This is a genomic window from Novosphingobium nitrogenifigens DSM 19370, assembly GCF_000192575.1.
GTDB classification, from domain to species: domain Bacteria; phylum Pseudomonadota; class Alphaproteobacteria; order Sphingomonadales; family Sphingomonadaceae; genus Novosphingobium; species Novosphingobium nitrogenifigens.
In genome coordinates this window covers 199,124-252,138 of record NZ_GL876934.1, presented here as the reverse complement: position 1 = coordinate 252,138, position 53,015 = coordinate 199,124, and the positions used below count along the sequence as shown (strand labels likewise).

Below are 53,015 nucleotides of genomic sequence, written 5' to 3'. Positions count from 1 at the left end.
AGTTGGCATGCGATTCCCCCGAACCCAAAGTTACCCATCAGGTAACTACGTATTTCGCGGGGAAAGGGGGGGCAACGAGACCTCGCTCCATTGTGGCAAGATCGAAAAATCAGCGGTCCGAAGGGGGGCTTGAACGAAATGCGCCGCCCCTTGTGGGGGCGGCGCATGTTTCCGTTCCATCAGGCCCTTGGGCTGGATGGACAGTGCGATCAGGCAGTGACCGGCGCTGCCTGACGGACGCTTTCGTCGACGTGATCGGCAAACTGCTCGAAGTTGTCGATGAACTTGCGCACCAGTTCCTGTGCGGTCTTGTCGTATTCGTCGGCATCGGCCCAGGCGCCGCGCGGATCGAGCAGCTTGGTCTCGACGCCCGCAACCGCGACCGGAACTTCGAAGCCGAAGTACGGGTCTTCACGGAATTCGGCTTCGTTCAGGCTGCCGTCGAGCGCAGCGTTGAGGAGCGCACGCGTCGCCTTGATCGGCATGCGCTTGATGCCTTCCTGCGTGGCCTTGCCGCCCGACCAGCCGGTGTTGACCAGCCAGCACTTCACGCCGCCCTTGTTGATGCGTTCCTTGAGCAGGTTGCCGTAGATCGACGGGTGGCGCGGCATGAACGGTGCGCCAAAGCAGGTCGAGAACGTCGCTTCGGGTTCGGTCACGCCGATTTCGGTGCCCGCAACGCGCGCGGTATAGCCCGACAGGAAGTGATACATCGCCTGTTCCGGCGTCAGGCGTGCGATCGGAGGCAGCACGCCATAAGCGTCGGCAGTCAGGAAAATGATGTTCTGCGGAACCGGGCCGAGGTTGTCCTCGCTCGCGTTCGGAATGAAGTCGATCGGATAGGAACCGCGGCTGTTTTCAGCCAGGCTGTGGTCGTCAAGGTCGATTTCGCGCGTGGCGAGGTCGATCACGACGTTTTCGAGCACGGTGCCGAAACGCTTGGTCGTGGCAAAGATTTCCGGTTCGGCTTCGGCCGAGAGACGGATCATCTTGGCATAGCAACCGCCTTCGAAGTTGAACACGGCGGTGTCCGACCAGCCATGTTCGTCGTCACCGATCAGCGTGCGGCTGGCGTCGGCCGACAGCGTGGTCTTGCCGGTGCCCGACAGGCCGAAGAACACGGCAGTGTCGCCGTCGGGGCCGATGTTGGCCGAGCAGTGCATGGGCATCACGCCCTTGACCGGCAGCAGGTAGTTGAGAATGCCGAAAACCGACTTCTTCATTTCGCCGGCATAGGCGGTGCCGCCGATGAGGATCAGCTTTTCCGACAGGTTGACCGCAACCACGGTTTCGCTGCGGCAGCCGTGGCGTTCCGGATCTGCGCGGAAGCTGGGCAGGTCGATGATCGTGTATTCGGGCACGAAATCGGCGAGTTCTTCGGCGGTCGGACGCACCAGCAGGGTGCGGATGAAGAGGTTGTGCCAGGCCAGTTCGTTGATCACGCGCACCTTGACGCGGTGTTCGGGCTGGCTGCCGCCGAACAGATCGGCGACGTAGAGCTTGTCCTTCTCGCCCAGCGCCTTGATGAAATCGGCCTTGAGAGCGGCGAAATGTTCCGGGGTCATCGGAACGTTGGTCTTGCCCCACCACACGGTGTTTTCGGTTTCGGCATCACGGACGATGAACTTGTCCTTGGCCGAACGACCGGTGTGCTTGCCGGTGGCGACGACGAACGGGCCGTCCTTGGACAACACACCTTCACCGTTGTGGACGGCGTGTTCGACCAGCGGCGCCGTGCCGAGATTGGCAAAGAGGTGTGCCGGCTCAGGGAATCCCTGCTGCGAAAGCGACACGTTCAGGCTGGTTCCGGACACTGCAATCCTCCCACTGGGCGGCTGTTGATCATGCCGCGCAAGTTTGGTTCGACGATTTGACTTCCAAGTTTTGAATACGAATGCACAGACTCGTTGGACTGCGCATAGTGTGCCAAAATTGCTGCGTCAAACCAGAGGTGACAAACAAGATTTTTGCGCGGACGATTGCAAAATGTGCAACTTTGCTGCGCGCACGATGTCGTCGGGCGCCTGGTTGCCACGATCGGCGAGAGCGTCTAGGCGATGAGAGGATACGTGCTCCGAGCCCGGTTTGGAACCGGACCGCGCGGTGCCGAGAGGGAGGGCAGGGGAATATGCCGATATTTCCGACCCTTTGGGATTTTGCAACCGGCCGTGCGGCGCTTGCAGTCGTCGGGCGGCATGATGGCCGATCAGTGACGCGAGCATGACGACGAAGTCCGAGGGGGGCGATCCCGACCACAACGCAGACCGCAGCACACAGGCATCGCCATCGCTGCCCGAAGTGCCGCGTGCGACCAAAGTCATTGCACTGGTCGATGACGACCGTAACATCCTGACGACGGTTTCCATCGCGCTGCAGGCCGAGGGCTTTGCCACGCGGGTCTATTACGACGGCGCCGCCGCGCTCAAGGCGATCGGGGAAAATCCGCCCGATCTTGCCGTCTTCGACATCAAGATGCCGCGCATGGACGGCCTCGAATTGCTGGGCAAACTGCGCGAGAAAAGCGACCTTCCGGTCATTTTCCTGACCAGCAAGGCGGACGAGGCGGATGAGGCGCTCGGGTTGTCGCTGGGGGCGGACGACTACATCACCAAGCCGTTCAGCCAGCGTTTGCTGATCGCGCGGATCCGCGCGATCCTGCGGCGGAGCGAAGTGGCCCTGCGCGGCGCGTCCGAACCCGAAGGCGAACCGGTCGAAGCCTTGCCCGAACCGATCCGCCGCGGACGCCTGAGCATGGACCCGGCCCGGCATCAGGTCGAATGGTCGGGCCAGCCGGTCTCGCTGACCGTCACGGAATTCCTGATCCTCGAAGCTCTTGCGATGCGTCCGGGCGTCGTGCGCACGCGCGGGCAACTGATGGATGCGGCCTATCAGGACGATGTTTTCGTCGATGACCGCACCATCGACAGTCATATCAAGCGTTTGCGGCGCAAGTTCCGCGTGGTCGACCCGCAGTTCGGCGCGATCGAGACGCTTTATGGTGCCGGGTACAGCTTTGGCGATCCCTGAGAGCGAACCCGTGTCGGGAAACGGGCCGATGTCCTCAGGGCGCAGGCGGCCGACGCGCCGTTTGTGGCGCACGCGCGGGGTGTCGCTGACCACGCGCATTCTGGTCGTCAACGTGATCGCGCTTGCCCTTCTCGCAGGCGGCTTTTTTTACCTCGACTCCTACCGGACCCAGTTGATCAACGAACGCTTTCGCCTGGCGCGGGCAGAGGCGGAAATCGCGGCTGCCGCTCTGTCCCATGCGCGGGGCGACGAGCGGCGGCAACTGATGGCCGAAATCGGCACCACGCAAGTCCTGCGCCTGACGCTCTATGATCCCCACGGTGGGCTGATCGAGGACAGCTTTCGCCTTGCTCCGCCTTCGTTTGCTTTTGTCGATCCGGCAACCGAACCCTGGTATCAGAAAGTGGCGCGCGAGCTTGATCGCGGGGTCGATTTCATCGTCGGGGCACCTGCTGTCGAACGGTATCGCGAACCGCCGCTGACCGGCGCGGGTAATTGGCCCGAAATCGCCCGGGCGCGTCAGTCGGGGCGGACCGAAGTCTTTCTGCGCTATGCGCCCGATCGCACGCCGGTCATCACCGCCGCGACGCCGGTCGGGACGCGGGGCGACATGCTGCTCTCGATGCGCAACGCACTCGATGTGACACAGGCCGTGCGCGACGCCCGCCAGACGCTGGTCATCATCATCGGTCTGGCGATGCTGTTGTCGGTGCAATTGTCGCTGTTCCTTGCCCGCACGATCGTGCAGCCCTTGCGCGCGCTGGTCCGGGCGGCGGTGCGCGTCCGGCTCGGGCGCGAGCGGGCGGTAGTGGTGCCGCGCCTGCCCGATCGCGGTGACGAGATCGGCCTGCTTGCCCGCGCGTTTTCCGACATGACCGAAGCTTTGCGGCAGCAGATCGACGCGGTCGAAAGCTTTGCCGCAGACGTGTCGCACGAGTTGAAGAACCCGCTGGCTTCGCTCGCCAGTGCCGTGGAAGCGATGGACAAGGTCGAAGACCCGGCCTTGCGTCGTCAGCTGTCGGCCATCGCAACCCACGACGTGCAGCGGCTCGATCGCCTGATCACCGAAATTGCCGAAGCGAGCCGGATTGATGCCGCGCTCAGCCGGGCGACGTTTGCCCTGCTGGACCTGGCCCTGTTGGCGGCGCAGGTCGTGGGCGCGCGCGGGGTCCGGCCGGGGCAGACCGACTGCCCGATCCGTTTCCGCCGGGGTGAGGGCGATACCCATGTCGCCGGGGACGCCCTGCAACTCGAACGCGTGCTCGACAACCTGCTCGACAATGCGGTCTCGTTTTCCCCGTCGGGCGGGGAAGTGGAAGTGCGCGTCTGGGCCGAACATGGTCGGGTGCTGCTTTCGGTCAGCGACGAGGGCCCCGGAATTGCTCCGGACGAGCGGGAAAAGGTGTTCGAGCGGTTCCATTCGGTGCGCCCGGATGAGGAAGCCTTCGGTGCCCATAGCGGCCTTGGCCTTGCCATCGCGCGCAGCATTGCCGAGGCGCACGACGGGACTTTGGTGATCGTCGACAAGGCCGATGGCAGCGGGGGGGCTTGTCTTGTGCTGTCCTTGCCCTCGGCCAATGACGAGGACGACGAATGAAGGCCCGCGCCCATCAGGCGACGGCGGTTGCGATCGGCGGGCGGGCGATCCTGATCGAAGGGGCGCCCGGGGTCGGCAAGTCGAGCCTTGCCCTTGCCTTGATCGATCGGGGCGCGCGTCTTGTCGGCGACGATGGCGTGCTGCTTGCGGCAGAGGATGGGCGCTTGCTCGCTCGCCCGCATCCCGCGATCGCGGGGCTGATCGAGGTTCGCAATCTGGGGCTTCTGCCCATGCCGGTGGTCGGCGACGTGCCGGTCGCTCTTGTCGTCCTGCTCGATCACGGGGCGCCGCGCCATGTCGAGGCGGCCGAGAGGGTCGAGCGGGGCGGCGTGCCTCTTCCGGCTTTGCGCCTTTGGCCTGACAGTCCGGTTCTGGCCTTGCGGACCGAGCTTGCCCTTCAGCATTACGGCCTCCCGGTGGCATGATCGGGAAAACGTCTGCGGTCTTCTCTTTCAATCCGGCCTTTCAATCCGTCGCGGTGTGGCGCACAGAGGGGCAATGGGTGACGAATCGTCCACTTTGTCCGAGGCAGGAACCGCCGAATGCGGTTCAGGTAAAGGCTCGGGACCGCAACGTATTCTGCTGGTGACCGGGGTTCTGGGTGCAGGCAAGACCACGGCCATGCGTGCGCTTGAGGATCTGGGCTGGGAAGCCATCGACAACTTCCCGATCCGCCTGCTCGACCGTCTGCTGGAAACCGGTCCGGGCACTGCCCGCCTCGATGATGGCGCGCCTCTGGCAATCGGTTTCGATACCCGCACGCGCGGCTTTGATCCGCAGACGACGATCGCGCGGGTCAAGTCCTTGCTGGAGCGTTCGGACCTGTCGATCACCACGCTCTTCCTCGATTGCAGCGGGGCCGAGCTCGAACGCCGCTATAATGAGACCCGCCGTCGCCATCCGATGAGCGAGGACAAGCCCGCGCTCAACGGCATCGTGGCTGAGCGGGAATTGCTCGAGCCCTTGCGGCGTTGGGCTGATGTGGTGATCTCGACCAGCGACTACACCACCAACGATCTTCAACAGGCGATCCGCGCGCATTTCAGCCAGACGACGCCGCCCCATTCGACGATCACGATCAACAGTTTCGGTTTTTCCCGCGGGACGCCGCCGCTGGCCGATCTCGTTTTCGACATGCGATTTCTTGCCAATCCCTATTGGGTGGAAGAGTTGCGGCCGCAGACCGGACTGGATGCCCCGGTGGGGGACTATATCCGCCGCGATCCGGCCTTTGAGGAAGCATTTGCGCGGATTCGCGACCTGCTCCTGCTGCTGCTTCCCCGCTTTGAAGCGCAAGGCAAGGCCTATGTGAACATAGCTTTCGGGTGTACCGGAGGGAAACACCGTTCGGTATTCATGGCCGAACAGATCGCTTCCGCCTTGCGCGAAGCGGGATTTTCACCCACATTGTTGCATCGCAACCTTGCTTCGCGCGCAGCCGATTTGCTGGAGCGGAGCGGGAAGCGGGGATCGCAGTAAAACCGGTTTTTCCGGTCATTCAGGTTATAAAATAAAATGTTTTCCGGGGTAGGATTGGTCCTGAAGCAAGGGATTAAGCAACAGAGAGGCGTCGTGCGCATCGCCATGCTCAAGCTGCGTCATCCGGAACACCCGGCGCGTCGCCAGGGCAAGCGACTCGACCTTCGGAGCCACGTCATTTCATGATCGGTCTCATCCTGGTTACCCATGGCGCTCTCGCCGACGAATTCATCCATGCGATGGAGCATGTCGTCGGGCGCCAGTCGGACATCATCGGTGTCTGCATCGGCCCCAACGACGATATGGAGAAGCGACGGCGCGAAATCGCCGATGCGATCCGCCGTGTCGACAGCGGGGACGGTGTCATCGTCCTTACCGATCTGTTCGGCGGAACGCCTTCGAATCTTGCCATCTCGCTGATGCAGGCAGGCAAGGTCGAAGTCATTGCAGGTATCAATCTGCCCATGCTGATCCGCCTCGCCAAGGCGCGCGGATGCATGGGGGTTCGCGAAGCGACCGCTGCTGCACGCGATGCGGGGCGTAACTATATTACCATCGCTTCCGAATTTCTGGGACAGGACGCATGATCAATGGGAGAGCAGGTGTACATCGCGCGTGAAACGGTGACCATTGTCAACCAGCGTGGGCTTCATGCCCGGGCCAGTGCCAAGTTTGTCAATGCCGTGGCCAAGCTTCCGGCCGGATTCGACGTGACCGTGACCAAGGACGGAACCGACGCCAATGGCGGTTCGATCCTCGGGCTGATGATGCTTGGTGCGGCCAAGGGCGACAGCGTCGATCTGAGCGTCGCGGGCCCCGATGGCGAAGCCGATGCCGTGCTGATGAAGCTGGCTGGGCTCATCAAGGACGGTTTCGGCGAGGATTGACCTTGCCGCGCAGGCTGCGCATGAGCGGAGCCATGGCGCGCAAGATCATCACCGGCTACTCCAATCCCACGATCAAGTTCGTTCGCAGCCTGCGCGACAAGAAGCACAGGCGGCGCGAGGAGCGTTTTCTGGCCGAAGGTCTGCGGCTGCTGACCGACGCGCGCGAAGGCGGTCGTTTGCCCGAAATTCTGCTGATGGCGTCCGGGCGCGACGAGCATCCCCTGCTGTCCGATCTCGAGCAGGCGGTAGTGGAAAGCGGCGGCGACGTGATCGAGGTGCCGACCGACATTCTCGCCAAAGTCACCGGCAAGGACAATCCGCAGGCCGTCGCGGGCGTCTATGCGGAATGGGACACCGGGCTTTCGACGATTGATCGCAAGGCCGCCCCGATCTGGCTCGTGGTACAGGCCATGCGTGATCCGGGCAATCTGGGCACGATGTTGCGCACGGCCGACGCGGTCGGCGCGGGCGGGCTGATCCTGCTCGACGATTGTGCCGATCCGTTCTCGGTCGAGGCCGTGCGGGCCAGCATGGGCGCGATTTTTACCCAGCGTCTCGCTCAGGCGCGCTGGGCCGAGTTTCAGGAGTGGCTTCGGCAAGGGGAAGGGCAGCTTGTCGCGGCATCCTTGCGCGACGCGCAGCCCTATCGTGGTGCGCCTTATGCAGCGCCCTGCTTTGTCATGGTCGGCAATGAATCGCGCGGCCTTCCCGAAGAATACGAGATGGCTTGCGACTTGCGGGTGACGATGCCGATGAAGGGTCGCGCTGACAGCCTCAATGCGGCGGTCGCCGGGGCAGTCCTGGCTTACGAAGTGCTTGCGACACTCGAAGGCTAGGGCTTTCCGACCCTGCCCAGGATCGCTTTGCGGGTGGCGTCGAGAACAGCATCGCCCAGCGGTTCGCCCGCGAACAGTCGGGACAGCATCAGCGCGCCGACCATCGCGGACCATGTGGCGATGGCTTCTTCCCGCGCGGCTTCGCCTTCGCCGATCGTCGTCGCAAGATCATCGATATAGCGTTCCATGCGACGGCTCATGATCGCTCGCGTTTCCTCGTCCGACCGTCCGGCTTCGGCGGCCAGCGCCGGGACCGCGCAGCCTTTGTGCGGAGCGTCGCGGTGGGCGGGGGAGAGATAAGCCTCGACGAATTGCGCGAGCGTGCGGGTTTCGACCGGGCCGCAAGCCTTGTGCGCGTTGCGCGATCCATCCGCCAGCGCCCGATCGAGCGCCGCCGCGATCAGCGCCGCCCGTGAGGGGAAGTGCGCATAGAATGCGCCATGGGTCAGCCCGGCCGTCTTCATCAGGTCCCCGATCGCGATGCTGTCCAGCCCGCCGCTGCGGATCTGTTGTGCCGCGGCGGCCAGAATGCGCTCGCGGCTCTGTGCCTTGTCGGCCTTGGACGTCCCCATGACAGCTTCTCTCGCTTGACGATCTGTATGATGACCGTCATTTAGATCTACATGATTCCTATCATATAGATTCGCTCGGTAACGAAGGGAAGGGCTCATGGGAGAGCAGGAAGGCAGGTCGGTCTGTCTGGTGATCGGAGCAGGGGCCGGGATCGGCGGTTCGGTGGGCGCGCGGTTTGCGGCCGAGGGTTATCATGCCGTGCTTTGCCGCCGGTCGGACGAGGCCGGGTTGTTGCGGCTGGTCGAGGGTATCCGGCGCAATGGCCATGATGCCACCGGCTATCTGCTCGATGTCGCCCATGACGGCGCGATGGAGGAGCGGATCGAGAGCGTCGAGCGGGACATCGGCCCGATCGAGGTCGTCGTCTACAACATCGGCGCGCAGATCGGGAACCGCTCGCTTGACGAGACGCCGCATCGCACGTTCGAACTGGGGTGGCGGCTGGGGACATTCGGCCTGTTCCGGGTGGCGAAAGCCTTGTTTCCTCGGATGGTGGAGCGCGGCGGCGGCACTGTGCTGGTCACCTCGGCAACGGCAGCCGTGCGCGGGAATGCGGGGCAACACAGCCATGCCGCGGCGATGGGCGGACGACGTCTGCTGTGCCAGACGCTGAATGCCGAATTCGCTGCCCAGGGCATCCACGTGGTTCACGTCCTTGTCGACGGAGCGGTCGATGCGCCCGACACACTCGGGCGGATGCTGGGCAAGGATGCCTTCGAGGCCTTGCGCGCCGAACGGGGGAGCCGCGACGCCCTGCTGCGCCCGGATCGGATGGCCGAGACTTATCTTCATCTCGCCCGCCAGCACCGCTCGGCCTGGACTCACGAGATCGACTTGCGCGCGTGGACCGATGTGCCGTGGTTCAACAGCAACGGCATCGGCCGCTCGGTTGCACTCTAGGAGGACATGACTATGACCCGGACAGTGGAATTCTTCTTCGATTATGTCAGCCCGACGTCCTATATTGCGCATTTTCTCTTGCCCGGACTGGCTGAACGGACCGGAGCCAGAGTTGTCTATCGGCCGATGTTTCTGGGAGGCGTGATGCGGGCGACCGGCAATCAGCCGCCGGTCGCGGTTCCGGCCAAGGGTGCTTACATGGTCCGGGACATGGCGCGTTGTGCGCGGCGTGTCGGCGTGTCGCTCCATCACAATCCCCATTTCCCGATGAACACGCGCTCCCTGACGCGCGCGACGCTCGGGCTGGATAGTGATCCGGCTTTGCAGGCCCGTTTCATCGATGCGGCCTTTCGCCATTGTCAAGGCATCGAGAACGGAATCGATCCCGCTGATGAGCGGGACCTTGCGGCGATGTGCGAGGCCGAGGGGTTCGATTTCGACATGATCCTCGCGCTCGCGAATGCGCCGGAGAACCGCGAGAAATTGCGAGCCAACACCGAGGAAGCGGTGGCGCGAGGGGCGTTCGGCGCGCCGTCGTTCTTTGTCGGTGACGAACTGTTCTTCGGTCACGACCGCCTCGACCATGTCGAGGAGGCCTTGATGGCCTAAGCAGCGTCCGGCCGATCTGCGGTAAGGCAGGCCTGACGCAGGTTGGTATTACTCTTGGGAGGGAAGGGCTGCCGCCGGTTCGATATCGGCGGCGCCATAGCGCGGGCTGCTTTCGATGACGGGCACGTCCTCGATCTCGCGCTTGCCGATCTCGATGTGCTTGTCGCGCAGGCGGCGACCTGCCGACAGCACATTGCGTTCAAAGCTGCCGACGAACTTGTTGTAGTTGCTGACCGCGCTTTCAAGGCCCGAGCCGACGCGCTTGAGGTGGTCGGCGGCAACGGCGAGGCGGTCGTAAAGGTCACCGCCCATCTTGCCGATTTCGCGGGCTTCGCGGGCAAGGCCGTCCTGACGCCACACTTGCGCGATGGTGCGGGCGATCGCGACGAGATTGGTCGGGCTCGCGAGCAGAACGCGCCGTTCGAAAGCAAAATCCCACAGCGTCGGGTCGTGTTCGAGCGCGGCGGCAATGAAATGTTCGCCCGGCACGAACATCAGCACATAGTCGGGCGCGTCCTCGAACTGGCTCTGATAGGCCTTGCTGCCAAGAGTCTGGATGTGATTGCGCATCGATTGGACGTGGAGCTTGAGCGCGGCCGCCCGGGCTTCGTCGTTCTCGGCCTCGAATGCGTCCTGATAGGCGTTGAGCGAGACCTTGGCGTCGATGACCAGCAGCTTGTTGCCCGGAATGCGCACGATGGCATCAGGACGGAGGCGTCCCTCGTCGGTCTCGATCGAATGTTCGGTGATGAAATCGGTATGTTCGGACAAGCCGCACTGTTCGAGCACGTTGCGCAATTGCAGTTCGCCCCAGCGTCCGCGCGTCTTGGGGCCGTTGCGCAGGGAATTGCCGAGCTGAGCCGCAGCGGCCCGCACGGCTTCCTGCCCGTCGCGCATCGACTGGATCAGGCCGGTCAGCGTGCCGAAGGCATCGACGCGGTCCTTTTCCAGCTTTCCGACTTGTTCCTCATAGGACTTGAGCCGCTGATCGACCGGAGCGAGCAGGGTCTTGAGGCGTTCGGCCTGGGCGTTCTGGGTCTGCTCGAAATTCTCGCTCGCACGGCGGAGGAAGACTTCCTGCGCCTGGGCCAGCACTTTGCTGCCCGCGTTCTCGAATTCCTTGCGCAGGGCTTCCTGCGCAGCGAGCAGCAGGCGCTTCTGCTCGTCGAAATTGGCCGCGTCCGCTTTCATCCGCGCCAGTTCCTCGGCAAGGGCGGCGCGGGCGGTGCGGGTTTCGGCCAGTTCGCTCCGCAACTTGTCAGCGTCGGCGGCGCGGGTCTGCGCACTGGCGAGTTCGGGGCGCAGGGCATCGCGTTCGTGCCGGATTTCGGCGAGTTCGACGCGCAGCCGTTCCGCGTCGGCGGCACGCGTCTGGGCGCTGGCAAGTTCGGGGCGCAAAGCGTCGCGCTCGCGGCGGATCTCGACCAGTTCGGCGCCAAGCGCATCTACCTGCCGAACCCGTTCGCTGAGCCCGGCAAGGTCGATCGTCATCTGTTTGATGGTGGTTTCGTTCGCGTCGGCGCGGGAACGCCATTCGGCCACCGGGCGCGAGCCGAGAAACCAGCCCAGCGCGACGCCGACGGCCAGTGCAGCCACGGTCATCACGGCAGCGATCACGAACGAATCCACGTACCAGCCTTTCAATTCACGGAACGAACCGTGAACCTAGGGGCTGGTGCCGTGTCTGGCAAGGGTTCTGCGCGGTCAGGCCGCGCGGCGGAGCTTTTCCAGCTTCTTCAAGGCCATCTGGCGCTTGAGACGCGAGAGGTGGTCGATGAAGAGAATGCCTTCGAGATGGTCCATCTCGTGCTGGAGACAAGTCGCGAGCAGGTCGTCGATTTCCGCCTCGTGGACATTGCCGTCGAGATCCTGCCAACGGGCGTGGATGCGCGAGGGGCGAGTCACTTCGGCATAGATTTCGGGGACCGAAAGACAGCCTTCATTATAGACTGCCAGATCTTCGGACAGCGAGGACAGCACCGGGTTGATGAAGACCAGCGGTTCCTTCTTGGTCGGCTGGTGCGTGTGGTGGTGGCCGCCGTGCGCAGTGCACACTTCCGGTTCGGCATCCGGGTCGTCGGGCTGAAGATCGATCACCAGCACGCGCAGCGGCACGCCGACCTGAATGGCGGCAAGGCCGATGCCGGGGGCATCGTACATGGTCTCGAACATGTCGGCGACGAGCGTTTTCAGTTCGTCGTCGAACACTTCGACGGGCTTCGACACCTGCTTGAGGCGGGGATCGGGGACTTCAAGGATTTCGCGGATAGCCATCGCGGCAAGATAATCGCGCTGTCATCGACTCGCAAGAGGGGCGGGTTCACCCGATCGGGCGTCGTGCGCGCAAGGCTTGCGCCAGCGTGCCTTCGTCGAGGTAATCGAGTTCGCCCCCGACCGGCAGTCCATGGGCAAGCTGGGTGATCCGGACCGGATAGCCTTCCAGTCGTTCGGCAAGGTAATGGGCGGTCGTCTGCCCTTCGAGCGTGGCATTCATGGCAAGGACCACTTCGTCGATCCCGCCGCCCGCCACCCGGTCGATCAGGCGGGCAATGTTGAGATCTTCGGGGCGCACGCCGTCGAGGGCCGACAGGCGACCGCCAAGAACGTGATAGCGCCCGGTGAAGAGGCGCGCGCGGTCGAGAGCCCAGAGATCGGACACGTCCTCCACGACGCAGAGCGAGCGGGCATCGCGGCGCGTGTCGGTACAGATCCCGCATGGGCTGGTCGTGTCGACATTGCCGCACGTGGGGCATTCGACGAGGCGGTCGCGGACCGTCGCCAGAGCATCGACCAGACCCGTGAGCGCCGTTTCGCGCCGTTTGATCAGCCACAGCACCGCCCGCCGCGCCGAACGCGGGCCCAGTCCGGGAAGTCGCGCCAACGCGCTCGCCAATGCCTCGATCTCTTGCGATGCCATGGCCGCACAGATAGGGCCACAGGATCAAAACGGAAGTGGCCATGATGGTCGGCATCCACTCTCGGACAAGGAAATTCACGGGCCAATGCGCGTCGTCTTCATGGGAACCCCCGATTTTGCCGTGCCGACCTTGCGGGCCCTGCTCGCAGCCGGGCACGAAGTCGTGGCTGTCTACAGCCAGCCGCCGCGCCCGGCGGGGCGGGGGAAGAAGCTGCAGGCCTCGCCTGTTCATCGCGCCGCCGAAGAGGCGGGGATCGCGGTCTTTACCCCGCTCAGCCTGAAAGGGGCCGAGGAACAGGCCGCCTTTGCCGCGCATGGGGCCGATGTCGCTGTCGTTGCCGCCTATGGGCTGATCTTGCCGCAGGCAGTGCTCGACGCGCCGCGACTGGGTTGTCTCAACGTCCATGGCTCGATCCTGCCGCGCTGGCGCGGTGCGGCGCCGGTGCAGCGCGCGATTCTCGCCGGGGACGCGGAAACGGGCGTGACGATCATGCAGATGGATCGCGGGCTCGACACCGGGCCGATGCTGGCAAAAGTCGTAACCGGCGTCGATGGCAAGACGGCGGGTGAACTGGCCACCGAACTGGCCGAAGCCGGCGCGGCGCTGATGGTCACGGTTCTGGCCGACTTGTCTGCCTATCCCGCCGTCGTGCAGCCCGAAGAGGGCGTCACGTATGCAGCCAAGATCGACAAGGCGGAAAGCCGTCTCGATTTCGCGTTGTCGGCGCTCGATCTCGAACGTCGGGTGCGTGCTTTCGCGCCCGCGCCGGGGGCTTTCTTCGAATTCGAGGGCGAACGCTATCGCGTGCTGGCCGCGCAAGTGGTCGCAGGGGAAGGAGAGCCGGGCTCCGTGATCGACGACACGCTCGCCATTGCCTGTGGCGAAGGGGCCCTGCGCCCGACTCTGGTGCAGCGAGCCGGACGTCCGGCGATGGATACGGCGGCGCTGTTGCGCGGACGGGCGATTCCCGTCGGCACGCGGATCGGGTGAGCCGGCGATGACGCGCTTTGCCCTTACGCTCGAATGGGACGGCACCCCTTTCATGGGGTTCCAGCGACAGGCCCATGGTCCTTCGGTGCAGCAGGCCGTGGAAGAAGCGACGCAATCGGTGATCGGGGAGGAGATCGTTCTCCATGCCGCCGGACGCACCGATACCGGTGTCCATGCCCGGGGGATGCGCGCCCATCTCGAACTGTCGCGTGATTTCGATCCCTTTCGGCTTGGTGAAGCGATCAATGCCCGGTTGAAACCGCACCCGATCGCGGTGCTCGACTGCGTGCGGGTGGCCGACGACTGGCATGCGCGCTTTTCGTGCATCGGGCGCGCTTATGAATATCGCATCATCAATCGCCGCGCGCCGCTGACGCTGGAAGCCGGGCGGGCGTGGCGCGTGACGCGCCCGCTCGATGCCGAGGCCATGCACGAGGCTGCGCAAGTGCTGGTCGGGCATCACGATTTCACGACGTTCCGGTCGGTGCATTGCCAGGCGGCGAGCCCGCTCAAGACGCTCGATCGCCTCGACGTGCGGCGAGTGGGGGACGAAGTCCTGATCGCGGCAGCGGCGCGCAGCTTCCTCCATCATCAGGTGCGCTCGATGGTGGGCTGTCTGGCGCTCGTCGGACTCGGTCAATGGAACCGCGACGACATGGCCGCCGCGCTCGAAGCGAAGAACCGTTGCAAATTGGGACTTAACGCGCCGCCCGAAGGGCTCTACTTCATCTCGGCACAATATCCGGGAGAGATGAGTGATGGTGAGCGGCAAGCAACTGGTATCGACGCTTGAAGCCGATGGACGGCTGATCGTCGAATTGCGTGAGGAAACCCTGCCCGAGCCGAAGGGGCACGAGGTGCTGATCCGGGTGGAAGCAGCGCCGATCAATCCGTCCGATCTGGCCCTGCTGTTCGGTCCGGCCGATCTCGACAATGCCGACTATGCGCCGGGACGGATCGTCGCGCCGATGCCCGAACGGGCGGTCCGTGCGATGCAGGGGCGGCTGGGGCAGGCGATGCCGGTCGGAAACGAAGGCGCGGGAACCGTGATCGCTGCGGGCGAAGTGGCCCAAGGCCTGATCGGCAAGCGGGTCGCGGCGGTCGCTGGCGGCATGTATGCGCAATACCGGATCGTCGATGCGCGGGCGTGCCTTGTCCTGCCCGAAGGGGCCAGTGCGGAACAGGGCGCGGCTGCGTTCGTCAATCCGCTGACCGCCTTGTCCTTTGTCGAGGCCATGCGTCGCGAAGGGCACAAGGCCTTGGTCCACACCGCAGCGGCCTCGAACCTGGGGCAGATGCTGGCGCGGATCTGCAAGGCCGAGGGTATTCCTCTGGTCAATGTGGTCCGCTCCGAAGCGCAAGTTGCCCTGCTGCGCGGGCAGGGCGCCGAGCATGTCGTCAATTCAAGCGCGCCCGACTTCGAGGTCGATTTGCAGGACGCCATTGCGGCGACCGGGGCGACGCTGGGTTTTGATGCGGTGGGCGGGGGCAAGCTAGCCGGGCAGATCCTGCATGCGATGGAACAGGTGGCGAGCCGGGGTGCGGCCTATAGTCGCTATGGCTCCAACGTTTTCAAGAAAGTCTATATCTACGGTGCGCTCGACATGGGGCCGACGATCGTCAATCGCACCTTCGGATTCGGTTGGGCGATTGCCGGGTTCCTGCTCACCCCGTTCCTGCAGTCGATTGGCGAAGAAGCGGCTGAACGACTGCGTCAGCGAGTGCGCGACGAACTGACCACGACTTTTGCGAGTTCGTACAAGGCGCGGGTCACGCTGGAACAGGCGCTGACGCGCGAAGCGGCGTTGGCGTTCAATGCGCGGGCGACGGGCAGCAAGTACCTGATCGTTCCGCACGGCTGACGGGCGGGCATCCGAAAACACGAAGCCCCGGTTCCGGGCGTTCCGGAACCGGGGCTGATCGGGTTTGGGACTTCAAGCCTGAAAAGTCAGGCCCTGAAAATCAAGCCTTGTGCGCGACGCTTTCGGGCAGATCCTTGCCGAAGACGCGCTGGTAGTATTCCGCCACCAGAACGCGCTCGGTCTCGTCGCACTTGTTCAGGAACGAGAGACGGAAGGCAAAGCCGACGTCGTTGAAGATCGCCGCGTTCTGCGCCCAGCTGATGACCGTGCGCGGGCTCATCACGGTCGAGATGTCGCCGCCGATGAAGCCCTTGCGGGTGAGGTCAGCCACGCGCACCATTTCCGACGCGGTCTTTTCCGAAAGACCCGGAACCTTCTTGGTCACGATGTCGATTTCGGTCGCGGCGGGCAGGTAGTTGAGCGCAACGACGATGTTCCAGCGGTCCATCTGGCCCTGGTTGATCGCCTGCGTGCCGTGATAGAGGCCCGAGGTGTCGCCGAGGCCGACGGTGTTTGCCGTCGCGAACATGCGGAACCACTTGTTCGGGCGGATGACCCGGTTCTGGTCGAGCAGCGTCAGCTTGCCTTCGGTTTCCAGAACACGCTGGATCACGAACATCACGTCCGGACGACCCGCGTCGTATTCGTCGAAAACCAGAGCGGTCGGCGTCTGCAGGGCCCAGGGAAGCAGGCCTTCACGGAATTCGGTGACCTGCAGCCCGTCGCGCAGGACGATCGCGTCGCGACCGATGAGGTCGATACGGCTGATGTGGGCGTCGAGGTTGATGCGCACGCAAGGCCACTTCAGCCGCGCGGCAACCTGTTCGATGTGAGTCGACTTGCCGGTACCGTGATAGCCCTGAACCATCACGCGGCGATTGTGCGAAAAGCCGGCGAGAATGGCGAGGGTGGTGTCCGGATCGAACACGTAATTCGGATCGAGATCGGGAACCCGCTCGTCGGCCGCGCTGAACGCGGGCACCTTCATGTCGATGTCGATCCCGAACGTCTCGCGGACGTCGATCTCGGTATCGGGAGCGGGAAGCAGCGTGGTCGCAGAGGGTGTCGTATCGGTCATCGCGTGCTTGGCCTATACGCGCGCGCGCCTGCCTGCAATGCTCTTTGATAGCAGAAAACGCGTTTTGTCCTTGCCGTGCAGTGGCGGGCAGGGGCAGCATCCCCGGGACTGCGGATATGGCGGAGGTCATTGTGGAGGAAGCGGAAAACAACCCGTCCCCTGGGGAAAAGGCGAAACTGCCGCCGCGTCAGGACATGCCGCGCCCGCCGGTGGAGCCGGGGAAGCGCCAGCAGCAGCAACAGCAACAGGCGCGCGGTTGACGCTCCTGCTGGTCGGGCGCAGTCTCTTCGCATGGGAGAGATCATGACCGAATCCGCAACCTTTGCTGAAGGGGGATGCGCCTGCGGGGCGATCCGCTACCGGCTCGACGACGCGCCCTATGTCGTCCACTGTTGCCATTGCACGGATTGCCGACGCGAGGGCGGCAGCGCCTTTGCCGTGAACGCCGTCATCGAGATGGACCGGTTTCATGTCGAGGGAGCGCAGCCGCTCGCCGCTCGCCTTCCGAGTGCGAGCGGAGCAGGGCAGGTGGTCATGCGTTGCCCGCAATGCATGACGGCGCTGTGGAGCCATTACGGTGGCGTCGGGGACAAGGCGGCCTTCGTGCGCGCCGGGACACTCGACGATCCGGCGCGGTGCCCGCCGTCGGTCCATATCTGGGTACAGAGCAAGTTGCCCTGGATACTGCTCGACCCGGAGGTGCCGACGTTCGAACGCTTCTATTCCGGGCGCGACATTCCGGCGGTCTATGGCGAAAGCGGGGCCGAACGGTTCCGCATCTTGCGCGGGCGCTGACGCTTCGATGGCCGAAAGCCTGCCGGGGCTCGATACCCTTCTGTCGCTGGTCGTCCTGACGGACATCCTGCTGGTGGTGGGGAGCGTTGCGCTGTGGCGGCGCGGCGATCGCAGGCGGGCAGGCCTGATGGCGGTGCTGGCCGTGGTCATGGCCGCCAATGTCGCGATCTGGAGTTTTCCTGCCGGGCCGGGTGTTGGGGCCACGGCTCCGGCAGGGAAGTGAACGACCTTGCGGATTACTTGATCGGGCAATCCGGCGAGAGGCGCATGTCGAGATAGTTGTCGACCGAGAGCATCAGATCGTCGAGTTCGTTCTCGAAGAAGTGATTGGCGCGCGGGATCTCGTCATGATGGATCGTGATGTGCTTTTGCGTGCGCAGCTTGTCGACCAGCTTTTGCACTGCGCTGGGCGTGACGACCGTGTCGGCGGCACCCTGCACGATGATCCCCGAGGCCGGGCACGGCGCAAGGAAGCTGAAATCGTACATGTTCGCGGGCGGGGCGACCGAGATGAAGCCGCGGATTTCCGGGCGACGCATCAGCAATTGCATGCCGATGAGCGCGCCGAAGGAATACCCCGCGATCCAGGTGCTGGTCGCTTCGGGGTGGATCTGCTGAACCCAGTCGAGCGCGGCAGCGGCGTCGGACAATTCGCCGATGCCGTTGTCGAAGCTGCCCTGGCTGCGGCCCACGCCACGGAAATTGAAGCGCAGCGTGGCAAAGCCGCGCGCGACGAAAGTCCGATAGAGCGCCTGGGTGATGCGATCGTTCATGGTCCCGCCCGCCTGTGGATGCGGGTGGAGGATCATGGCGATCGGCGCGCGGGCGCGCGCTGCCGGCTGGAACCGGCCTTCGAGACGACCTTCGGGACCGGGGAAGATGACTGCGGGCATCGTTGATCCTGATTGACACGCCTTGCGGCGCCGCACCGGCATGTGCGGGGGCGCCTTGGGGAACGCGGGGTTTTGTTCCTTGGGAATTCGAATGATCGCTATATAGAAATCGGTTTCCCGAAAGCAATGTTCTTGCAGGAATGCGTTTGTCCGAACTGTCGCCCCCTTCCGATCGGGTCTATCTCGATCATGCCGCCACTACGCCGCTTCTGGCCGAGGCTTTCGATGCCTTGCGTCAGGGGTTCTCGATCTGGGCCAATCCGTCGAGCCCGCACCGGGCCGGGCGGGCCGCGCGCGCCGCGCTCGAGGCGGCGCGCGCTTCTATCCGCGAAAGTCTGGGTTGGACCGGCGAAGTCGTCCTGACCAGCGGGGCGAGCGAGGCGCTTGCCCTTGGCATCGGGCGCAGCCATCGACCTTTGGTTGCGGTGTCCGCCGTCGAGCATGAAGCAGTCTTGCGCCATGCCGGGGACGCGCTGCGCCTGCCGGTCGATGCCGGGGGGCGGGTGCGCCTGCCTGCAACCGGGCTCGATGGGCTGGTCGCGGTCCAGCATGTCAACAACGAGACCGGCGTGATCCAGCCGCTCGACGCGATTGCCGGGGAAGTCCGGGCGCAAGGCGGGGTCCTCTTGGCCGATTGTGCGCAGAGTGCGGGGAAAATGCCTCTGCCCGACGCGGACCTGATCGCGATTTCGGCGCACAAGTTCGGTGGCCCGATCGGCGTCGGGGCGCTGCTGGTGCGGGACTGGGCCCTGTTGCGGCCGACCGGGGGGCAGGAACGGGGCTATCGCGGGGGCACGGAAAACCTGCCCGGCGCGATGGCCATGGCAGCCGCGCTTGCCGCTGGTCGCGATTGGCTGAACCGGGCAATGGAACTGCGCGAGGGAATGGAGCAAGCCATCGTGGAGGCGGGCGGCACCGTCGTTGCTGCTGGCAGTGCGCGGATTGCGGCCATCGGGGCCTATCGCCTGCCCGGCGTGTCGGCCAATGTGCAGTTGATCCGGCTCGATGGCACGGGCATTGCGGTTTCGGCGGGAAGCGCCTGTTCGTCGGGTTCGCTGCGGACGAGCCATGTGCTGGAAGCGATGGGCGTTGCGGGGCCGGGCGAAGTCATTCGCGTGTCGATCGGGCGCGAGACGACGGAGCATGATGTGGCCCGTTTCCTGTCGGCATGGACTGCGCTTGCGCAAGGCGTGCGGCGATGATTTACCTCGATTATCAGGCGACGACCCCGCTTGCGCCCGAGGCGCGCGAGGCGATGTTGCCCTGGCTCGGTGGGCCGGAAACGATGGGCTTTGCCAATCCGCACAGTTCGCATCGTCCTGGACGCGCGGCTGCTGCTGCCGTTGAAGTCGCGCGGGCCGATGTCGCGGCGCTGTTGCCGCCGGGTGGGCGCGTGATTTTCACTTCCGGCGCGACCGAGGCGATCAATCTGGCCTTGCGCGGGAGTGGCGCGCGGCGGCTTGCCGTCTCGGCGATCGAGCATGCGGCTGTGCTCGATACCGCGCGGGCGATCGACCCGGACCTTGCCGTCCTGCCGGTTGATCCTGCCGGACTTGTCGATCCGCTCGCGCCCTTGCCCGAAGGCATCGACCTTGTCGCCGTCATGCAGGTCAACAACGAGATCGGCACGGTGCAGCCGGTCGAGGCCGTGGCGGCGCGGGCGCGATCGGCCGGGACCCTGGTCCTGTGCGATGCGGTGCAGGGGGCGGGCAAGTGCGCGGCGCCCCCCGAGGGGGCCGATTTCATCGCCCTGTCCGCGCACAAGCTCTATGGCCCCAAGGGGATAGGCGCCTTGTGGGTGCGCGATGGTGTGCCGCTCGCGCCGATCATCCTTGGTGGTGGGCAGGAAGGGGGCTTGCGTTCGGGCACGCTCAGTCCGGCGCTGGCGGCCGGGTTCGGTGCGGCGGCGCGTCTATGTAAAACCCTGTGGGAAAGCGACCGGCTGCATGTGGAAAAGCTGTGGGGGATTGCACGGGATGCCTTTGCCGACTGGCGGCTCAACGGCTCGGCGGACACGCGCTGGCACGGCAATCTCAACATCCGTCTCGACGGGCTCGATGCGGGGCGGTTGTTGTCGGAATGTCGCACTGTGGCGATTTCCGCCGGATCGGCCTGCGCCAGTGGCTCAGGCCGGACAAGCCATGTCTTGCGTGCGATAGGACTTTCGGACAGGGAAGCAAAAAGCGCGCTGCGGATCGGTTTCGGGCGCTATACGAAGGTGGAGGAACTGGAGGAGGCAGCCGCGGCGATCAACGCCGCCGCCAGGGCGCAAGGAGTGTTGGACTGATGGTCAGAGTTACCTTCGTGACAGCCGACGGCCGCAAGGTCGAGGCGGAAGGGGTCCCGGGCCAGCGCCTGCTCGAAGTCGGTCAGAACATCGGCATGCCGCTCGAAGGAACCTGTGAGGGGCAGATGGCTTGCTCCACCTGCCACGTCATCGTGGCGGCCGAATGGTTCGACCGTCTGGCCGGGGCCGCCGACGATGAAGAGGACATGCTCGACCTTGCCGCTGGAGTGACCCGTACCAGCCGTCTTTCGTGCCAGATCGTCCTGAGCGAGGAACTCGACGGGCTGGAAGTGCGTATTCCCGAAGAATCGCGCGACATGCAGGGGCGTTGATCGCCTGCAAGAGGCGCGGATCACCTGGGGGATCCGCCGAAAGAAACGGGCGAAAAGAGCGGGGATTACGCGCTTTCGTCCGTTGCCTCGAACGGTACGGATGCTAGGGTCGAAAGATCATGGCCAGCGATACCCCGACCCGGGATGAGCCCGATCCGTTCGACGCTATTGTCGATGCGCCTTTCGATGCGGCGTTGTCGGAACGCTATCTCGTCTATGCGCTTTCCACGATCACCGCACGCTCGCTGCCGGATCTGCGCGACGGGTTGAAGCCGGTGCACCGCCGCCTGCTCTGGGCCATGCGGCAATTGCGACTCGATCCGACCGGCGCGTTCAAGAAATCGGCCCGCGTCGTCGGCGACGTCATCGGCAAATATCACCCCCATGGCGACGCGTCGGTCTATGACGCGATGGTCCGCCTCGCTCAGGATTTCGCGCTGCGTTACCCGCTGGTCGAAGGACAGGGGAACTTCGGCAATATCGACGGCGATAACGCGGCAGCCTATCGTTATACCGAGGCGCGGCTGACCGCGACGGCGGCGCGGCTGATGGCCGGGCTCGACGAAGGCACGGTCGATTTTCATCCGACCTACAATGGCGAAGAGCACGAGCCGGAAATCTTTCCGGGGCTGTTCCCCAATCTGCTCGCCAATGGCTCGACCGGGATCGCGGTCGGCATGGCAACTTCGATCCCGAGCCACAATGTCGCGGAAATCGTCGATGCGACGCTGATGCTGATCGACAATCCCTATGTCGAACACGCGCAGCTCATGACCGTGTTCCACGGCCCCGATTTCCCGACCGGTGGCGTGGTTGTCGACAGTCCTGCCGCGATCAGCTCCGCCTATGAAGTGGGCAAGGGCGCGATCCGCGTGCGGGGGCGTTTTTCGACCGGACGCGACGAAGCGGGGGAATGGGAAGACAGCGGGATCGAGAAGCTTGGCAGCGGTCAGTGGCAGCTCGTCATTTCCGAAATCCCCTACATGGTCGCCAAGGGCAAGCTGATCGAACAGATCGCGGCCCTGATCGCGGACAAGAAACTGCCCATTCTCGAAGACGTGCGCGACGAATCGGATGAACATATCCGCATCGTGCTCGTGCCCAAGAGCCGCAATGTCGATCCCGACCTGCTCAAGGAATCGCTCTATCGCCTGACCGAGCTGGAATCGCGGTTCAGCCTCAATCTCAACATGCTCGATGCGCGGCGCACGCCGGGCGTTCTGGGGCTGAAGCAGATCCTGCAGGAATGGGTGATCGCGCAGATCGACATTCTGGTGCGGCGTTCGCAGCATCGGCTGGACAAGATCGCCGCGCGGCTCGAACTGCTCGACGGCTATATCATCGCCTATCTCAATCTCGATCGCATCATCGAGATCATCCGGACCGAGGACGAGCCCAAGCCGGTCATGATGGCCGAATTCGGCCTGACCGACCGACAGGCGGAAGCCATTCTCAACATGCGCCTGCGCTCCTTGCGCAAGCTGGAGGAAATGGAGCTGCGTCGCGAGCGTGACGCGCTTTTGGCCGAGCAGGACGAACTGACCAAGCTGCTCGAAAATCCGGCGCGCCAGCGGACGCGGCTCAAGCGTGATCTTGCCGCCCTGCGCAAGGAATACGGGCCCGACACCGCTCTGGGTCGCCGTCGCACCACTATTGCCGAAGCCGCGCCGACACGCGAATTCAGCATGGATGCGATGATCGAAAAGGAACCGGTCACCGTCATCCTGTCGCAACGCGGGTGGATCCGCGCGGCCAAGGGGCATGTGCCGCTCGGCACGGACGGCAAGGGCGAGGATTTCAAGTTCAAGGAAGGCGACGGCCCGGCTTTCGCGTTCCATGCCCAGACCACCGACAAGCTGTTGATCGCCATCGACAACGGGCGGTTCTATACGCTGGGCGCGGACAAGTTGCCGGGCGCGCGCGGTTTCGGCGAGCCGATCCGGACCGTGCTCGACATCGATCCCAATGGGCAGGTCGTTGCGATCTTCCCGTGGCGGCATGGCGGGCAGCTCCTGCTCGCGGCCAACAACGGGCGCGGCTTCGTTGCCGAGATGGACGAGCTTCTCGCCGAAACGCGGAAAGGGCGCGGGGTGGTTTCGACCAAGCCGGGCGTTCATTTGGCCGTCGTTCGCGAAATCGCGCCCGAGCACGATCACGTCGCGGTCGTGGGCGAGAACCGCAAGCTGGTGATTTTCGCGCTCAGCGAAATGCCGGTGCTGGGCAAGGGGCAGGGCGTCACGCTGCAGCGGTACAAGGACGGGGGGCTTTCCGACGCCGTCACGTTGAAGCTCGAGGACGGGCTGTCCTGGGCCATGGGCGGGGAAACCGGGCGGACCCGTACCGAAAAGGACCTGTTGCCGTGGAAAGTCGCGCGCGGTGCGGCCGGACGCCTGCCGCCGACCGGCTTCCCCCGCGACAACAAGTTCGGGTGAGAGGGGAAGGGCCTCTCACCCCCTTGGAAATCAGGCGCGTTCCATCCGGGCCGTCACGCTTTCGATGCGTTCGATGGCGTCGCGCGCATCGCGCACGAACGCGGTTTTCTTGACGCCCCACAGGAACAGGTCCGGCAACCAGCGCAGTGGCGCTTTCATCGGACGTTCGACCTGGACCAGCAGGATGACACGATAGTCGTCGGTGTCGTTGTGGACTTCGTGCGGATAAGTGTCATCGAACAGGAATGAATGGCCCGGCTGCCAGTCCAGCGTGACATTGTCGACCTTGATCCAGCATTTGCGATGATCGGTCGGGGTGTGCAGTCCCAGGTGCCAGGTCAGCAATCCGCGGGTGACGCCGACGTGCATCGGGATGACCGCTCCCGGTTCCAGCACCGAAAAGAAACCCGAATTGAGGTTAGGAATGGTGTCGAGCAGGCTTGCGGTGCGCGGGGCAAGGCGCCGATTGGCCTCGATCTTCTGGCCATAGCCCTGGAGGAAGAAACAGCGCCAGCGCCCGTCACCGGCAATGCGCTTGTGATCGGGGGAAACATCGCGCAGGCGCGGCAGGCGTTCGCGCATGGCGAGCACGCTTTCGGCCTCGGCAGCAATGTCTTTCCACGCATGGCGCAGGCGGGCGGTCCATTCGAGTTGGGAATCGTCGATGACCGGCGACAATGGAACTTGCGATGCACGGGCTGCGGCCCAGTTGATTGCCGGGCGCAATTTGCTGCCGATCCGAACAGCCAAAGTGCTTTGCGTATTTCGGGAACTTGATGGAGCAGCCTGGGGGGCGGTCATGGGGTTCCTTTCTCTTACCCAGAAAGATCAGTCCGTTTGCCCCACCCCTGACGCTATGGTCGAGGGGCCCTTAACTCAATCATCGATCTCGATCAATTTCCCGCCAAAGGTCGTATGCTTGCGCACGGGATCGCCCGTCTTAACGTGCCCGCAGAATTCGGGCCAAAATCATGCCCACCGCAGGCCGCAGGACGAGGCCGACGATATCGATGGTCGCATGGCAGGCCATCGCGACGAACAGGTTGCCGCTGAGAAGATAGATGCTCGTCAGCATGGCTCCGGCAAATCCGGTCGCCAGCACGCCCACAGGTCCTTGATAGACATGGCCTGCAGCAAATCCGGCAAGCGGGATCAGGAACGCGGCCTGAGGCGGTAGCCCGAGCGTCAGCAGCACGGCGGGAAGAAACCCGCGAAACATCAGTTCCTCGCCCACGCCCGCACCGATCGCGAGCACCAGCGCAGGGGGCAGTTCACGCGGGGTGCGCGGGCGCAATGCGGCAAAATTGCCGAGCCCGATCACCCGGCGCGAGCGCAGGAGCAGCGGGATAAGTTCGATCACCACGATCATCACGCCAAGCTGGATCAACAGGGGGATATTCAGGAAGTCGGCAAGGTCGGCGCGGGTCAGGCCGGTCAGGGCCGTGATCGTCGGGGTCAGCATGGCCGAGGCCATGGCCGGATGAAATGCCTGTCCCCAGGTCCCGGTCAGCGTGAGCGCAAGAATGGGCGTGACGAAAAAAGTCAGCGCCTGTTTGCGCAGGCGGGCAGCAAACCACGCGGCCCGGAATTCCGGTTCCGGGTTGCGGCGCAGGACAACGACATGGCGCGTCCCGGCTGCGACATGGCGCACCAGCATGGCGATCGCCGCCGAAGCGACGGCGATCGTGTAAAGGTCGGGAATGTGAAGATCGGGGATGCCCATGTCGCCTTGCCCCGCGTCAGTGCGCGAGATCGGCGAGCGTTGTGGGCGTCAGCACTTGCGGCAGTTTCTGCGCCTCGCCTTCGGCCGGATACCACAAATAGAGTGGAACCCCGGCAGCGCCTTCATTGGTCAGGAACCGGGTGATGGCCGGATCGCGCCGCGTCCAGTCCCCGACGAGGACGACGACACCGGCCTTGCGGAATGCGTCGCGTGTGGCTTGCGTCTCGATCGCGACATTCTCGTTCACTTTGCACGACAGGCACCAGTCGGCCGTGAAATAGGCAAAGACCGGCTTGTGCGCGGCGCGGGCCTTGGCGAGCGCCTCTTCGCTGAACGGGCGGGCGCCGATGAGGCTCGCCTCGTCATGGCGTTCCGCGCTTGCCAGGTGAGGCGTGGCAAGGACCGCAAGCGCGGCCAGAACCGCAGCGGCGGGGGCTTGCCAGCGGGCAATCGCGATTCCCTTTCGCTGGCGCCGTCCACCGGCATAGAGCATGATCAGCAGGAGCGCGGCCAGCGCCAGGGCCGCAGCTGCATAGACCGGACCGCCGAGGCGGAAGGCGAGCCAACCGAGCGCGATCACGGTGAGCCCCATCGGCAGGGCCATGGCGTGGCGGAACGTGTTCATCCAGGCCCCCGGACGCGGCAGCATGCCACGCAAGGCCGGAATGAAGCCGATCAGCAGGAACGGCAGGGCAAGGCCCAGTCCGAGCGCGCCGAAGACGGCGAGCGCCGCCGCCGTCGGCAGCAGCAGGGCAGCCCCCATCGCGGCGGCCATGAACGGCCCGGTGCAGGGGGTGGCGACGAATGCGGCGAGAAGTCCGGTGCCGAACGCGCCCCAGAGACCCGAATTGCCGGGCGCTCCGCTTTCGAGCGAAAGCCCCGGCAATTCGTAAAGACCGGCGAAATTGGCCGTGATGGCAACCGCCAGCAGCAGCAGGACGGCAACCACGCCGGGGTCCTGCAACTGGAACGCCCAGCCCACTTCATTGCCCGCCGTGCGCAAGGCCAGCATGATGCCCCCGAGCGCGAGACAGGCAAGGACCACCCCGGCGGTATAGGCTATGGCTTCGACATGGGCATTGTGGCTGTTGCTGCGCGCGAGCGTCAGCGCCTTGAGGCTGAGGATCGGGAAGACGCAGGGCATGATGTTGAGTACGAGCCCGCCTGCAAGCGCACCCAGAACCGCAAGTGTCATCAGCCGCCACGAGAATGCGACCGGATGGCCAGTGCCCGAGGAGGCAAGCGGCACGCCGTCGGCCGGAACGGGACCGGCGTGGGCGACGAAGCTGATCCCGCCGCTGTCCTTGCCGAGCGACAGCACGCCCGAGAGCATCGTCGGGCTTTCGGCCGAAGGCGCTTTGCTCCGGGCCAGGTCGACGATGAGGGTGTCGCCGTTGCGGCTGAACATCTGGGGCGAGGCATAGTCGATCACGCCGTCGGCGGCGATGAAGACGTGCGGGTCGGCAAGGGCGGCGCTCGCGGGAAAAGGAATGGCAAGGCGATAGCCCTGCTTCGTTGCCGAAAAGGCGCCCGCCCGATCGAGCGGCGCGGGAAGCTCGGCCCGCCAGCCGGTAAAGCGCGGGTCGGAAGGAGCGGCAGCGCCGGTAACCTTGACCTCGAGCGCAAGGTCGGCGTTTTCGGGGACGCAGATGGTGTCGGTGCACGCCAGCCACTGGGCCTTGGCCCGCAGGGGCAGGGTTGCCCCCGGCGCCGCGTCGCGCGGCAGCGTGAAGGGGATCAGCACCGCGAAATCATGGTCGTAGACGTGGTTCATCAGCCCCGCGATCAACAGCGTCTGCGGCACCGGAAATTGCAGGGCCCCCGCGCTGGCCCCGGCAGGCAGCGTCCAGTCGAGCGTGGGGGCAAGCCCGGCATCCCCGGGGTTCGACCAATAGCCGTGCCAGCCCTTGTCCGGGTGCATCGCCAGCGCGAGCATGATCGTTTCGCCCGGATGGCCTGCGCGTTCGGCCACGAGTTGTGCATGAATATGCACTTGTCCGGGCGGGGGCAGGCTTTCGGCCATGGCGGGGGCGACGCAGAGGCAGGATGCGACAAAGGCAAGCAGGCGCAACCATGCGGTCACAAATCGCGTCATAGTGAAATGGCCATGTTCTTGAAAAAGGGCGTCGCGCATGGAGTTCCGTCGATGGACCGAAGGTGCAGCCCCCCTTGCACCGCGTCGTTCCGGAGGCCATCAGCAGCCTAGATAGGAAGGCCGCCGATGCGAGTCCAGCAGACCCCTCTGGATTGGAGTACGAGGATCGATGTCGCTTGCCCGTAACGCCTTGCTCGCCCTTGCTCTTGCCGGGGCAACCATGCCTTTCTCCCAGCCCGCGCTGGCAGGCAGCCCGGCTCCTGCCGCAGCGCCCGCCGCCAATGCGCCCCGGCTGGTGATTGCGATCGCGGTCGATCAGTTTTCCGCGGATCTCTTTGCACAGTATCGTGCGCAATTCACCGGCGGTCTTGCCCGGCTGGCAAGCGGGGCGGTGTTCCCCGCCGGGTTCCAGTCGCACGCAGCGACCGAAACCTGCCCCGGCCATTCGACCATCCTGACCGGGATGCGTCCGGCCCATACCGGGATCATTGCCAATACCTGGATCGACCAGTCGGTCGCCCGGGCAAAGAAGACGGTCTATTGCGCCGAGGATGAAACCCGCGCGGCTCCCGTGGCCGGCGATTACGTTGCCTCGGTCGGGCACTTGCTGGTCCCGACGCTGGGCGAGCGGATCAAGGCCGCCTGGCCGACCAGCCGCAATATCGCCGTGTCGGGCAAGGACCGCGCCACGCTGATGATGGGTGGGCACCGGATCGATCAGGCCTATTGGTGGAAGGGCAAGGGGTTCACGACGCTTGAAGGGGCAAGCCTCGGCAAGACGGCGATCGAGGAAAACGAGGCGGTCGACAAAGTGATTGCGGCGGGGGCCCCTGCCTATGACCTGCCCGGGTATTGCGCGCCGCGCGAGCGGGCGGTGACGGCCGGGACGGTGACTGTCGGCACTGGACGGTTCGCCTTGTCGCCGGGCGATGCCAATGGCTTCCGCGTGTCGCCCCGGCTTGATCGGGCGGTGCTCGATCTGGCAACCAAGCTTGTCGACGAACAGAAGCTGGGACAGGGCAAGACCCCCGACATGCTGGCAATCAGCCTGTCCGCGAACGACTTCATCGGCCACGGCTATGGCACCGAAGGCAGCGAGATGTGCATTCAGGTGCACCAGCTCGACAGCGCGCTCGGCGAATTCTTTGCCGCACTCGACCGGCGTGGGGTCGATTATGCCGTGGTCCTGACCGCCGATCACGGCGGCTTCGACATGCCCGAACGACTCAATCAGCAGGCTCTGCCGCAGGCTGCCCGGGCGGACAAGGCGCTGCTCGCCGATGCCCTTTCCGAACGGATCGCGCCTGCGCTCGGGCTCGAGGCCAAGGGGCTGTTCCTCTCGGACGGTCCGGCTGGCGACTTCTGGGTGCGCAAGGGGCTGCCCGCCGCGCAAAAGACCGCTGCGGTGGCCGCCGCGAAAGCCGATCTTCTCGCCCGGTCGCAAGTGGCCGCGGTCTTCACCGCCGAGGAACTTGCCGCGACGCCCATGCCCAAGGGATCGCCCGACACCTGGAGCCTGATCGAACGGGCGCGAGCGTCGTTCTATGCGCCGCGCTCGGGCGATTTCGTCGTCCTGCTCAAGCGCGCGGTGGTGGCGCTTCCGGTACCCGGCCCCGGTTATGTTGCCACGCACGGCAGTCCGTGGGATTATGACCGCCGCGTGCCGATGCTGTTCTGGCGTAAGGGCATGACCGGTTTCGAACAGCCGAGCCCGGTCGAAACGGTCGATATCGCACCGACACTTGCGGCGCTGGTAGGATTGAAGCTACCGGCGAACACGTTTGACGGACGTTGCCTCGATCTCGACGCGGGACCGGACACGACCTGTGGAGTTGAACCTTGAACGATAGTCTTTCCAGCGACGTCATCATTCTGGGCGGTGGCCTTGTCGGCATGACATTGGCCATCGGTCTTGCGCGCGAGGGGATCACCTCGATCGTCGTCGACAATTCCGATCCCGCGACGCAGACGGCGGACGGTTTCGACGGGCGCGCCTCGGCGATCTCGACGGCGAGCTGGAATCTCTACACCAATCTGGGCATGGCCGACGATCTGGAGCCCAAGGGCTGCCCGATCGAGGCCATTGCCGTGACCGACGCGATGAAGCCGGGGCGGATCGATTTCCGCCCCGAAGCGGGAGACGGGTCGCTGGGGCGGATGTTCGCCAATCGCGATTTGCGCGTGGTCATGTACGATGTCGCCTCGCGGGAAAGTGCGATCACGTTCCTGCCCAAGTCGCGCGTCACCGCGCGCGAACGGGGCGCCCACGGGGTTTCGGTCACGCTGGACGACGGCCGCCTCTTGCGCGGCAGCCTGCTGGTCGCGGCGGAAGGGCGCCGGTCGCCTACCCGCGACGAAGCCGGTTTCACACCTGCGCGCTGGGACTATCACCATCGCGCCATCATTGCCGGGCTCACGCATGAAAAGCCGCACGGCAATGTCGCGTGGGAAATCTTCTATCCCGCCGGGCCTTTCGCGCTGCTGCCCTTGCTCGACGACGAGCAGGGGCGCCACCGGTCCGCGCTGGTGTGGACGGTATCGGAAAAGGACGCGGCCGGGGCTCTGGCTCTTCCGGACGAGGCTTTTCTTGGCGAAGTCTCGCGGCGGATGAACGGGATTTTCGGCGAGCTTGCCCTGTCGTCGGCGCGTTCGTCCTATCCGCTCAATTTCCATCACACGGTCAAGGTCGTGGATCAGCGGCTTGCGCTCGTCGGGGATGCTGCCCACGGGATGCACCCCATCGCCGGGCAGGGGCTCAACCTGGGCTTGCGCGATGTCGCCGCGCTGGTCGAGGTTCTGGCTGAAGGCATGCGCATGGGGCTCGAACCGGGTGATGCGCAAGTGCTCAAGCGCTACGAACGCTGGCGCGCGCTCGACACGTTCATGGTGTCGGGGGCGACCGACGTGCTCACGCGCCTGTTCGGAATGCGCGGACGTCTGCCTTCGATGGTGCGTCGGCTCGGCATGGCGGGCGTGCAGCGCATGCCCGCGCTCAAGCGTTTCTTCATGGACGAGGCGCGCGGCATGAGCGGGAAACTTCCCGCCCTGTTGCAGGCCTGAAATAACGTTGCAGGTCTGAAACGACCGTTCGGGCCCTGACCGTCGGTCGGGGCCTTATTCTTCAGGGTTTGGTCGGGCCTTTCGGGGCGGGCGATGCGCTCGCCGCGGGCGCAGGTGACGCGCTGCCTTCGGGCGCATCGGAGGCCGTCGCGTCGGGTGATGTCCCGTCGGGCGATGTCACATCGGCCGGGGGCGTCGCCAGCGGGGCGACGGTCGGCGTGGAGAGCGCGGTGCTTTCGATCTGGTCGAGCGCCCGTTGCGTTGCCACCCATTCGTGGGCGTGGCCCAGCCATTCGGCAGCGACATCCTTGCCCGGAAGGTGTTCGATCTCGGCAATGGCAAGATCGACGCGCTGCCCGGCCAGTGCTGTGCGGGCGCGGGCAATGCGGCTTTCAGGTGCGGGCGAGGGCATGTCGTCGTGGTGAACGACGAACAGGCCGCCGACTTGCCGCATCATCCAGTCCCACGTGCTCTCGTTGGCGGGGCCTCCGGTCAGGCGTGGGGCGATCGTCGTGAATTCCTCGGACAACTGCGCCAGCGTGACCGGTTTCTGGGCTGCGGCAACGATCTGGTCGACGGCCTTGGGCTGGCTCTCGCCGAAGCGGATGCGCATCGAGGTTTCGAGATAGCCGAGCGGCTGTCCGCGTTCGATGGCGCGGCGCACGGCAAAGGCGACCAGCAGGGCTTCGGCACGCGAGGCCTGTCCCGAAGCGGCGATGGCCTGCTGATTGAGTTCAGCCAGACGCTGTTGCAACGAGGCGAGGCGCGCGGTCGCGTCGGCCAAGGCCGCATTGGTCGCGATCAGATTGCCTTGTGCGGCAAGGGCGGCCGTCGTCGCGCTCGGGCTTGCGCTCGGGCTCGCTTCACTCAGCGGCAGCGGTCCGTGCAACCATCCCGCCTGCCAGCCGTACCACGCAGCACCGCCCATACCTGCCAAAAGGAGGGCTGCTGCAAGGGCTGCAATACCGCGCCCGGAGCCCCGCCGCATGCGCCGCGAGTCGGCTCCTTGGCCGAAAGTCATGTCCTGCATGCGTGCGTTTTCGCTTTGTAAGTGGCCCCGAGGTCACACTGTCTGGCACATTTGGCGTGCCAAGGAAAGCAAAGCTTCCTCATGGGGACTTTGGGCGGTCTCGATCGTTTCCCAACCCTCACCGGCGGATGCCGCAATGCGGGGGGCAAGACAGGCGAGGGCGACTCGGGACAAGGGGATGGCGCGGGCGAGGCATTCGGCCCGGAAATGGCGCGCGGCCTCGCCCGAATGGAGCAGGGCCAGCGTGGGCCCGGCACGCAAGGTCACCTCGGCCCGGTCGGAAAGCGGCCGCGGCTTGGCAGCATAGACGATGCGGTCGAGAACCGTGACGCCGGATGGGGGAGACAGTGCGACATGCGCCTCGCCGCAAGGGCGCAGGTAGCGCCCCGGCGCAAGATCGGCGACCAGACGTTGCAGTCCGCCGCTGCCGGTCTGTGCCACCGTGAACCCCGCCTTGCGTGCGGCGGCAGCCGTCGAGGCGCCGACCGCGTGGACCGGTACATGGGTCAGTGTCGACAGGAGCGGTCCGCCATGGCGGAAGATCGCCGCGCTTCCGGCGAGGAGACCGCGCCATTCCCCGTCCTCATCCCTGTCCGGCAGCGACCAGACGCGTGGCGCATAGGCAAAGAGCGGCGCGGCGCAGGCCTCGATCCCCGCTTCGTGCAGGGCCGCGACTGTCGACGCATTGCCCGGCTCGGGCCGAAGCACCAGCACCGGGCGCTGCGGCATCAGGCGATGTCTCCGGCCACACCCCCATCGAAATGGACGCGGATCGCTTCGGGCGCATCGGCGAGCAGACGCAGGGCAAGAGCCTGCGCATGGCCCGGCTCGGTCATCGGGAAAGTCGCTGAAGCCTCGACTCGATGGGCGCCATCCGGGCTGAACAAGGCGGCACGCAGGAACAGCTCGGTGTCGCCTTCAGGGCGGGTCAGCACTGCGATCGGGCTGTGGCAAGTGCCGCCAAGACCGGTCAGCAGTGCACGTTCGGCGCGGATCGCGGCATGGGTGGGCGCGTCGTCGATGGCGGCAAACAGCGATAGGAGATCGGCACGCGCGGCAAGGCATTCGATGCCGATCGCCCCTTGTGCCGGGGCCGGGAGCCAGGTCTCCGCATCGAGTGGGGTGCCGATCCCGGTTTCGCCGAGGCGAACGAGGCCGGCAGCCGCGAGCAGGGTCACATCCGCTTCACCCCGTTCGAGCTTGCCGAGCCGGGTCGCCACATTGCCGCGAAACGAGACGACGGTAAGGTCGGGGCGGGCATGGAGCATTTGCGCGGCGCGGCGGGGTGCACTGGTGCCGACGCGGGCGCCGGTCGGAATGTCCGCGACCGAAGCTGCGCCGACCAGAACGTCGCGCACATCCGCGCGCGGCAGGACGGCGGCGATGGTCAGGGTCTCGGGCCGGAGCGTCTCGACATCTTTCATCGAATGGACGGCGGCATCGATCGTCCCTTCGGCGAGCCAGGCGTCGAGTTCCTTTGTCCACAAGGCCTTGCCGCCGATTTCGGCAAGCGGGCGATCCTGAATGCGGTCGCCGCTCGCGACCACCGGCACGAGTTCGACCGCATCGACCGGCCAGCCATGTGCGGCACAGAGCCGGGCGCGGGTTTCTTCGGCCTGTGCCATGGCCAGAGGCGACTGCCGCGTGCCGAGGCGCAAAGGGCGGGCCGGGACAGGTGTTGCGCGAAGGGTGCTCATCGTCGAGGACGTTACGGGTTCAGTCATGCACCGCTTGCCGTAACCGGGATTATCTCTAAGGGAAAGCTCCCCATGGCTCTGATCCTCGGCATCGAATCCTCTTGTGACGAAACCGCAGTCGCGGTGATCGACGACACCGGCGCTACGCTGGAGTCGCGTATCGTCGCGCAGCGGATCGCCTCGCAGGATGCCGAACACCGTCCTTATGGCGGGGTCGTTCCCGAAATCGCGGCCCGCGCCCATGTCGAAGTGATCGCGCCGATGGTTGCCGCGACGCTTGCCGACGCGGGGCTCGGGCTGGACGATGTCGATGCAATCGCGGCGACGGCGGGGCCGGGGCTGATCGGCGGGGTCATGGTCGGGCTCGTGACCGGCAAGGCCCTGGCAATGGCCGCGAACAAGCCGCTCCTGGCGATCAACCATCTGGAAGGCCACGCGCTTTCGCCACGCCTTGCCGATCCCGATCTGGCCTATCCCTATCTCCTTCTGCTCGTGTCGGGCGGGCATTGCCAGATTCTCGAAGTGCGCGGGCTGGGCGATTATCGCCGCCTTGCGACCACGATCGACGACGCTTTGGGCGAGGCTTTCGACAAGACCGCCAAGATCCTCGGGCTCGGTTATCCCGGAGGCCCTGCGGTCGAGCGGCTGTCGCGCGAGGGCAATCCCCGCGCCGTGCCGCTGCCGCGTCCGCTGGTCGGAAGCGGCGAACCGCACTTCTCGTTCGCGGGCCTGAAAAGCGCGGTTCTGCGCGCTTACGAATCGGGGCTTTATCAGCCCGCCGACCTTGCCGCCTCGTTCCAGCAGGCCGCGCTCGATTGCATCATCGACCGCACGCGCATCGCGCTCGAGGCTTGCGGGCCGGTCAATGCGCTGGTCGTGGCCGGAGGCGTTGCCGCCAATCAGAGCTTGCGGGCGGCACTTGAAACGCTGGCGGGCAAGTCGGGGCTGCGGCTGGTGGCGCCGCCGCCGCGCCTGTGCACCGACAATGCCGCCATGATCGGCTGGGCGGGCGCTGAGCGTTTCGCGCGGGGGCAGGTCGATCCGCTCGATGTCGCGGCGCGTCCGCGCTGGCCGCTCGATGCCGATGCGCAGCCGGTGCGCGGCGCCGGGGTGAAGGCATGAGCGAGGGCCCGCTTTCCACGGTCGGCGTGATCGGTGCGGGAGCCTGGGGCACCGCGCTCGCGCAGATGCTGGCGAGCGACGGGCGGACTGTGCTGCTGTGGGCGCGCGAGGCGGAGCTCGTTGCGGCAATCAACGCCGATCGGGTCAATACGCCCTATCTTCCGGGTATCGCGCTCCATCCCACGATCCGCGCGACCAATGATCTCGACGAGCTTTCCGGGCTTGCGACGGTGCTGGTGGTCACTCCTGCGCAGCACATGGGCACTGTCCTTGCCGGACTTGCGGGCTTTTCCGGCGATCTGGTGCTCTGTTCCAAGGGGATCGAGGCTGGCACCGAACGGATGATGGCCGATGTCGCCCGCGCGGTCGTGCCGGGCGCCGCGCTTGCGGTCCTGTCGGGGCCGACGTTCGCGCATGAAGTCGCAGCCGGGCTTCCGACCGCGGTCACGCTGGCATGCAGCGATGGCGAGACGCAGTGGCAGCGGTTGTCCCCGGTCATCGCCCGCCCGGCGTTTCGCCCCTATTTCTCGCGCGATGTGATCGGGGCGGAAATCGGCGGCGCGGTCAAGAATGTGCTCGCCGTGGCGTGCGGTGTCGTCGAAGGGCTGCGCCTGGGGCAGAATGCCCGTGCCGCGCTGATCGGGCGGGGCCATGCCGAAATGGTCCGCTTCGGCGTTGCCATGGGCGCGCAGGCTGAAACCTTGAGCGGCCTTTCCGGGCTGGGAGACCTCGTTCTGACTTGTACCTCGACGGCCAGCCGCAATTTCACATTGGGCAAGGCCTTGGGCGAGGGAGGAAGTGCAGCAGCCCTGCTTGGCGATCGTCGGACGGTGGCCGAAGGCGCTTTTACAGCGCCTGTCCTGGCTGGAATGGCACGGGAACGGGGCATTGCCATGCCGATCGCCGAAGCGGTGGCGGCCCTGGTATCCGATCGGGTTCCGGCTCGTGCAATCGTCGATACCCTGCTTGCGCGTCCGCTGCGGGCCGAAGTCGAAGCGGGCGTTCCGTATGCGGGGGGAGAAGATAGCCTTGGCTAAGGCACTTTCCTCCGATCTCGATCTCGCGGTTGCCGAAGCGGCGCCTGAGTCCCGGCCGGTGAAGACCGACGAGGGCGATGTCGCTGCGCTGGCCAAAGGCGGGCGGACCAATTTCTTCGGGTTTCTCGCCCGGCTTGTCGCGCGCGTGCCGTTCCTGTTTTTCGCGAGCCGCCTTTACGGGGCGAGCGCCATGGGCCGTTTCGCGTCGGCCGTGGTCATGGTCGAATTCGCCGGGCAATTGGCGACATTGGGGCAAAAGCGCGGTCTGGCACAGCGTCTGGCCGAAATCGCCTGGCCCGACGGGGACCAGACCACGCCGTCGAGCCGTGTCGAAGGGGCGGCGGCCAATGTCGTTGCCGATGCGCTTCTGGTGACGACCCTGCTTGCGGGCGCGATGTCGCTCCTGATCTGGCTTTTCCCTGAATCCATGTATCCCAAGGGGAACTTCAGCGAGGCGGAACGCCTGCTGGTACTCTCGGTCTGGGCCATGGCGGTCGGCGACCTAGCGCTGGCGGCGCTGGCGTTCCGGTTCGACGTGGCAACGACCGTCCGCGCGCGCGCCGTGGTCGAGCCGTGGACTTTGTCGCTGACGGCGGGGGGGCTCTATTTCGTCTATCCCGAGGGCGGGCTCGCCTTGTCCTATCTCGCCTCGACAGTGGCGGCGACGGCAGTTGCTCTCCATGCGCTGGTGCGGATGTACGGTCTTCCCCGGCGTTGGCGGCCGCGTCCCTTGCAACTCTTGCGCCTTGCCGTGGTCAACATGCCGCTCGCCGGGGCCGACGCGGTCGAATGGGGCACGCGCAAGATCGACGTGTTCCTCCTGCGTTTCTTCATCGGTGAAGCCCCGCTCGGGATCTATTACTTCGCCCAGCAGTTCGCCTCGTTGCCGCAGAAGCTGAAGACCAGTTTCGAACCCGTGCTCGGGCCGGTGATCACACGCAACGTGATGAACGGCAACATGCCCGCGATCGCGGCGCAAGTGTGCCAGGTCGGCTTCTGGATCACGGCGGCACAGGCGGGCATTGCCCTGGCGCTTGCCATTCCCGGGACGGCGCTGATGGGGCTGGGTGGTCCGGCTTTCGTCGGCGGGACCCCGGCGCTGTTCTTCCTGCTGGCCGCCGAAGTGGTTGCGGCGACCGCGGTCGTGAGCGAAGCGGCGCTGATCTATGTCGCCCGGATGCGCAATCTGTGGATCAGCCTGGGCACGATTGCCTTGCAGGGAGGCCTGACCTTCGGGCTCATCCTCGGGGCTCGCAATCTCGGTTTCGACGCCAATGTGCAAACGGCGCTGGCGGCTATTGCCATGACCCTGTCGCTCGGGACCAGTTCACTGCTCAAGGCGCGGCTGTTGTCGCGGATCGTGGCCGAACCGATCAACAACTGGCGTTGGACGTTGATCCGGGCGGTTGTCCCGGCGGCGCTGGTCGGGGGATTGGCGCGACTGTTTCCCGAATGGGTGGAAATCGCGCTGGGCATCCCTGCCATCCTGGGCGTCTATTGCTTCGTCCTGTGGCGCGTCGTTTTCGGACCGGAAGACCGCGTGCTCTTCCGCAAGCAGCCGGCGGCATGAAGCCGCTTGGCAAAACCGGCCGTTTCGTGAATGGGCCGCGGTGTGGCCGGATCGTCCGGCGTTAAGGAGCCAACATGATCGCGTGGATCGAAGCCAATGGCGTGCTCGCTGCGGGCATTGCTCTTGTCCTGCTCGGGCTGCTGTGGCTGCTCGCCTTTCGTCGTCGTCGCCCTCCGGTACGTCGCGAATATCATGACGTCCTGTCCGAAGGGGCGGGACCTGCACAACGCAATACCGCGCTGATCGATGCGCCGCCCGCCGCCGCGATCGTCCCGCCGCCGCCCCCTCCGCCGCCCGTTCCGGTCGCACCCGTGGCTGAACAGCCCGCTGCGCCTGCCGCTGCGGCGGTCGAAGCACCTGTCGCGGGTGACGACCTGACCCGGATCAAGGGGGTCGGTCCCAAGCTCAGCCGTCTCCTCGCCGAACTGGGCGTCACCAGTTATGCGCAGATCGCGGCCTGGACCGAAGCCGACCTTGCCGCCATCGACGCAAGGCTCGGGGCCTTTGCCGGACGCCCGTTGCGTGACAACTGGATCGAACAGGCCCGGCTGCTGACAAGCGGCGACACCGGCGCCTACGAGGCGAAGTTCGGAAAGCTCTGATCCCTCGGTTCCCCGGCGCGGCTACTCTGCTTCGCCGTGGATTTTCTTGTAGCGATAGGCCAGTTGCGGGCGTGTGATGCCCAGATCCTTGGCCGCCCGCGACAGGTTGCCGCCCGCCCGTTCGACCGCACGGGTGATGAGGCGGGTCTCGAACGTTTCCAGATCGAAATCACTGTCGAGCAGATTGTCGAACGCTACCGTTTCGACTTCGCTGTCGGCCCCGTGCTGGCGCGGGATCAGGAGACCACGGTTCGACAGGGCAAAGAACCCGCGATCCTGTTCTTCGAGCGGTGACAACAGGTGCGTCATCGCCAGCGGCTGTCCGTCCGGGGTCATGATCACCGCGCGTTCGAGAATGCTTTCCAGCTCGGCGATATTGCCCGGATAGTCGTGCGTGCTGAGGAACCCGACGGCGGCGTTGGACAGCCCCGGGATGGTCTTGCGGTAAAGGCGCGCGAACTTGCGGATGAAATGCTGGATGAGCAGCGGAAGGTCGGCGCGCCGTTCGCGCAAGGGGGGGGATCGGGATCGGCATCGTGGCGATGCGGTAATAGAGATCCTCGCGGAACTGGCCTGCGCGGCGCGCGTCGAGCAGGCGGGCATTGGCCGAGGCGAGCAGGCGGACGTTGATCGTGCGCGGTTGCGAGGAACCGACCCGTTCGACCGTCTTTTCCTGGAGCGCGCGCAAGAGCTTGGACTGGGCCCGGACGTCGAGGCAGTGGATGTCCTCGAGGAACAGGGTGCCGCCATGGGCGCGTTCCAGCCTGCCCTGGCGGGGGCTGCCGTTGGGGCCGCGTTCGGTGCCGAACAACTCGATGTCGAGCGCCTCGCCCTGCCAGGCGGCGCAATTCATCACCACGAAGGGCTTGCGCGCCCGGGCGCTGCGTTGATGGATCAGGCGGGCCGCGCTTTTCTTGCCCGAGCCGGGTTCGCCCATCAACAGGACGGTCGCATCGGTCGGGGCAACCATTGCGATCCGGTGCATCATCCCGGCAAAGTCCGAGGATTGTCCCACCAGCCGGTCGGGCTCGTCGTTCCCGCTTGCCCCCTCGCTCCACTCGTCGCAGGTCCCGAGCACGTCGAGGTCGATGCCGGTGTGGAGATCCTCGTCCGATTCCTCGTCCCAGTCGTGGACGGGCTTGCCGATGATGCGGCAATTGGGCGCGCCCATGGCCCGGCATTCCACTTCGCGATAGATGATCGGGCGGCCCATGAATGCGCTGGTATAGGCCGAGGCATAGCCGATCATGTGCCAGCACACCGGCTCGCTGCTCGGGCCAAAGGCAGCAAGGTGCGCGTCGACCTCGATCGAATTGCGCCAGATCCATTCGCCGGTGTGAACGCCCGTTTCCGCGTCGACGTGAAAGTCGAGCGGTTCGGCGCGGACCATGCCCTCGATGGCGTGGAGGCGGGGCCCTGCCATGAAAATCGCCGCCGGATCGTCGCTCGACCGCGCCCGGCGTGCGATCTGCGCGTCGGTTGCGCCCGAGGCCTGCCCCATGCGGATCAGCAGGCGGCGCGCGCCCTGTGTCCCGAGCGTATCGATCAACTCGCGGCGCAGGCTGGTGAAAGCGGAGAGATGGACCATCATCATCCGCTCGGTCTCGAGCCAGATCTGCGCATCGGCGGGCTTGAACCGCAGGCGCGCGGAAAGGTCGCTGATCTCGACGCCCAGGTCTTCGCACGATGAATGCAGCGCGGTTGCGCCTGCCGTCTGGCGGGCCCGTTTCATGCCGCCGCTCTCCCGAATTGGTTTCTTTTGTTGCGACCATCCTGCCAGAACGAATCGTAGATTCAATCTGAATCTCGAGACTCTGGCGGTGACCCTTTCCATCGTGCGCAGCTTGGATGATTTCGTCAAATCTGCGGCATTGCAGCATGATCAAATGCTCATTCCCGCACCCGGCCGGACAAACCGGGCAGCGCGCGCAATCCACGAAAATCACGTTTTATCAGGTCGATGCGGGAATTTGATCGCTGCGCAAGGGGCTGTCTTGGATTGGCTCTCACCCTTTACCTATTCTTGGCGGGCCGACGACAGGCAAGAAGCGGCAGAGAGGATGACCCGTGGCGAGCCAACGACCCCGGCAAGAGAATCGACATCGGCCTCGACCGATGGACCATCATCGCGAGGGCTTTGAAAGTCCCGCGGCGATGATCACCGTTCCGGTTGATATGACCTGTCGCCGCATCCGCGCCACCGGGTGGCGAGCCGGTTTCATCGAGTTCGAATTCACCGTCGGCGATCCGTTGCTGACCGTCGAACTGGTCATGCCTCCGGCCGCTTTCGAAGCGTTCTGCACGGTCCAGCAGGCTCATGTCGAATGGGCGCCCGGTGTTGCCCGGGCGACCTGCTGAACACTGCCCACCAAGAGGAGAGGTTCCCCATGGCGCTCGATATCAAGACCAATGCGCTCGACCAGCGGCGACAGACGTTCGCCCACATCGCCCGCCGTCTGGGCGAAGACCGTCCGGCCTCGCGTTACGAGGAAGCGACGTTCGACCTTCAACCGGGCGGCGCGCATCATTACCGCCCGACCTGGGATCCCGCGCACGAGCTTTACGACGCGTCGCGCACGGGCATCGTCCTTGCCGACTGGTATGTCCTTAAAGACCCGCGCCAGTTCTATTACGGCACGTACACGATTGCCCGCGCCCGGATGATGGAGGCTGCCGAAAAGGCGCTGTCCTTCGTTGAAAAGCGCAACGGTTTTGCCGCGATCGCACCAGAATGGCAGGATACCATCCGGTTCTATCTCCTGCCGTTGCGCCATGTCGAATGGGGCGCGAACATGAACGCCTGTTCGATCACCGATCTCGGGTTCGGCGCGGCGATTACGCAGGCGACGATGTTCACCGCGACCGACCGGCTCGGGATCGCGCAGATCATCGGACGCATCGGCCTGATCGCGGGGGGCGGGCAGGCGCTCGACGAAGGCAAGCGGGTGTGGATGGACGCGCCCGAGTGGCAGCCGATGCGCCGCCTTGTCGAAGACAGCCTCGTCATTTCCGATTGGTTCGAGATGTTCGTCGCGCAATTCCTGGCGCTCGACGGGCTGCTCTATCCGCTCGTCTACGATCTCTTCGATCTGGCGGGGCAAGCCCATGGCGCGTCGAGCCTGTCGATGATGACCGAATTCATGGTCGACTGGCGCGATGAAGTCACGCGCTGGATCGATGCGGTCCTGCGCGCGACGGCTCGGGAATCGGACGCCAATCGCGATCATCTCGGGCGCTGGTTCGCGCATTGGGAACAGCGCGCGGCCGAAGCGCTTGCGCCGCTGGCGACCCGCGTTCTGGGCGAAGCGGGCATCGACGCGCTTGCCGGTCTGCGCGGCGAACTTGCCAAGCGGGCCGCCGGTCTCGGCATCCCGGTCGGTCAGTGAGGGGCAGGACACCATGACCCAGAACGTTTCCATCACGCTTCAGAACACCGACGAAGGCCGCGGCATCATTGCCGCGATCATGGCCGACAATCCCGACGCCGTCGCCAATCGCTATCCGGCGATGACCAAGATCGATTGCCCCGGCCGCCTCGTCATGAACCGCGAGACGATCTCGACCGAACTCGGACGGGATTACGATCTTCAGGAACTCAATCTCACGCTGGTCTGCCTGTCGGGCAATGTCGACGAAGACGACGACCGGTTGCTGATCGCGTGGAACGCATAACATAACGGGAGAGATACGGTCATGACGACGACCACGACGCAATCGCCCCGCGCCAAAAAGCTCGGGATCAAGGAACGCTATTCCTACCTCACGCGCGGGCTCGACTGGGAACCTTCGTACCAGCCGCGCGAGAAGATCTTCCCCTATACCGACTATGAAGGCATCCGCATCCACGACTGGGACAAGTTCGAGGACCCGTTCCGGCTGACCATGGATGCCTACTGGAAATTCCAGGCGGAAAAGGAACGGCGCCTCTATGCCGTGATCGACAGCTTTGCCCAGAACAACGGGCAGATGAACGTGACCGACGCGCGCTATATCAACGCGCTCAAGATCTTCCTGACGGCGGTCTCGCCGCTCGAATATGCCGCCCACCGATCCTATGCCCATGTCGGGCGCCATTTCGACGGGGTCGGCCCGCGTATCGCCTGCCAGATGCAGGCCATCGACGAGCTGCGCCATGCCCAGACGCAGATCCACACGATCAGCCATTTCAACAAGTTCTTCGACGGCCTGCACGATCCCTGGCACATGTTCAGCCGGGTCTGGTACCTGTCGGTGCCCAAGTCGTTTTTCGAAGACGCGATGAGCGCAGGCCCGTTCGAGTTCCTGACTGCCATCTCGTTCAGCTTCGAATATGTGCTGACCAGCCTGCTGTTCGTGCCCTTCATGTCGGGGGCCGCCTATAACGGTGACATGGCGACGGTGACGTTCGGGTTTTCGGCCCAGTCGGACGAAAGCCGCCACATGACGCTCGGGCTCGAGATCATCAAGTTCATGCTGGAACAGGACGAAGGCAACGTCCCCATCGTCCAGAAGTGGATCGATAAATGGTTCTGGCGCGGATACCGCCTGCTGTCGATCGTCGCGATGATGATGGACTACATGCTGCCCAAGAAGATCATGTCCTGGAAGGAAGCCTGGGAGATCTACTTCGAGCAGGGCGGCGGGGCGCTGTTCACCGACCTTGCCCGCTATGGCATTCGCCTGCCCAAGTATCACGAGATCGCTTCGGCGGAAAAGGACCACTACAGCCATCAGGCCTGGTCCACGTTCTATCAGTACACCCACGCCGCCGCGTTCCACACCTGGCTGCCCGATGCGGGCGAGGAAGCGTGGATGCGCGAGAAATATCCCGAAAGCTATGACCGGCTTTATGCTCCGCGCTATGCCCACTGGGGCGCCGAGGCCGACGAGGGCAAGCGGTTCTACAACAACGGGCTGCCCCAGTTGTGCCAGGTCTGCCAGGTCCCGGCCTTTTTCACCGAGGCGAACGATCCGACGCGCATCTCGCTGCGTACCTGCGAGCACGAAGGCGAGCATTACCATTTCTGCTCGGACGGCTGCCGCGACATCTTTCTCGATGAACCGGAAAAGTATGTGCAGGCCTGGTTGCCGGTGCACCAGATCTATCAGGGCAACTGCGGCGGGGCGACTGTTCCCGAAGTGCTCGACTGGTATCACCTGAACGGCGGGGCCGACAATCTCGACTACAAGGGATCGCCCGACGAGGCGCTTTGGCAGAGCTGGCAGGCGAGCAAGGCCGGCACCGGGACCTGACCGTCGCCGTCCAACTGTGCGGCGGAGCGGCAAGGATCCCGCTCCGCCCGACCCAACCGATACCATGGAGAGAGAAGATGTCCGTCAAGGCTATTGGCGCCTATCGTTTCGCGCCTGCCGATCGCGTCGAGAATTTTCACGGCAATCAGCTGCTGACGCTGTTGTGGGACGATCACCTGATGTTCGCCGCGCCCATCGTCGTGCCGGTGCCCCCGTCGATGCCGTGGAGCGCGGTCGCGGGCGAAGTGTTGCCCCAGCTTTACGCCCAGCATCCCGACTGGGCCAAAGTGGACATGGGGGAAGTCGAATGGACGCTCGACGGCGAACCGTTCGAACCCGACGCCGCCCGCTCGCTTGCCGAACAGGGCGTGCATCACAAATCGGTCATCCGCTTCCGCACGCCGGGTCTCGTCGGCTTGGCCGGGGCGCATTTCTGATCGGGGCGGAGGGCGTACGATGACCTATCAGCTCTGTGTCGAACCGCTCGGCGAAACCATCGAGGTCGAGGAAGGGCAGACCATTCTCGACGCCTGTCTGCGGGCGGGGGTCTATCTGCCCCATGCCTGCGGCCACGGCCTTTGCGGAACCTGCAAGATCGACGTTCTCGAAGGCGAAGTGGAGCATCGCGATGCGTCCTCGTTCGCGCTCATGGATTTCGAGCGTGACGAAGGAAAGACGCTCGCCTGCGTGGCGACGCTTGCTGCCGACACGGTGATCGAGGCGGATCTCGATGACGAACCGGACGCGGAACACCATCCGGTGCGCGACTATCACGCGACGGTGGCGCGGGTGGAGCGGCTGGCGGGGGACATTCTTGGTCTGTGGCTTGCGCTCGACGATGGACCGCTGGCGTTTCAGGCCGGGCAATATGTCATGCTCGAAGTGCCGGGCATTGCCGGGCCGCGCGCTTTCTCGATCGCCAGTCCGCCTTCGCAGGCCGGGGAAATCGAGCTGCACATCCGTCTCGTTCCGGGCGGCAAGGCGACCGGCTGGCTGCACGAGAATGCGCGGGAAGGGCTCAAACTCAAGTTCGCGGGGCCATATGGACGCTTCCACGTCCGACGCTCGGCGAACCTTTCCAAGCTGTTCCTGGCCGGTGGTTCGGGCCTGTCGAGCCCGCAGTCGATGATCCTCGACTTGCTGGAAAAAGGCGAGACCGGCCCGATCCTGCTGGTCCACGGCGCCCGCGATGCGGCCGGCCTCTATCACGCGGACATCTTTCGCGCGCTGGAGGAAGCTCACGCCAATTTCGCCTATCTCCCGGTCGTGTCGGGCGAGGACGCGTCATGGCAGGGCGCGCGTGGTTTCGTGCATGAAGCGATCGAGCGCCGTTTCGGCGGACGCTTTGACGGCCAACAGGCCTATCTTTGCGGTCCGCCGCCGATGATCGACGCCTGCATCACCACGCTCATGCGCGGTCGTCTGTTCGAACGGCAGATCTTCCACGAAAAGTTCCTGACACCGGCGGATGCGGCGCAAGCCCGGTCGCCGCTGTTCAAGCGGATCTGAGCCATGAGTGGCCATTCCATCGTGCTCGCCGGAGTGGAGCACGTCTTTGCCTGTTCGGACGAACAGAACGTGCTCTCGGCGCTGTCGGCGGTGCATCACCGGGCCATCCGTTCGGGATGCCATGGCGGCGGTTGCGGGGTGTGCAAGGTGAAAGTGCACGAAGGCCAATGGCGCCGGGGCTGCATGAGCCGCGCGCATGTCAGCGCCGAGGAAGAAGCCGAAGGCATCGTGCTCGCCTGCCGGATCTGGCCGGAAAGCGATCTTGTCATCGAGGCATGGGGCAAATTGCCCGCGCGGCTGGCGCGCCGGGCCGGACTGCTGCCGTGCGAAGCGGATACATAAGGGAGAAGAGCCATGGGCGTCATGCGTCTGGGCCATGTCAGGCTGCGCGTGCTCGATCTGGAAGCCGCGCTTGACCATTACACTGGAGTTCTGGGGCTTCTGCCGGTTCACCGCGATCCCGACGGCACCGCCTATCTCAAGGGCTGGGACGAATGGGATTTCTATTCGGTGATCCTGGTCGAGGCGGATGAAGCCGGGATCGACAGCTTTGCCTTCAAGGTGGAAAGCGAGGCCGATCTCGACCGCTATCGCGAAGCCAGCCTTGGCCACGGCGTCGCGGTCGCTGAATGCGAGGCGGGTGAAGTGCCGTTCTGCGGCCGTGCGCTCGCGGTCACGCTGCCGAGCGGGCATCTCATGCATCTCTATGCCGAAAAGCGTTTCCACGGAAAGGCCACCGGTAATCTCAATCCCGACCCCTGGCCCGATGGGCTGAAAGGGGCAGGGGGCCACTGGCTCGACCATGTGATGATCATGTGCGAGCTGGACCCGGCGCGCGGGATCAACAAGGTGGCCGAGAATGTCGCCTATTTCCGTGACGTTCTGGGCTTCGGACTGGGCGAGCAGGTCGTTGCCGGACCCGATGGCGACGTGCAGGCAGCCGCCTGGATGTTCTGCACGACGACACCGCACGACATTGCGTTCGGGGCAGGGCCGCGCGCGGGACTGCATCACGTCTCGTTCTTTCTCGACGACTGGTCGGATGTGCTGCGGACGGCCGACATCCTTGCCAAGCGCAAAGTGAAAGTCGACGTGACCCCGCAGCGGCATGGCATCACGCGGGGCTCGACCACCTATTTCTTCGATCCCTCGGGCAACCGGAACGAGACGTTCGCAGGGCTCGGCTACCTGACGCAAAAGGACATGCCGACGATCACCTGGACCGAGGAGAACCTCTGGCGCGGGATTTTCTATCACAGCGGCGATGTCGTGGGCGATTTTCTGGGCGTCTACACCTGAGCGGGTGCCCGTTGTGAGGCGCTGGCCCGCCTTCCTTCATCTGTTTCCCTGCTGGAGCGTTTCATGGACAGCAATCCCGAAATCGGCCGGTCGATCATGGCCGGTGCGATCCGTACGAATTATCATGACCGGGACGGTCAACCCGACGGGGACGGCAGTTCCGCGCGTCCCTTGTTGATGATCCACGGTTCCGGGCCGGGCGTTTCGGCCTGGGCCAATTGGCGGCTCAATATCGATGCCCTGGCTCAGGGGCGGCGGGTGATCGCGCCCGACATGGTCGGCTTCGGCTTTACCGACCGGCCCGAGGGCGCAGTCTATGGCAAGGAGCTGTGGGTGCGCCACCTTGCCGACTTTCTCGATGCGCTCGGCATTGCGCAGGTCGATCTGGTCGGGAACAGCTTCGGCGGGGCGCTGGCACTCGCCTTTGCCATTGCCCATCCCGAACGGGTCGGGCGGCTGGTCTTGATGGGCAGCGCGGGCCTGTCGTTTCCGTTGACCGAAGGGCTCGACGCGGTTTGGGGTTACAGCCCCTCGATCGCGGCGATGCGCCGTTTGCTCGACGTCTTTGCATTCGATCGCGGGTTGGTCAGCGATGAACTTGCCGAACTGCGCTATCGCGCGAGCATCCGACCGGGATTTCAGGAAAGTTTCGCCGCGATGTTCCCGGCTCCCCGCCAGAACGGCGTCGATGCCCTGGCGAGCGAGGAAGCGGCGATCGCGGCTCTGCCGCACCGCGCGCTTATCATCCACGGACGGGAGGATCGGGTGATCCCGCCCGAAACCAGCCAGCGCCTCTTCGCCCTGATCGCGGATGCCGAACTGCACATGTTCGGTCGTTGCGGCCATTGGACGCAGATCGAACATGCCGACCGGTTCAACCGTCTGGTCGACGATTTCCTTCGGGACGGTTCCCGATGAGGCTACTTCGTTGAGACGGGCTCAGGCGCTGTCCGGGACGAGCTGGGTGATCCGATGCTCCTTGGCATAGGCGACCAGCGCCGCATACGTCGTGCGGATATGGGTGGCGGTCACGTCCGCCGCTTCGTCGGCCTTGCCCGCGATGGCCGCTTCGAACACGGCGCGGTGTTCGGCATGGACGTCGCGCCCGATCGGACGGTGCATCAGTGCCACGCGGCGATAGCGTTCGGCCTGGCGATAGAGGATCGAGAGGAAGTGCAGCGTCCAGTGCGACGGGCACCGCGCCAGCAGGACGTGGTGAAAGCGCCGGTTGCATTCTTCCCAGTCGTTGACGAGGACCGTTGCCGGTTGGGAATTGTCGAGCCGCTCTTCGGCCCGCGACAGGCGGTGGAATGCGGAGCTCAGATCACCTTCCCAATCGTCGTCGCGCGCCGCGATCGACTGGCGCAAGGCGCTCGTCTCCAGCAGCACGCGGGTCTCGGTGATGTCGCGGAAATCGTCGAGCGACATGTCCGCCACCCAGAACCCGCGCTGGTCCCGGTTGAGCACGAGCGCATCGGAGACGAGCAGGCCCAGCGCCTCGCGCAAGGTGCCCGCGCCGACATCGTAATCGGTCTTGAGATGTTCGACCCGCAATCGCGACCCCGGAGCATAGCGTCCGGCAATGATGTCGGCGCGCAGGCGCTCGTACGTTCCCACGATCAGCGACTTGGGCGTCCCCGAGGCCTCTGGACGAGGGGCGGGCAGTCGAGGTGCCGGGGGCGGCGAGGAAGGGGAGGTGACGGTCATCAGCCCTGCAAGTTTCGACGGTTTTGCGACATTTTGCAACCGCTGCCATAGCTTTGCGACAATATCGGATGAAGCCATAAAATCTCGAGATTAAATCTTGAACTCGATTTTATGGCTGCTAAGGTCAGTGCCAAGGCCGAGTCATCCTCGGTCGCCACGCCCGGAAAACGGGTGGGACATATGGAGAGGTTCATGCCGCGCATCTCGATGCTCGATACCGGGGAAACCTATCAGTGCCGCGACGGCGAAACCGTGCTTGCAGGCATGGAACGTCTGGGGCGGGCGGGTATTCCGGTCGGTTGCCGGGGAGGTGGCTGCGGCGTTTGCAAGATCCGCGTGATTTCGGGCGAATATGATGGCCGCAAGATGAGCCGCGCCTGCATCACGCGCGAAGAAGAGGAGGCCGGTCTCGTGCTGGCCTGTCGTGTGGTTCCCCGGTTCGACCTTCAGGTCGAGATCGTGGGCGGCATGCGCAAATGCATCATGAAACATGCGCCCCACCACGACCAGTAATCCAAACGGTCGGATGGCAGCGCAGTATTCGGGATAGTTTTGATGGCATTGACTGGCGTTCTGAGGCCCGGACACATTGTCCTGCGGGTACTCGACCTCGACGAGGCGGTGCGTCACTACACGCAGGTGATCGGCCTTTTCGAAACCGGGCGCGACGATGAAGGGCGCGTGTTCCTCAAAGCCTGGGACGAAAACGACCACCACAGCGTCGTCCTGCGCGAAGCCGAACAGGCGGGCATGGATTACTTCGGCTGGAAAGTGGACAGCGAACAGACGCTCGACGACCTTGCGGTCAAGCTCGAGGCTTCGGGGCTGGTCAGCGACACCCGCTGGGCTCCCGAAGGCGAGCAATTGCTGACCGGGCGGCGGTTCCAGTTCACCATTCCGACCGGGCACCGCATGGAAATCTATGCGACCAAGAAGACGCTGGGCTGCATGACCGGCTACGACAATCCCGATCCCTGGCCCGACGGATTGCGCGGCATGGCGCCGAGCCGGTTCGATCACGCCTTGCTCTATGGTCGCGACATCGACGCCAATCTCACCTTGTTCCGCGACGTTCTTGGGTTCAACCTCACCGAACAGGTGGTCGGACCGGATCGCAAGTTCCTGATCGGCGTCTTCCTGACCTGTTCGAACAAGGCGCACGACATCGCCTTCATCCGTTCGGACGAGGACAATCGCCTGCACCACGCCTCGTTCATTCTGGGCGGCTGGCACGAAGTGCTGCACGCGGCCGACATCATTTCCAAGCGCGACGTCTCGCTTGACATCGGGCCGACGCGGCACGGTATCACCCGGGGCGAGACGATCTATTTCTTCGACCCCTCGGGCAACCGCAACGAAGTCTTTTCAGGGGGTTATATCTGGTACCCCGACCGTCCGGTGATCACCTGGCACGACACCGAAATCGGGCGCGCGATCTTTTATCACGATCGCAAGCTGAACGAGGCTTTCCTCAACGTCACCACCTGAACGTCCGATCCTTTCGGCGGACATCTTTTCACCGGACGGCGCGGGGGCGTTCCCTCCCACTGCTCTCGCGTCACCCGCTGTTCAAAGGAGCCAATGCATGACCGTGACCGCGCACGAACAGAGCAAGGCAGTGCCCGCGCGCTCCCCAGTGCTCGCCCCCGCGCTCTCCGATGCATGGAATTTCATCGATGGCGAATGGGTCGGTACCGGCCGTCTGTTCGACAATACCAATCCCATCGACGGGTCGCTCGTGTCCCGTGTCCATGAAGCCGGGCGGGTGGAAGTCGATGCGGCGGTCAAAGCCGCGCAGGCCGCGCTCAAGGGGCCATGGGGCCGCATGACCGTCGAACAGCGTTGCAAGATCCTGCACGACGTCGCCGACGAGATGATGCGGCGTCATGCCGATTTCGTGAAAGCCGAATTGCTGGATACCGGCATGCCCGCCTATTTTGCCCAGCACGTCGACGTGCCGCGCGGGGCGGCGAATTTCCGCATCTTTGCCGATCTGTTCCGCAATGTGCCCACCGAAAGCTTCGTGACCGACACCCATGACGGGGGCAAGGCCATGAACTATGGCCTGCGCAGTCCGCGCGGGGTGATCGCGGTGGTCTGTCCGTGGAACCTTCCGCTCTTGCTGATGACGTGGAAAGTCGGCCCGGCGCTCGCCTGCGGCAATACCGTGATCGTCAAGCCTTCGGAGGAAACTCCTTCGACCGCGACGCTGCTTGCCGAAGTCATGCGCGATGTCGGCGTGCCCAAGGGCGTCTACAACGTAGTTCATGGTTTCGGCCCGGAATCGGCAGGGGCCTTCCTGACCGAGCATCCCGGCGTCAACGGCGTGACTTTCACCGGCGAAACCGGCACCGGCGAGGCGATCATGCGCGCCGCGGCCAAGGGCGTGCGTCCGGTCTCGTTCGAACTGGGTGGCAAGAACCCCGGGATCGTCTTTGCCGACGCCGACCTCGACAAGGCGGTTGCCGGGATCACGCGATCTGCGTTCCAGAACACCGGGCAGGTCTGCCTCGGCACCGAGCGGATCTATGTCCAGCGGCCGATTTTCGACGCTTTCGTCGCCCGGCTCAAGGCCAGTGCCGAAGCCCTCGTGCTGGGGCCGCCGGAAACGCCGGGCGTCACGCTCGGTCCGCTGATTTCGCAGGAACATCGCAACAAGGTGCTGTCCTATTACGCCAAGGCGCGCGAGGAAGGCGCGACTGTCGTTACCGGCGGCGGCATTCCGGTCATGGAGGGCGATCTTGTCAACGGCAGCTGGATCGAGCCGACGATCTGGACCGGGCTTCCCGACAGCTCTGCACTGGTGCGCGAGGAAGTCTTCGGCCCGTGCTGCCACGTTTCCCCCTTCGATACCGAAGAGGAAGTGGTCGAGCGGGCCAATGCGACGGCCTATGGCCTTGCCGCGACAGTGTGGACCGGCGACATTTCGACCGGGCACCGCATGGCCGCCGCGCTCGACGTCGGTATCTGCTGGATCAACAGCTGGTTCCTGCGCGACCTGCGTACGGCCTTCGGCGGTTCGAAGCAGTCGGGCATCGGTCGCGAAGGCGGGGTCCACAGTCTTGAATTCTATACCGAACTCAAGAACGTCTGCGTCGCGCTGTGAAGTTTGGGTAACGAAAGGAGATACCGATGGCGCTTGCGGCTGAGACCGTCGCCGAACTGGCCGAATTTCTCGACAAGGCCGAAATGGAACGGCGCGAAGTGACCAAGATCACCGATCGCTATCCGGAAATGGACTGGGACGATGCCTATGCCATCCAGCGCGGCATCCGCGAGCGCCAGCAGGCGCGCGGGGTCGGCATGGCGGGGTACAAGGCCGGGCTGACCAGCCATGCCAAGATGGAGCAGATGGGCGTCGAGGAACCGGTCTTCGGTTTCATCACCGATGTCGGCGAAATCCCCGATGGCGGCACGATCGACACCGCGACGCTGATCCATCCCAAAGTGGAAGCCGAAATCGCGTTCGTGCTCAAGGACGAACTGACCGGGCCGGGCTGCGACATCGACGCGGTTCTGGCAGCGACGGCCTGTGTCGTTCCCGCGCTCGAAGTCATCGACAGCCGGTACAAGGATTTCCGCTTCGATCTCAAAAGCGTGATCGCGGACAATACCTCGTCGGCACGGTGGATCAGCGGCGGGGAAAAAGTCCCGGTTGCCGGGCTCGACCTGCCCAACCTCGCCATCGTCATGGAAAAGAACGGCGAAGTGGTCGAAGCCGCGACCGGTGCTGCCGTACTCGGTCACCCGGCGCAGAGCGTTGCCATGCTGGCCAACATGCTCGCGCGGCGGGGCGAGAGCCTGCCTGCCGGAGCCTTCATCATGACCGGTGGCGCAACCGCCGCCGTCGCGGTCGCCCCGGGCGACACGATCACGGTCAAGTACCAGGCCCTGGGAACGATCAGCGTAAAGGTAGTGTGATGCCGATCATTCAGACGTTTCTGCTCGAAGGACGCAGCCGCGAACAAAAGGCCGGGTTCATCCGCGCCGTGACCGACGCGGCGGTCGAAACGCTCGGCGTTCCGGTCGAAAGCGTGCGGGTGATCATCACCGAAATGCCCAAGACCGATTTCGGCATTGCCGGACGCACGGCCGAGGAACTCGGCCGCTAGGGACCGCCACTCGGGAAAAAGCGAGACTGACGAAAGGCCATGACGGGCACTTGCCCGAACGATGACGTGTGCCTGCGACCGACAGGCCGGACCTTCCGGGGGCGGAGGGCTGAAAACAAATCAAGCATAAAAAGGGAGAGGATCATGACAACGAAGGGACAATGGGCGTCCGCATGTCTTGGCGCGATGGCGGCGGCCCTTGCCGTGGCGACACCGGCCATGGCGAGCGAGGCGGGCGGCGGAGTCTATCCCAACGGCGCGGAAGGCATGCTGGCAGGCGCCTTGCCGCCCAAGGGGCTCTATTATCTGGGCTATCTGCAATATTACGAGGCCGGGCGCTTCAACGACGGTGACGGTAACAGCGGACTGCTGCCCGATTTCAAGGTGAAGGCCGAAGCGGTCGTCACGCGCGTGGTCTGGGTGACGGACAAGAAATTCCTCGGCGCCGACTATGCCATGCATGTCGTGGTACCGGTCGTGAATGTCGACGCGCGCATCGCGGGGATGAGCGGAAACCGATCGGGCGTTTCGGATGTCACTATCGACCCGATCATTCTGGGCTGGCATTTCCGCAACGGGTGGCATGTCATCACCGGGCTCGACATCAATCTGCCGGTGGGCAGCTATGACCGCGCCAGCATTGCCAATTTCAGCCGCCATTACTGGAACGTCGAGCCGATCGTCGCGTTCGCCTATTACAAGAAGAACCTGCGGCTCGACGTGAAGATGATGTACGATATCAACTTCAAGAACACCGACGCGCAGATCAATGGTTTCAACCCCACCGGCGCGGGGTATCGTTCGGGCAACGAATTCCACGCCGACTATGCGGCAAGCTATGCGATCAGCCCCAAGGTCCAGCTCGGCTTTTCCGGCTATTACTACAAGCAGACGACTGGTGACCATGTCGACAATGCGGCTGCCCAGTTGGGGATCGATGCCATGCACGGTTTCAAGGGCGAGGCGTTCGCCGGGGGCCCCAGCGTCCGTCTGGGACTGGGCAAGGTTCATTTGCTGACCACCTGGCAGCATGAATTCTTTGCCAACTATCGTCCGCAGGGCGACAAGTTCTGGATCAAGGCGATCATTCCGATCAAGTGAACGAGGTTTGCATGCTCGATTTCGACACCGCGCGGCGGCTGGCCGATGAAGTTCTGGCGCAAGGCCGGGTTCTGGACTGCGCGCCGCTTGCCGTTGCGGTCGTCGATCCGTCGGGGACGCCGTTGGTGCTCTTTCGCACCGACGGCGCGCCGCCGATGTGGGGGCGCATTGCCCAGGCCAAGGCGCGGACCGCGCTCGATTTCGGCCGTTCGACCGCGCAAGTGCAGGGCATGGTTCGCGATCATCCCGACCTGATGCGGGCGATCGCGCCTTTGTCGGAAGAACCGGTGATCGCAGCGGCCGGAGGGATCGTGGTGCGTCACAAAGGGCGCATCGTGGGCGCGATCGGAGTTTCGGGCGATACGTCCGAAAATGATGCCGCGTGCGCAAGGCACGCGGCAGAGTTGCTCGGCTTCGAGGGAATGTGAAAGGGCGATCCCGAATTCAGCGTGCGAGGAAAGCGAGCACGAGTTCGTTGAAAGTGTCAGCATGTTCCCACTGGGCCCAATGGCCGCAGCGGGCAAAGACGTGGAGCTGGGAATTGGCGATCCCGGCGAGCAGGCGCAGGCCTACGTCCATCGGCACGAAGCGGTCGTCGCGGCCCCAGACGATGAGCGTGGGCGC

At 64.8% G+C, this 53,015-nt stretch carries 57 protein-coding genes and 2 pseudogenes; 41 read left to right on the top strand and 18 right to left on the bottom strand.

The features are described 5' to 3' along the window. Window positions 1–209: 209 nt before the first annotated feature. On the bottom strand, window positions 210–1,793 hold the full coding sequence (locus Y88_RS15350; protein WP_408637197.1) for a phosphoenolpyruvate carboxykinase: 1,584 nt from the start codon (window positions 1,791–1,793) through the stop codon (window positions 210–212). Between the two features lie 427 nt (window positions 1,794–2,220). Here Y88_RS15350 and Y88_RS15345 point away from each other — a divergent pair, with 427 nt between their 5' ends. From Y88_RS15345 to Y88_RS15315, 7 genes are all read left to right on the top strand, one after another. Then, window positions 2,221–3,027 (top strand): response regulator transcription factor, encoded by an 807-nt coding sequence (locus Y88_RS15345; protein WP_008070867.1) that lies wholly within the window; start codon window positions 2,221–2,223, stop codon window positions 3,025–3,027. Window positions 3,028–3,055: 28 nt separating this feature from the next. Continuing rightward, window positions 3,056–4,624 carry a sensor histidine kinase gene (locus Y88_RS15340; RefSeq protein WP_026167071.1) on the top strand — a complete coding sequence of 523 codons (1,569 nt, stop codon included), beginning with the start codon at window positions 3,056–3,058 and terminating at the stop codon, window positions 4,622–4,624. After that, window positions 4,621–5,049: an HPr kinase/phosphorylase gene (locus Y88_RS15335; protein WP_008070863.1), complete on the top strand. Its 429-nt coding sequence runs from the start codon at window positions 4,621–4,623 to the stop codon at window positions 5,047–5,049. The genes Y88_RS15340 and Y88_RS15335 overlap by 4 nt, the downstream gene beginning before the upstream one ends. A gap of 73 nt (window positions 5,050–5,122) precedes the next feature. Then, complete coding sequence (rapZ, locus tag Y88_RS15330; RefSeq protein WP_008070861.1) at window positions 5,123–6,103, top strand: RNase adapter RapZ; 981 nt, start codon at window positions 5,123–5,125, stop codon at window positions 6,101–6,103. Window positions 6,104–6,285: 182 nt separating this feature from the next. After that, window positions 6,286–6,690: a PTS sugar transporter subunit IIA gene (locus Y88_RS15325; RefSeq protein WP_008070857.1), complete on the top strand. Its 405-nt coding sequence runs from the start codon at window positions 6,286–6,288 to the stop codon at window positions 6,688–6,690. A gap of 3 nt (window positions 6,691–6,693) precedes the next feature. Further along, a complete protein-coding gene (locus Y88_RS15320; RefSeq protein WP_036500630.1) occupies window positions 6,694–6,990 on the top strand; it encodes an HPr family phosphocarrier protein in 297 nt (98 codons plus the stop codon). 32 nt (window positions 6,991–7,022) lie between these two features. Then, entirely contained in the window at window positions 7,023–7,826 is an 804-nt protein-coding gene (locus tag Y88_RS15315) for a TrmH family RNA methyltransferase (protein ID WP_026167069.1), read from the top strand. Here the strand turns inward: Y88_RS15315 and Y88_RS15310 are convergent. Further along, on the bottom strand, window positions 7,823–8,398 hold the full coding sequence (locus Y88_RS15310; RefSeq protein ID WP_008070853.1) for a TetR/AcrR family transcriptional regulator: 576 nt from the start codon (window positions 8,396–8,398) through the stop codon (window positions 7,823–7,825). The two genes, Y88_RS15315 and Y88_RS15310, sit on opposite strands and share 4 nt — an antisense overlap. Before the next feature lie 97 nt (window positions 8,399–8,495). Between Y88_RS15310 and Y88_RS15305 the strand changes: the two genes are divergently transcribed. Together Y88_RS15305 and Y88_RS15300 are read left to right on the top strand one after the other, a co-directional pair. After that, the gene (locus Y88_RS15305) at window positions 8,496–9,299 is read left to right on the top strand and encodes an SDR family NAD(P)-dependent oxidoreductase (protein ID WP_008070852.1); all 804 of its coding nucleotides are present in this window, start codon (window positions 8,496–8,498) and stop codon (window positions 9,297–9,299) included. Window positions 9,300–9,311: 12 nt separating this feature from the next. After that, the gene (locus Y88_RS15300) at window positions 9,312–9,908 is read left to right on the top strand and encodes a 2-hydroxychromene-2-carboxylate isomerase (protein WP_018076083.1); all 597 of its coding nucleotides are present in this window, start codon (window positions 9,312–9,314) and stop codon (window positions 9,906–9,908) included. A 48-nt stretch (window positions 9,909–9,956) separates the two neighbouring features. On the opposite strand, the gene rmuC is transcribed toward Y88_RS15300, so the two are convergent. The 3 genes from rmuC to recR all read right to left on the bottom strand — a co-directional run bounded on the left by rmuC (window position 9,957) and on the right by recR (window position 12,825). Further along, window positions 9,957–11,537, bottom strand: a complete 1,581-nt coding sequence (gene rmuC / locus Y88_RS15295; RefSeq protein WP_008070849.1) for a DNA recombination protein RmuC — start codon at window positions 11,535–11,537, stop codon at window positions 9,957–9,959. A gap of 75 nt (window positions 11,538–11,612) precedes the next feature. Further along, window positions 11,613–12,182 (bottom strand): peptide deformylase, encoded by a 570-nt coding sequence (gene def, locus Y88_RS15290; protein WP_008070847.1) that lies wholly within the window; start codon window positions 12,180–12,182, stop codon window positions 11,613–11,615. 46 nt (window positions 12,183–12,228) lie between these two features. Next, window positions 12,229–12,825 carry a recombination mediator RecR gene (gene recR / locus Y88_RS15285; RefSeq protein ID WP_018076082.1) on the bottom strand — a complete coding sequence of 199 codons (597 nt, stop codon included), beginning with the start codon at window positions 12,823–12,825 and terminating at the stop codon, window positions 12,229–12,231. An 85-nt stretch (window positions 12,826–12,910) separates the two neighbouring features. On the opposite strand from recR, the gene fmt reads away from it, so the two are divergent. The 3 genes from fmt to Y88_RS15270 are packed head-to-tail and all read left to right on the top strand — an operon-like array spanning window position 12,911 to window position 15,678. Beyond that, window positions 12,911–13,816, top strand: coding sequence for a methionyl-tRNA formyltransferase (fmt, locus tag Y88_RS15280; RefSeq protein ID WP_018076081.1), 906 nt, complete (start codon window positions 12,911–12,913; stop codon window positions 13,814–13,816). Window positions 13,817–13,823: 7 nt separating this feature from the next. After that, entirely contained in the window at window positions 13,824–14,609 is a 786-nt protein-coding gene (gene truA / locus Y88_RS15275; RefSeq protein ID WP_008070841.1) for a tRNA pseudouridine(38-40) synthase TruA, read from the top strand. Further along, entirely contained in the window at window positions 14,575–15,678 is a 1,104-nt protein-coding gene (locus Y88_RS15270) for a zinc-binding dehydrogenase (RefSeq protein WP_018076080.1), read from the top strand. The genes truA and Y88_RS15270 overlap by 35 nt, the downstream gene beginning before the upstream one ends. Before the next feature lie 100 nt (window positions 15,679–15,778). Here Y88_RS15270 and Y88_RS15265 read toward each other — a convergent pair whose 3' ends face one another. Next, window positions 15,779–16,756 (bottom strand): AAA family ATPase, encoded by a 978-nt coding sequence (locus tag Y88_RS15265; protein ID WP_008070839.1) that lies wholly within the window; start codon window positions 16,754–16,756, stop codon window positions 15,779–15,781. A gap of 116 nt (window positions 16,757–16,872) precedes the next feature. Here Y88_RS15265 and Y88_RS15260 point away from each other — a divergent pair, with 116 nt between their 5' ends. Genes Y88_RS15260 through Y88_RS15250 form a run of 3 tightly spaced genes read left to right on the top strand, consistent with a single transcriptional unit; the run spans window position 16,873 to window position 17,774 of the window. Then, a complete protein-coding gene (locus Y88_RS15260) occupies window positions 16,873–17,016 on the top strand; it encodes a hypothetical protein (protein ID WP_157132673.1) in 144 nt (47 codons plus the stop codon). A gap of 43 nt (window positions 17,017–17,059) precedes the next feature. Beyond that, complete coding sequence (locus Y88_RS15255) at window positions 17,060–17,551, top strand: GFA family protein (RefSeq protein ID WP_026167068.1); 492 nt, start codon at window positions 17,060–17,062, stop codon at window positions 17,549–17,551. Between the two features lie 7 nt (window positions 17,552–17,558). Further along, on the top strand, window positions 17,559–17,774 hold the full coding sequence (locus tag Y88_RS15250; protein WP_008070836.1) for a hypothetical protein: 216 nt from the start codon (window positions 17,559–17,561) through the stop codon (window positions 17,772–17,774). Window positions 17,775–17,787: 13 nt separating this feature from the next. On the opposite strand, the gene Y88_RS15245 is transcribed toward Y88_RS15250, so the two are convergent. Further along, entirely contained in the window at window positions 17,788–18,444 is a 657-nt protein-coding gene (locus tag Y88_RS15245) for an alpha/beta hydrolase (protein ID WP_008070835.1), read from the bottom strand. Between the two features lie 140 nt (window positions 18,445–18,584). Here Y88_RS15245 and Y88_RS15240 point away from each other — a divergent pair, with 140 nt between their 5' ends. The 4 genes from Y88_RS15240 to parC all read left to right on the top strand — a co-directional run bounded on the left by Y88_RS15240 (window position 18,585) and on the right by parC (window position 23,495). After that, window positions 18,585–19,646, top strand: coding sequence for a cysteine desulfurase family protein (locus tag Y88_RS15240; RefSeq protein WP_018076078.1), 1,062 nt, complete (start codon window positions 18,585–18,587; stop codon window positions 19,644–19,646). Further along, the gene (locus tag Y88_RS15235; protein WP_008070827.1) at window positions 19,643–20,731 is read left to right on the top strand and encodes a cysteine desulfurase family protein; all 1,089 of its coding nucleotides are present in this window, start codon (window positions 19,643–19,645) and stop codon (window positions 20,729–20,731) included. Before Y88_RS15240 ends, Y88_RS15235 begins: the two co-directional genes overlap by 4 nt. Beyond that, window positions 20,731–21,063 carry a 2Fe-2S iron-sulfur cluster-binding protein gene (locus Y88_RS15230; protein ID WP_018076077.1) on the top strand — a complete coding sequence of 111 codons (333 nt, stop codon included), beginning with the start codon at window positions 20,731–20,733 and terminating at the stop codon, window positions 21,061–21,063. The genes Y88_RS15235 and Y88_RS15230 overlap by 1 nt, the downstream gene beginning before the upstream one ends. Before the next feature lie 119 nt (window positions 21,064–21,182). Continuing rightward, entirely contained in the window at window positions 21,183–23,495 is a 2,313-nt protein-coding gene (parC, locus tag Y88_RS15225) for a DNA topoisomerase IV subunit A (RefSeq protein WP_008070823.1), read from the top strand. A 30-nt stretch (window positions 23,496–23,525) separates the two neighbouring features. Here the strand turns inward: parC and Y88_RS15220 are convergent, their stop codons facing one another. The 3 genes from Y88_RS15220 to Y88_RS15210 all read right to left on the bottom strand — a co-directional run bounded on the left by Y88_RS15220 (window position 23,526) and on the right by Y88_RS15210 (window position 27,313). Further along, the gene (locus Y88_RS15220) at window positions 23,526–24,245 is read right to left on the bottom strand and encodes an aspartyl/asparaginyl beta-hydroxylase domain-containing protein (protein WP_008070821.1); all 720 of its coding nucleotides are present in this window, start codon (window positions 24,243–24,245) and stop codon (window positions 23,526–23,528) included. A 190-nt stretch (window positions 24,246–24,435) separates the two neighbouring features. Beyond that, a complete protein-coding gene (locus Y88_RS18815; protein WP_008070820.1) occupies window positions 24,436–25,218 on the bottom strand; it encodes a CPBP family intramembrane glutamic endopeptidase in 783 nt (260 codons plus the stop codon). 16 nt (window positions 25,219–25,234) lie between these two features. Next, window positions 25,235–27,313, bottom strand: coding sequence for a protein-disulfide reductase DsbD family protein (locus tag Y88_RS15210; protein WP_018076076.1), 2,079 nt, complete (start codon window positions 27,311–27,313; stop codon window positions 25,235–25,237). A 169-nt stretch (window positions 27,314–27,482) separates the two neighbouring features. On the opposite strand from Y88_RS15210, the gene Y88_RS15205 reads away from it, so the two are divergent. Both Y88_RS15205 and Y88_RS15200 read left to right on the top strand, forming a co-directional pair. Further along, window positions 27,483–29,156 carry an alkaline phosphatase family protein gene (locus tag Y88_RS15205; protein ID WP_008070818.1) on the top strand — a complete coding sequence of 558 codons (1,674 nt, stop codon included), beginning with the start codon at window positions 27,483–27,485 and terminating at the stop codon, window positions 29,154–29,156. Beyond that, window positions 29,153–30,373, top strand: a complete 1,221-nt coding sequence (locus Y88_RS15200; protein ID WP_008070817.1) for a UbiH/UbiF/VisC/COQ6 family ubiquinone biosynthesis hydroxylase — start codon at window positions 29,153–29,155, stop codon at window positions 30,371–30,373. Before Y88_RS15205 ends, Y88_RS15200 begins: the two co-directional genes overlap by 4 nt. A 61-nt stretch (window positions 30,374–30,434) precedes the next feature. On the opposite strand, the gene Y88_RS15195 is transcribed toward Y88_RS15200, so the two are convergent. The 3 genes from Y88_RS15195 to hemC form a co-directional block, all read right to left on the bottom strand. Beyond that, window positions 30,435–31,361, bottom strand: coding sequence for a COG4223 family protein (locus Y88_RS15195; RefSeq protein WP_232281106.1), 927 nt, complete (start codon window positions 31,359–31,361; stop codon window positions 30,435–30,437). 75 nt (window positions 31,362–31,436) lie between these two features. Then, complete coding sequence (locus Y88_RS15190; protein WP_008070814.1) at window positions 31,437–32,132, bottom strand: uroporphyrinogen-III synthase; 696 nt, start codon at window positions 32,130–32,132, stop codon at window positions 31,437–31,439. Further along, on the bottom strand, window positions 32,132–33,100 hold the full coding sequence (gene hemC / locus Y88_RS15185) for a hydroxymethylbilane synthase (protein ID WP_081458674.1): 969 nt from the start codon (window positions 33,098–33,100) through the stop codon (window positions 32,132–32,134). Before hemC ends, Y88_RS15190 begins: the two co-directional genes overlap by 1 nt. Before the next feature lie 72 nt (window positions 33,101–33,172). On the opposite strand from hemC, the gene tsaD reads away from it, so the two are divergent. The 4 genes from tsaD (at window position 33,173) to Y88_RS15165 (ending at window position 37,431) form a co-directional block, all read left to right on the top strand. Continuing rightward, window positions 33,173–34,222, top strand: coding sequence for a tRNA (adenosine(37)-N6)-threonylcarbamoyltransferase complex transferase subunit TsaD (tsaD, locus tag Y88_RS15180; RefSeq protein WP_008070812.1), 1,050 nt, complete (start codon window positions 33,173–33,175; stop codon window positions 34,220–34,222). Then, entirely contained in the window at window positions 34,219–35,259 is a 1,041-nt protein-coding gene (locus Y88_RS15175) for an NAD(P)H-dependent glycerol-3-phosphate dehydrogenase (RefSeq protein ID WP_008070811.1), read from the top strand. The genes tsaD and Y88_RS15175 overlap by 4 nt, the downstream gene beginning before the upstream one ends. 58 nt (window positions 35,260–35,317) lie before the next feature. Further along, complete coding sequence (locus Y88_RS15170) at window positions 35,318–36,829, top strand: lipopolysaccharide biosynthesis protein (protein WP_008070810.1); 1,512 nt, start codon at window positions 35,318–35,320, stop codon at window positions 36,827–36,829. A gap of 74 nt (window positions 36,830–36,903) precedes the next feature. Then, the gene (locus Y88_RS15165; protein WP_008070809.1) at window positions 36,904–37,431 is read left to right on the top strand and encodes a helix-hairpin-helix domain-containing protein; all 528 of its coding nucleotides are present in this window, start codon (window positions 36,904–36,906) and stop codon (window positions 37,429–37,431) included. Between the two features lie 21 nt (window positions 37,432–37,452). Here Y88_RS15165 and Y88_RS19845 read toward each other — a convergent pair whose 3' ends face one another. The 3 genes and pseudogenes from Y88_RS19845 to Y88_RS19235 all read right to left on the bottom strand — a co-directional run. After that, window positions 37,453–37,740, bottom strand: a complete 288-nt coding sequence (locus Y88_RS19845) for a helix-turn-helix domain-containing protein (RefSeq protein WP_456299412.1) — start codon at window positions 37,738–37,740, stop codon at window positions 37,453–37,455. Window positions 37,741–37,764: 24 nt separating this feature from the next. Further along, window positions 37,765–38,034: pseudogene (locus tag Y88_RS19840) on the bottom strand (AAA-type ATPase lid domain-containing protein); the annotation flags it as partial. Then, window positions 37,955–39,163 (bottom strand): annotated as a pseudogene (locus tag Y88_RS19235) (sigma 54-interacting transcriptional regulator); the annotation flags it as partial. The pseudogenes Y88_RS19235 and Y88_RS19840, both read right to left, overlap by 80 nt. Before the next feature lie 422 nt (window positions 39,164–39,585). On the opposite strand from Y88_RS19235, the gene Y88_RS15155 reads away from it, so the two are divergent. The 9 genes from Y88_RS15155 to Y88_RS15115 all read left to right on the top strand — a co-directional run bounded on the left by Y88_RS15155 (window position 39,586) and on the right by Y88_RS15115 (window position 46,389). After that, on the top strand, window positions 39,586–39,789 hold the full coding sequence (locus Y88_RS15155; RefSeq protein WP_232281105.1) for a phenol hydroxylase subunit: 204 nt from the start codon (window positions 39,586–39,588) through the stop codon (window positions 39,787–39,789). 29 nt (window positions 39,790–39,818) lie between these two features. Continuing rightward, on the top strand, window positions 39,819–40,817 hold the full coding sequence (locus Y88_RS15150) for an aromatic/alkene monooxygenase hydroxylase subunit beta (protein ID WP_008070806.1): 999 nt from the start codon (window positions 39,819–39,821) through the stop codon (window positions 40,815–40,817). Window positions 40,818–40,830: 13 nt separating this feature from the next. Then, window positions 40,831–41,103 carry an MmoB/DmpM family protein gene (locus tag Y88_RS15145; protein ID WP_008070805.1) on the top strand — a complete coding sequence of 91 codons (273 nt, stop codon included), beginning with the start codon at window positions 40,831–40,833 and terminating at the stop codon, window positions 41,101–41,103. A 21-nt stretch (window positions 41,104–41,124) separates the two neighbouring features. Then, window positions 41,125–42,663 carry an aromatic/alkene/methane monooxygenase hydroxylase/oxygenase subunit alpha gene (locus tag Y88_RS15140; protein WP_008070804.1) on the top strand — a complete coding sequence of 513 codons (1,539 nt, stop codon included), beginning with the start codon at window positions 41,125–41,127 and terminating at the stop codon, window positions 42,661–42,663. Between the two features lie 77 nt (window positions 42,664–42,740). After that, window positions 42,741–43,100: a phenol hydroxylase subunit P4 gene (locus Y88_RS15135; protein ID WP_008070802.1), complete on the top strand. Its 360-nt coding sequence runs from the start codon at window positions 42,741–42,743 to the stop codon at window positions 43,098–43,100. A 19-nt stretch (window positions 43,101–43,119) separates the two neighbouring features. Then, the gene (locus tag Y88_RS15130; RefSeq protein ID WP_008070801.1) at window positions 43,120–44,172 is read left to right on the top strand and encodes an NADH:ubiquinone reductase (Na(+)-transporting) subunit F; all 1,053 of its coding nucleotides are present in this window, start codon (window positions 43,120–43,122) and stop codon (window positions 44,170–44,172) included. A 3-nt stretch (window positions 44,173–44,175) separates the two neighbouring features. After that, the gene (locus Y88_RS15125) at window positions 44,176–44,514 is read left to right on the top strand and encodes a 2Fe-2S iron-sulfur cluster-binding protein (protein WP_008070799.1); all 339 of its coding nucleotides are present in this window, start codon (window positions 44,176–44,178) and stop codon (window positions 44,512–44,514) included. A 12-nt stretch (window positions 44,515–44,526) separates the two neighbouring features. After that, window positions 44,527–45,471 (top strand): catechol 2,3-dioxygenase, encoded by a 945-nt coding sequence (locus tag Y88_RS15120; RefSeq protein ID WP_008070798.1) that lies wholly within the window; start codon window positions 44,527–44,529, stop codon window positions 45,469–45,471. A gap of 63 nt (window positions 45,472–45,534) precedes the next feature. Beyond that, window positions 45,535–46,389: an alpha/beta fold hydrolase gene (locus Y88_RS15115; RefSeq protein ID WP_008070796.1), complete on the top strand. Its 855-nt coding sequence runs from the start codon at window positions 45,535–45,537 to the stop codon at window positions 46,387–46,389. Window positions 46,390–46,410: 21 nt separating this feature from the next. Here Y88_RS15115 and Y88_RS15110 read toward each other — a convergent pair whose 3' ends face one another. Next, on the bottom strand, window positions 46,411–47,178 hold the full coding sequence (locus Y88_RS15110; RefSeq protein ID WP_018076070.1) for a GntR family transcriptional regulator: 768 nt from the start codon (window positions 47,176–47,178) through the stop codon (window positions 46,411–46,413). Between the two features lie 192 nt (window positions 47,179–47,370). Between Y88_RS15110 and Y88_RS15105 the strand changes: the two genes are divergently transcribed. The 7 genes from Y88_RS15105 (at window position 47,371) to Y88_RS15075 (ending at window position 52,819) form a co-directional block, all read left to right on the top strand. Next, window positions 47,371–47,691 (top strand): 2Fe-2S iron-sulfur cluster-binding protein, encoded by a 321-nt coding sequence (locus Y88_RS15105; protein WP_008070792.1) that lies wholly within the window; start codon window positions 47,371–47,373, stop codon window positions 47,689–47,691. Between the two features lie 42 nt (window positions 47,692–47,733). Continuing rightward, complete coding sequence (locus tag Y88_RS15100; RefSeq protein WP_008070791.1) at window positions 47,734–48,666, top strand: catechol 2,3-dioxygenase; 933 nt, start codon at window positions 47,734–47,736, stop codon at window positions 48,664–48,666. A gap of 97 nt (window positions 48,667–48,763) precedes the next feature. Beyond that, window positions 48,764–50,284 carry a 2-hydroxymuconic semialdehyde dehydrogenase gene (locus Y88_RS15095; protein WP_008070790.1) on the top strand — a complete coding sequence of 507 codons (1,521 nt, stop codon included), beginning with the start codon at window positions 48,764–48,766 and terminating at the stop codon, window positions 50,282–50,284. 26 nt (window positions 50,285–50,310) lie between these two features. Then, window positions 50,311–51,099, top strand: coding sequence for a 2-oxo-3-hexenedioate decarboxylase (dmpH, locus tag Y88_RS15090; RefSeq protein WP_008070789.1), 789 nt, complete (start codon window positions 50,311–50,313; stop codon window positions 51,097–51,099). Then, on the top strand, window positions 51,099–51,290 hold the full coding sequence (locus Y88_RS15085) for a 2-hydroxymuconate tautomerase (RefSeq protein WP_018076068.1): 192 nt from the start codon (window positions 51,099–51,101) through the stop codon (window positions 51,288–51,290). Before dmpH ends, Y88_RS15085 begins: the two co-directional genes overlap by 1 nt. Before the next feature lie 144 nt (window positions 51,291–51,434). After that, complete coding sequence (locus Y88_RS15080; protein ID WP_232281104.1) at window positions 51,435–52,391, top strand: SphA family protein; 957 nt, start codon at window positions 51,435–51,437, stop codon at window positions 52,389–52,391. Continuing rightward, entirely contained in the window at window positions 52,388–52,819 is a 432-nt protein-coding gene (locus Y88_RS15075; protein ID WP_232281103.1) for a GlcG/HbpS family heme-binding protein, read from the top strand. Before Y88_RS15080 ends, Y88_RS15075 begins: the two co-directional genes overlap by 4 nt. A gap of 16 nt (window positions 52,820–52,835) precedes the next feature. Here the strand turns inward: Y88_RS15075 and Y88_RS19415 are convergent. Next, the coding region (locus Y88_RS19415; protein WP_040702608.1) for an alpha/beta fold hydrolase at window positions 52,836–53,015 on the bottom strand (180 nt) is incomplete at its 5' end.

Excerpts from the sequence above, each read along its gene's own strand:
- fmt (WP_018076081.1), top strand. The coding sequence starts at position 12,911 with ATGCGCGTCGTCTTCATGGGAACCCCCGATTTTGCCGTGCCGACCTTG.
- Y88_RS15195 (WP_232281106.1), bottom strand. The coding sequence starts at position 31,361 with ATGCGGCGGGGCTCCGGGCGCGGTATTGCAGCCCTTGCAGCAGCCCTC.
- Y88_RS15300 (WP_018076083.1), top strand. The coding sequence starts at position 9,312 with ATGACCCGGACAGTGGAATTCTTCTTCGATTATGTCAGCCCGACGTCC.
- dmpH (WP_008070789.1), top strand. The coding sequence starts at position 50,311 with ATGGCGCTTGCGGCTGAGACCGTCGCCGAACTGGCCGAATTTCTCGAC.
- Y88_RS15235 (WP_008070827.1), top strand. The coding sequence starts at position 19,643 with ATGATTTACCTCGATTATCAGGCGACGACCCCGCTTGCGCCCGAGGCG.
- Y88_RS15095 (WP_008070790.1), top strand. The coding sequence starts at position 48,764 with ATGACCGTGACCGCGCACGAACAGAGCAAGGCAGTGCCCGCGCGCTCC.
- Y88_RS15080 (WP_232281104.1), top strand. The coding sequence starts at position 51,435 with ATGACAACGAAGGGACAATGGGCGTCCGCATGTCTTGGCGCGATGGCG.
- recR (WP_018076082.1), bottom strand. The coding sequence starts at position 12,825 with ATGGCATCGCAAGAGATCGAGGCATTGGCGAGCGCGTTGGCGCGACTT.
- Y88_RS15125 (WP_008070799.1), top strand. The coding sequence starts at position 44,176 with ATGAGTGGCCATTCCATCGTGCTCGCCGGAGTGGAGCACGTCTTTGCC.
- def (WP_008070847.1), bottom strand. The coding sequence starts at position 12,182 with ATGGCTATCCGCGAAATCCTTGAAGTCCCCGATCCCCGCCTCAAGCAG.
- Y88_RS15105 (WP_008070792.1), top strand. The coding sequence starts at position 47,371 with ATGCCGCGCATCTCGATGCTCGATACCGGGGAAACCTATCAGTGCCGC.
- Y88_RS19845 (WP_456299412.1), bottom strand. The coding sequence starts at position 37,740 with ATGACGCACCTGTTGTCACCGCTCGAAGAACAGGATCGCGGGTTCTTT.
- Y88_RS15140 (WP_008070804.1), top strand. The coding sequence starts at position 41,125 with ATGACGACGACCACGACGCAATCGCCCCGCGCCAAAAAGCTCGGGATC.
- truA (WP_008070841.1), top strand. The coding sequence starts at position 13,824 with ATGACGCGCTTTGCCCTTACGCTCGAATGGGACGGCACCCCTTTCATG.
- Y88_RS15345 (WP_008070867.1), top strand. The coding sequence starts at position 2,221 with ATGACGACGAAGTCCGAGGGGGGCGATCCCGACCACAACGCAGACCGC.
- Y88_RS15265 (WP_008070839.1), bottom strand. The coding sequence starts at position 16,756 with ATGACCGATACGACACCCTCTGCGACCACGCTGCTTCCCGCTCCCGAT.
- Y88_RS15310 (WP_008070853.1), bottom strand. The coding sequence starts at position 8,398 with ATGGGGACGTCCAAGGCCGACAAGGCACAGAGCCGCGAGCGCATTCTG.
- Y88_RS15255 (WP_026167068.1), top strand. The coding sequence starts at position 17,060 with ATGACCGAATCCGCAACCTTTGCTGAAGGGGGATGCGCCTGCGGGGCG.
- Y88_RS15115 (WP_008070796.1), top strand. The coding sequence starts at position 45,535 with ATGGACAGCAATCCCGAAATCGGCCGGTCGATCATGGCCGGTGCGATC.
- Y88_RS15130 (WP_008070801.1), top strand. The coding sequence starts at position 43,120 with ATGACCTATCAGCTCTGTGTCGAACCGCTCGGCGAAACCATCGAGGTC.
- Y88_RS15175 (WP_008070811.1), top strand. The coding sequence starts at position 34,219 with ATGAGCGAGGGCCCGCTTTCCACGGTCGGCGTGATCGGTGCGGGAGCC.
- Y88_RS15305 (WP_008070852.1), top strand. The coding sequence starts at position 8,496 with ATGGGAGAGCAGGAAGGCAGGTCGGTCTGTCTGGTGATCGGAGCAGGG.
- rapZ (WP_008070861.1), top strand. The coding sequence starts at position 5,123 with ATGGGTGACGAATCGTCCACTTTGTCCGAGGCAGGAACCGCCGAATGC.
- Y88_RS15150 (WP_008070806.1), top strand. The coding sequence starts at position 39,819 with ATGGCGCTCGATATCAAGACCAATGCGCTCGACCAGCGGCGACAGACG.
- Y88_RS15120 (WP_008070798.1), top strand. The coding sequence starts at position 44,527 with ATGGGCGTCATGCGTCTGGGCCATGTCAGGCTGCGCGTGCTCGATCTG.
- Y88_RS15165 (WP_008070809.1), top strand. The coding sequence starts at position 36,904 with ATGATCGCGTGGATCGAAGCCAATGGCGTGCTCGCTGCGGGCATTGCT.
- Y88_RS15110 (WP_018076070.1), bottom strand. The coding sequence starts at position 47,178 with ATGACCGTCACCTCCCCTTCCTCGCCGCCCCCGGCACCTCGACTGCCC.
- Y88_RS15335 (WP_008070863.1), top strand. The coding sequence starts at position 4,621 with ATGAAGGCCCGCGCCCATCAGGCGACGGCGGTTGCGATCGGCGGGCGG.
- Y88_RS15205 (WP_008070818.1), top strand. The coding sequence starts at position 27,483 with ATGTCGCTTGCCCGTAACGCCTTGCTCGCCCTTGCTCTTGCCGGGGCA.
- Y88_RS15325 (WP_008070857.1), top strand. The coding sequence starts at position 6,286 with ATGATCGGTCTCATCCTGGTTACCCATGGCGCTCTCGCCGACGAATTC.
- Y88_RS15100 (WP_008070791.1), top strand. The coding sequence starts at position 47,734 with ATGGCATTGACTGGCGTTCTGAGGCCCGGACACATTGTCCTGCGGGTA.
- Y88_RS15135 (WP_008070802.1), top strand. The coding sequence starts at position 42,741 with ATGTCCGTCAAGGCTATTGGCGCCTATCGTTTCGCGCCTGCCGATCGC.
- Y88_RS18815 (WP_008070820.1), bottom strand. The coding sequence starts at position 25,218 with ATGGGCATCCCCGATCTTCACATTCCCGACCTTTACACGATCGCCGTC.
- Y88_RS15145 (WP_008070805.1), top strand. The coding sequence starts at position 40,831 with ATGACCCAGAACGTTTCCATCACGCTTCAGAACACCGACGAAGGCCGC.
- Y88_RS15315 (WP_026167069.1), top strand. The coding sequence starts at position 7,023 with ATGGCGCGCAAGATCATCACCGGCTACTCCAATCCCACGATCAAGTTC.
- parC (WP_008070823.1), top strand. The coding sequence starts at position 21,183 with ATGGCCAGCGATACCCCGACCCGGGATGAGCCCGATCCGTTCGACGCT.
- Y88_RS15260 (WP_157132673.1), top strand. The coding sequence starts at position 16,873 with ATGGCGGAGGTCATTGTGGAGGAAGCGGAAAACAACCCGTCCCCTGGG.
- Y88_RS15230 (WP_018076077.1), top strand. The coding sequence starts at position 20,731 with ATGGTCAGAGTTACCTTCGTGACAGCCGACGGCCGCAAGGTCGAGGCG.
- Y88_RS15210 (WP_018076076.1), bottom strand. The coding sequence starts at position 27,313 with ATGACGCGATTTGTGACCGCATGGTTGCGCCTGCTTGCCTTTGTCGCA.
- Y88_RS15190 (WP_008070814.1), bottom strand. The coding sequence starts at position 32,132 with ATGCCGCAGCGCCCGGTGCTGGTGCTTCGGCCCGAGCCGGGCAATGCG.
- Y88_RS15240 (WP_018076078.1), top strand. The coding sequence starts at position 18,585 with ATGCGTTTGTCCGAACTGTCGCCCCCTTCCGATCGGGTCTATCTCGAT.
- Y88_RS15250 (WP_008070836.1), top strand. The coding sequence starts at position 17,559 with ATGGCCGAAAGCCTGCCGGGGCTCGATACCCTTCTGTCGCTGGTCGTC.
- Y88_RS15085 (WP_018076068.1), top strand. The coding sequence starts at position 51,099 with ATGCCGATCATTCAGACGTTTCTGCTCGAAGGACGCAGCCGCGAACAA.
- Y88_RS15245 (WP_008070835.1), bottom strand. The coding sequence starts at position 18,444 with ATGCCCGCAGTCATCTTCCCCGGTCCCGAAGGTCGTCTCGAAGGCCGG.
- Y88_RS15155 (WP_232281105.1), top strand. The coding sequence starts at position 39,586 with ATGATCACCGTTCCGGTTGATATGACCTGTCGCCGCATCCGCGCCACC.
- Y88_RS15340 (WP_026167071.1), top strand. The coding sequence starts at position 3,056 with ATGTCCTCAGGGCGCAGGCGGCCGACGCGCCGTTTGTGGCGCACGCGC.
- Y88_RS15270 (WP_018076080.1), top strand. The coding sequence starts at position 14,575 with ATGGTGAGCGGCAAGCAACTGGTATCGACGCTTGAAGCCGATGGACGG.
- Y88_RS15320 (WP_036500630.1), top strand. The coding sequence starts at position 6,694 with ATGGGAGAGCAGGTGTACATCGCGCGTGAAACGGTGACCATTGTCAAC.
- tsaD (WP_008070812.1), top strand. The coding sequence starts at position 33,173 with ATGGCTCTGATCCTCGGCATCGAATCCTCTTGTGACGAAACCGCAGTC.
- hemC (WP_081458674.1), bottom strand. The coding sequence starts at position 33,100 with ATGAGCACCCTTCGCGCAACACCTGTCCCGGCCCGCCCTTTGCGCCTC.